We start from the raw sequence: 51,625 nt of genomic DNA, 5'->3' as shown, positions 1-51,625 counted from the left end.
AGCAGAGCAGCAAGGACGAAGTAAGACGGTTCCCGTAGCGCGGGACGCGAAGCTGATCCCATGAGCCGAATATACAAGCATGTCCGTCCACGCGCCGTCGTCGTACGAGCGGCCGCGTACGCGTCAGCCGGCCGTGGTGCCGCCGTCGAGGACGAGCGTGTGGCCGGTGACCATCCGCGCCTCGTCGCTGGCGAGGAACACCACCGCGTCGGCGGAGTCGCGCGGCGTCGCCATGCGGCCCAGCGGGATCGACGCGCGGAAGTTCTCCCGGGCGCTGTCCGGCACGTCGCCCATGCCCCCGAGGAACGCCGAGAGCATCGGCGTCTCGGTCGCCGCCGGGGCGATCGCGTTGACCCGGATGCCATGCGGCGCGAGTTCCAGCGCCAGTGCCTTCATCAGGCCGATGACGCCGTGCTTGGCTGCGGTGTACGGCGCGTACCGGGGACGGGCGATGACGGCCTGGAGGGACGCGGTGAACACGATCGCGCCGCCACCGGCGGCGATCAGCGCGGGCACGGCGGCCTGCGCGGTCCAGAACGCCCCCTTGAGGTTGACGTCGATGACGCGGTCCAGCGTCGCCTGGTCGACCTCGTCGACCGGGCCGGTGAACGGCGTACCGGCGTTGGCGTGCATGAGGTCGAGCCGGCCGAACCGCTCGACGGCGGTCTCCACGGCGGCGCGGCAGTCCTCGGCGCGGGTGACGTCGCAGGCCACGCCGGTCACGGCGGAGCCGAACTCGGCGGCCGCCTTCGCGGCGCGGTCGCCGTCGAGGTCGGCGATGACGACGCGCGCGCCCTCCTCGACGAGCCGGCCGACTGTGGCCAGTCCGATGCCGCTGGCGCCTCCGGTGACGACGGCGACGCGGTCAACCAACCTCATGTGCTGCTCCTGTTGAATCGGTCCAGGAGGTCGCCGCTCAGGGTGGGCACCGCGGACAGCAGCCTCTGGGTGTAGGGGTGCTGAGGGTCGGAGTAGATCGATTCGGTGTCACCCGTCTCGACGATCCGGCCCTGGTTCATCACCGCGATCCGGTCGCACAGGTACCGGACGACGGACAGGTCGTGGGAGACCAGGATCAGGGTCAGCTTGAACTGCTCGGCCAGGTCGGTGAGCAGGTTGAGGATCTGCGCGCGCACCGACACGTCGAGCGCGCTGACCGGCTCGTCACCCACGATGACCTTCGGCCCGGCCGCGAGGGCGCGGGCGATCGCGATGCGCTGGCGCTGGCCGCCGGAGAACTGGTGCGGGTAGCGGGTCACCGCCTCCTCGGGCAGGCCCACCGAGTGCATCAGCTCGGCCACGCGGGCCCGGTGGTCACCGGGCAGGCGCAACGCGCGCATCGGCTCCGCGACGATGTCCGCGACGCGCATGCGCGGGTTCAGCGACGACATCGGGTCCTGCAACACCATCTGCACGTCGCGGCGCAGGAACCCGAGCCGCCGCTCCGGCAGGCCGCTGATCCGCTGCCCCTGGTAGAACGCGGCGCCGGAGGTCGGCTGGTCGAGGGCCATGAGGATGCGCGACAGGGTGGACTTGCCGGAGCCGCTCTCCCCCACGATGCCGAACGCCTCGCCCTCGTGGACCTGCACGCTCACGCCGTCGAGCGCGCGGATTGGCTGTCCCGGCGTACGCAGCGACCGCCGCGGGGCGCGGTACTCGCGTACCACGTCGACGGCTTCCAGCAACGGGGTGGTGGTCATGCGCTGGCCTTCCCGCTTCCTAGGGGCTGGTCGCTCTCGATCGGGTGGTGGCAGGCCGCCCGCTGGGTGCTGCCGGGCGGCGCGGTCAGCAGCGGCACGGTCCGGCAGACGTCGTCGGCGCGCGGGCAGCGGTTGCGGTACACGCACCCGGTGGGGAACGACCCGAGCGACGGAACCCGGCCCGGGATGGTCGACAGCCGGCCGCTGCCGTCGGTGCTCTCCAGCACCGTCGACGCCCGCAGGCCCGCCGTGTACGGGTGCCGGGGCGAGTCGAACACGGTGGCCACGTCGCCGTGCTCGACGATCGAGCCGCCGTACATGACGAGCAGTTCCTGGCAGATGCTGGCGACGACGGGCAGGTCGTGCGTGATGAGCAGCAGCGACGCGCCCTCCTCTCGCACCAGCGTGTCCATCAGCCGCAGCATCTCCGCCTGCACGGTGACGTCCAGCGCGGTGGTGGGCTCGTCAGCGATCAGCACGGCGGGGTCGCAGGCCAGCGCGATCGCCAGGACGACGCGCTGGCGCTGACCGCCGGAGAGCTGGTGGGGGTACTTGCGCGCGGTGCGGTCCGGTTCGGGCAGCTGGACCCGGTCGAGCAGCTCGACGGCGCGGGCGGCGGCCGCCCCGCGGCTCATCCCCTTGTGCAGCCGCAGCGACTCGGCGACCTGGTTGCCGACCCGCATCAGCGGGTTCAGCGCCGTCATCGGCTCCTGGAACACCATGGCGATGTCGTTGCCACGGACCGCGCACATCTGCTTGTCGGACAGGTCGAGCAGGTTACGGCCGTTCAGCAGCACCCGCCCGGACGCCGTCACGCCGTGCGGCAGCAGGCCCATCAGCGCGAGCGCGGTCAGCGACTTGCCGCAGCCGGACTCGCCGATGAGCCCCATCCGGCGGCCCCGCCCGATCTCGAACGAGACACCCTTGACGGCCTGGATGTCGTGGACACTGACGACGAGGTCCTCCACCACGAGCCCGCTCATCCCGGTCACCGTCCTCTCAGCCGCGGGTCGAGGGCGTCGCGCAGCCCGTCGCCCATGAGGTTGAAACCGAGCACCGACAGGGCGATGGCCAGACCGGGCCAGACCGCGAGCATCGGCTGTACGACGAAGTAGTTCTGCGCCTCCTGGAGCATCCGGCCCCAGGTGGGGGTCGGCGGCGGGGTGCCGTACCCGAGGTAGGACAGCGCCGCCTCGGCGAGCACCGCGTGCGCGAACGACACCGACGCCTGCACGATGAGCAGGGCCGCGATGTTCGGCAGCACGTACCGCACCATGAGCACCACGCCCCGGCGGCCGTAGCTGCGCGCCGCCAGCACGAAGTCGCTCTGCAGCACCTGCATCGCGCCGGCCCGGGTGAGGCGGCCGAACACCGGGACGTTGGCGACGCCGATGGCGATCATGCCGGTGAGCGTGGAGGCGCCGAAGCCGGCCGCCAGGATGATCGCCAGCAGGATGGCCGGGAAGGCGAAGACGATGTCCAGCCCCCGCATCACCGGTTCGCTGAGCCAGCGCCCACCGCCGGCGGCGAGCAGACCCAGCGGTACGCCGATCGCCGCGGCGATCGCGACGGCGACGACACCGACGAACAGGGTGGTCCGCGCGCCGACGAGCAGCTGGCTGACGATGTCCCGCCCGAAGTGGTCGGTGCCGAGCCAGTAGTCGCCGCCCGGGGCCAGCAGGGTGTTGGCCGGGTCGACCCGGGTCGGGTCGTACGGCGTCCAGACGAACGACACCAGCGCGGTGAGGACGACCAGTCCCACCAGGGCGGCGCCGATCACCAGCGTGAGGTTCCAGCGACGGCGCGGCTTGCCGGGGCCGGACGCGACGACGTCGGCGGTGGCGTCCGGTGGGGCGTCGGCGACTGATGTCATGCCTTGCTCCTCAGCCTGGGGTCGACCGCGTGGTACACCACGTCGACCAGGAAGTTGATCAGAAGCACCGCCGCCGTGAGCACCATGACCGTGCCCTGCACCTTCAGCAGGTCGCGGTTGCCGACGTCCTGCAACAGCATCCGGCCGAGGCCGGGCAGGCCGAAGACGTTCTCGATCACGACGGTGCCGATGAGCAACGTCGCGAGTTGCAGGCCGAGGACGGTGATGACCGGGATGGCGGCGTTGCGCAGCGCGTGCCGGGTCAGCGCCTGCGAGCGGCTGAGTCCCTTGGCCCGCGCGGTCTGGATGAAGTCCTCCTGCATGACCTCGACCACCGCGGAGCGGACGTAGCGCATCAGGATCGCGCCCTGGGCCACGCCGAGGGCCAGGGCCGGCATCAGCAGGGCCTGGACGGCGTCGCCGACATCGTCCCAGCCGGTGAACCCGCCGGCCGGCAGCCACTGGAGTTTCACCGCGAACACGGTGATGAGCAGGATGCCCAGCCAGAACGAGGGGACCGCGATGCCGACCTGGCTGAACGCCGACAACGCCGTACCGATGGCGGTGCGGCTCTTCACCGCCGCCAGGATGCCCAGCGGCACTGCGATGAGCAGCGCCAGCGTCATCCCGGCGAGGATGAGCGGCACGGTGACGCCGAGCTTGTCGGCGATCTCCGAGCCCACCGACACGCCGCTGAGCGGCGAGACGCCGAAGTCACCGCGGATCAGGCCGCCGGCCCAGTCGAGGTACCGCTCGGTGAACGGCCGGTTCGTCCCGAACTGCTCCCGCAGCGCCTCCAGCGCCTCCGGCGTGGCGTTCACGCCGAGCATCGCCTGCGCCTGGTCGCCCGGCAGCAGCGCCAGCATCGTGAAGACGAGGACGGACGCGGCGAACAGCGAGACCGCGAGGATGGCCAGCCGCCGGACGAAGTAGATCACCATGCGTGTGTGCTCCCACTCCGAGTCATGGCCTGATCATCACCATCTTGGTCACGGTCAGCTCCTCCATGGCGAAGCGCGGTCCCTCCCGGCCGATGCCGGAGTCCTTGACGCCGCCGTACGGCATGTTGTCGGCGCGGAAGCCGGGCACCTCGTTCACCAGCACCCCGCCCACGTCGAGGCGGCGCACGACGTCGAGGGCGACCGCCAGGTCACGGGTGAAGACAGCGGCCTGGAGCCCGTAACGCGACCTGTTGACCAGCTCGACCGCCGCGTCCATGTCCGGCACCGACCGGACGCAGACCACCGGGCCGAAGATCTCCTCCGCCCAGCACTCGGCGTCCTCGGGGACGTCGACGAGCACTGTCGGTTGCAGCACCCGGCCCTGCGCCGTACCGCCGGACAGGCAGCGCGCCCCGGCGGCGACCGCGCGGTCCACCCACGAGTGGACCCGCTCGGTGGACGCCTCGTCCACCAGCGCGGACACCCGGGTGTCGGCGGACCGGGGGTCGCCGGTGGTGACAGTGGCCAGCAGCGGCCGGAGGCGTTCCAGCAGCGCCTCGCGGACCGGCTCCTCGACGATCACCCGCTGCACGCTGATGCACGCCTGGCCGGAGGCGTAGAACCCGCCGCGTACGACGGCCTCGGCGGCCCGGTCGAGGTCGGCGTCGCGGCCGACGACGAGCGCCGCGTTGGACCCGAGTTCCAGCAGCACCTTGCGCGGGGCCGCGGCGCGGGCGATCTGGTGGCCGACGTGCGCCGAGCCGGTGAACGACACGGCGGCGACGCCGGGGTGCGTGGTCAGGAGCTTGCCGACCTCGACGCCACCGGTGACGAGCTGGACCCCGGCGGCCGGGCAGCCGGCCCGGCGGAACAGGTCGACGAGCACCAGGGTGGCCAGCGGCGTGTTCGGCGCCGGCTTGACGATCACCGGACAGCCCGCCGCCACCGACGGGGCGACCTTGTGGGCGGCCAGCAGCAGCGGGTAGTTGAACCCGGTGATGCCGACGACGACACCGACCGGGCGGCGTACCCAGAAGCCGAGCATGCCCTCGCCGGACGGCTGCATGTCCAGCGCCACCGTCTCGCCGGTCAGGTGCCCGACCTCCTCGGCGGCCGTCTCCAGCGTGACGAGCGTGCGGGCCACCTCGACCCGGCAGTCGACAAGCGGCTTGCCGGTCTCCAGGACCAGCAGCTCGGCGAGGTCGTCGGCGCGGGCGCGCACCTCGGCGGCGACTGTCGTCAGGATCGCGCGCCGCCGGTGGCCGGGCAGGGCGGCCATCTCCGCGGCGACCCCGAGCGCCGCCTCGACCGCCTTCTCCGCGTCGGTGGGGTCACCCCAGGGCGCCTGGATCACAGTGCTGCCGTCGTACGGGAACCGCACCGGGGCGGTCTGCGCGGTGGTGGTCCAGTCCGCGCCGATCGGCAGCCCGGCGGGCAGCGCGGTCAGCAGCTCCCGCGCGGTCACGACGCCGCTCCCGCCCGGGCGCCGGTGGTGCCGGTGAGGAAGGCGAGCGCCGCGTCGGCGTACACCTTCGTCTTGCGGACGATGTCGTCGACCTCGACGTACTCGTCGGGCTGGTGGGCGATCCACTTCGGACCCGGGCCGTACACCACGTTCGGGATGCCGCTGTCACGCCACAGGATCGTGCCGTCGGTCGCGCCGGGCACGCCGCCGAAGACCGGCTCGGCGCCGGTGACGGCGCGGTGCGCGCCGGCCACGGCGAGCGAGATCGGGTGGTCCTCCGGGGTGACCGCGCACGGCCTGTCGTCGACGACCTCGACGGCGAAGGTGACGCCGTGCCGGGCGCCGATGGCGTCGGCGTCGGAGCGGACGCGCGCGGCCAGGGCGGCGTGGTCGACACCGGGTACGGTCCGGCAGTCCACGCCGAGCACGGCGCGGCCGGGGATGACGTTGAGCTGGTCGGCGGAACCGGCGTCCAGGACCGTGGGGGTCAGGTACGTCGGGCCGAGGTGCTCGTGCTCACCCGGGTCCGCCTGCAGCTCCTGCTGGAACCGGCCGAGCGCGGCGACCAGCTCGGCGACCGCGGGCACGGGGTTGCGGCCGTGCTGCGGCATCGCGCCGTGCGCCATCTTGCCGGTACAGGTGACGAGCAGCCGGACCGCGCCCTTGGCGACCGCGCAGATCTCCTCCGCCTCCGGCTCACAGATGATCGCGGCGTCCACCTCGCGGGCCAGCGCGGTCGTGGTGAAGTGCTTCGCGCCGAGCATCTGGCCCTCCTCGTCCACCAGGGCCGCCACCACGATCCGGCCCGGGAACGGCCCGGCCAGCTCGACGGCCCGGGTCGCGTGGATCATCGCGGCGACACCGGCCTTCATGTCGGCGGAGCCGCGACCGTACAGCCGCCCGTCGACGATGTCGCCGCCGAACGGGTCGACCGTCCATTCCTCGACAGAGCCCTCGGTGACGACGTCGGTGTGCCCCTCGAACATCAGCGTCGGGCCGGGCAGACCACCGTCCACCACCGCGACGACGTTGGGGCGCCCGGGAACGACCTCGGTGACCTCCGGCCGCCACCCGAAGCCCCGCATGACCTCCGCGACGAGTTCCGCCACGGGCTGCTCACTGCGCCCGCGCTCCGCGTCCCAGGTCGAGGGGATGCGGACCAGGTCCTGGGTGAGCGACACGACGGCTTGCTCGTCGACGAGATGGCCGGCGCGGAGTGAGGCATGGGTGTCCGACGTCATGGCGTCGGAGGTTACGAACTCCGACCCCGAAGGGGAACGTCCAGTTTCCGGGCCGGTGGGGGTACCAGCCCTGGCCGGACCTGGTCTTCTACGGCCGCGGCGACCCGCCGCACCCCCTCGTCGATGCGGTCCAGCGGCATCACCTGGTACCCCAGCCGCAGGTGGTGACGCGGCGCGGGCCGGGCGGCCCAGTACGGCGCCCCGGGGTCGAGCAGGACACCCTGCCGGCGCAGCTCGCGGGCGAGTTCCCCGGCGTCCAGCCCGGGCGGGCCGGTCAGCCACCGGGCCAGCCCGCCACGCGGCACCGGCTGCGGGCCCCAGCGCACGTGCCGCTCGACCGCCCGCACCATCTCCTCGTACAGGCCCTGATAGTGCGCGCGGACGCGGCGTACGTGACGGGCCAGGTCCCGGCTGGCGATCATCTGCGCGAGGGCCCGTTGCATCGGGCCGGGCGGGTGCCGCAGCACGTAGCGGGAGCGGGCCCGCATGGCGTCCACCAGCGCCGGGGACGCCACCACGTAGCCGAGCCGCAGCCCGGGCGCCAGCAGCTTGCTGAAGCTGCCGAGGTAGACGACGCGGTCCTCGTCGTCCAGCGCCCGCACCGCCACCGCGGGCATCCCCCGGAACGTCATCTCCGGGTCGTAGTCGTCCTCGATCACCACCGCGTCCGCCGCGCCGGCCCGGCGCAGCAGCTCCTCCCGCCGGGACGCCGACATGGTCGCGCCGGTCGGATACTGGTGGCTCGGCGTGACGTACACCAGCTGGGCGCCGTGCAGGTCGGCCGGCAGGTCCTCGACGACCAGGCCGTCCTCGTCGACCCGGCCGGGCACCACGTCGGCGCCGGCCATCTGCATGATCGTCCGCGCGTCGGGGTAGCCCGGGTCCTCGACCAGCACCACGCTGCCCGGCCGGACCAGGACGCTCGCCAGCAGGTGCAGCGCGTGCGTCGAACCCAGCGTGATCATCACCTGGTCGGGGTGCGCGGAGATGCCGCGCGCGGGCAGCACGTGCTCGCAGAGCTGACGCACCAGCTCCGGGTCGTCGGCCTGGCCGGCGTCCCCGATGACCCGGGACAGCCCGTCCTGCCGCAGCGCCTCACGCTGCGCCCGTTCCCACGCGCCGATCGGGAACATGCTGGGGTCGGGCTGGCCGACCACGAACGGGAACGGCGCCCGCGCCCAGGCCGGATCCCGGTGCACAGGCGTGGGGGGCGGTTCCGGCAGCCGCGACTCCCAGTCGATCGGCCGCATCGGCGAGCGGGCGGTCCGCCGCGCGGCCCGCATCCGCACCACCGCGTCGGAGGAGACGTAGAGACCGCGCCGCGGGACCGTCACGATGAGGCCCTGCTCCATGAGCCGGTCGTACGCGGTCAGCACCGTGTTCCGGGAGACGCCGAGCGACTCGGCCAGGCGGCGCGTGCTCGGCAGCGGGCCGTCGTCGTACTGCCCGGCGAGGATCGCGTCCTCGAGCCCGGTGATGATCTGCTCGTAGAGCGGAACCGTGCTCTGCGGGTTGACCGGCAGCAGGAAGTCCGCCACCTCGACCTCCCACTCCCGCGGGGGTCTCGCCCAGTCCCGTCGTCGCACGCCTCGCACACGCCATCCGCGTCCCGCTGGTACTAGCCTAGCCGGAGACCTGGACCTGTTGCGGAGGGCCCGTTCCCGCCACGCTTGGCCGGGCGATGGCAGGTGACGGTCTCCTGCACGCGGACAGGGGTGGACTAATGAGCGCCCAGCGAATCGCGCTGGTGCCCGGCGACGGCATCGGACCGGAGGTCACCGCGCAGGCGGTCAAGGCGTGCGACGCCGCCGCCCGACGGTTCGGGCTCGACCTGGTGTGGGAAGACTACGAACTCGGCGCGGACTACTGGCGGATAACCGGCCAGGTCGTGCCGCCGGACGTGGAACAGGAACTGGCCAAGGCGGACGCCATTCTCTTCGGCGCCGTCGGCGACCCATCGGTGCCACCCGGCGTGCTCGAACGCGGCCTGGTCATCCACCTGCGGACCGCATTCGACCAGTACGTCAACCTGCGGCCGGTGAAGCTGCTGCCAGGCGTGCCCTCGCCCATCGGCGGGCTGCGTCCCGAGCAGTGCGACCTGGTGATCCTGCGGGAGAACACCGAGGGCGCCTACGTCGGCGCCGGCGGCTTCATCCACCGGGGCGGGCCGGACGAGATCGCCACCCAGGAGTCGGTGAACACCCGCAAGGGTGTCGAACGCCTCATCCGGCACGGTTTCCGGCAGGCCCTGGGCCGCCGGAAGCACGTCACGCTGGTGCACAAGGCGAACATCCTGACGTACGCCGGCGACCTGTGGCAGCGGACCTTCGAGGAGGTCGCCGCGGAGTACCCGGACATCGAGGTGGACTACGTGCACGTCGACGCGATGTGCCTCTACCTGGTCACCCAGCCGGAGCGGTTCGACGTGGTGGTCACCGACAACCTGTTCGGCGACATCATCACCGACCTGGGCGCGGCCGTGCAGGGCGGTCTCGGCCTGGCGGCCAGCGGCAACCTCAACCCGACCGGGTCGGCGCCGAGCATGTTCGAGCCGGTGCACGGCTCCGCGCCGGACATCGCCGGCCGGGGCTGGGCCAATCCCGCCGGCTCGATCCTCAGCGCCGCGCTCATGCTGGAGCACCTGGGCCACCCGGACGCCGCGCGCAGCCTGGAGGACGGCGTGAAGGCGGTCCTGCCGCGCCTGGGCGCCATGCGCGGGCCGGAGATGGGCATGTCGACCGAGGACTTCGGCGACGCCGTCGCCGCCGCCATCGCCGAGGGCGCGTACCAGGCGGAGGCGCTGCCGGCGTAGCGCGTCATCGGCTGATCGAGGTGGCGGCGGGGTGGACCCCGCCGCCACCTTTTTCGCCTGGCACCCCGGCTGGACGGGGTCGGGCGTACGGGGACGTGGGCAGCGCCGAACGGCCACCTCCCGTACGACGTCGCGGGCAACGTTCGGGGACCTCACGGACGGACCTGGCGTGCCCGCCGAAAACCGCATCTCACCTGCTGAGAGCCGTTCGTGGCGGTGTCACCGCGTGTTCCCGCGCGCGTTGCCGCCCGGCCGCCCGAAACCGGGCCACCGCTGGCTCCCCGGGCGGCGATTGGTACCTGCCCACCCCGCTGAACTGGCCCTTTTGCATCGGGTACCACGCTCCTAGTGTCCCGGCTCACAGGCTACGAGCGCCCTTGGCGTTCTTCGCGATGGGACACACGAATGAATCGGCTGAAGATAACGCTGCCCGCCGTGCTGCTCGCCACGGCGCTGGCTCTGACCGCGTGCAGTAGCGATGGCGACGACTCGGAGACCACCACCGGGGGTGGCTCCGGCAACGGCACCGTCACCCTCGGCGCCTACCTGGAGCCGGTGAGCCTCGACCTGACCGCCGAGGCCGGCGCCGCGATCCCGCAGGTCCTGCTCTACAACGTGTACGAGGGCCTGGTGCGCCAGAACGCGGACACCGGTGAGGTGGAGCCGCTGCTGGCCAGCGAGTGGAAGGTGTCCGACGACGGCACCAAGTACTCGTTCAAGCTCCGCGACAACGTCACCTTCCACGACGGTCAGAAGCTCACCGCGCAGGACGTGGTGTGGAGCTTCAAGCGGGTGACCGCGGAAGGCTCGACGAACCCGTTCAAGTCGCAGATGACCGTCGTGAAGACCGTCGAGGCGCCGGACGCCACCACCGTGGACGTCACGCTGTCCCGCCCGAGCCAGAGCTGGCTGTTCGACGTCGCCGGCCGCGTCGGCGTGGTGCTCAAGGAGAACGCCACCGACCTCGGCACGAAGCCGAACGGCACCGGCCCGTTCAAGTTCGACAAGTGGAACCGCGGCGACAGCATCACGCTGGCCCGCCACGACGGCTACTGGGGCGAGAAGGCGAAGGTCGCCTCCGCCGTCTTCCGCTACATCACCGACGCCAACGCGCTGAACAACGCGATGCTCTCCGGTCAGCTCGACATCGTGGCGAACATCCAGGCGCCGCAGCTGCTCGAGGTGTTCAAGGGCAACAAGCAGTTCGAGGTGGTCGAGGGCAAGACGACAGGTGAGGTCGTCCTGGCCATGAACAACGGCAAGGGCCCGCTGGCCGACGCCCGCGTCCGCCAGGCCATCCGCCACGCGATCGACCACGACGCGCTCATCAAGACCGTCTGGTCCGGGTACGGCACGAAGATCGGCAGCATGGTGCCGCCGAGCGACCCGTGGTACGAGGACCGCACCGGCGACTTCCCGCACGACCCCGCCAAGGCCAAGCAGCTGCTGGCCGAGGCCGGCCACGCGAACGGGCTCACCCTGACCATGGACGTCCCGCCGCCGGGTTACGCCCGCGCGTCGGCGCAGTTCGTCGCCTCGCAGCTGAACGAGGTCGGCATCAAGGTGACCCAGAACAACGTCGAGATGCCGCAGTGGCTCGACAAGGTGTTCGGCAAGGCCAACTACGACCTGTCGATCATCGCCCACGTCGAGCCGCGTGACCTGGTCCGCTACGGCGAGCCGGGCTACTACCACCGCTACAAGAACCCGGCCGTCACCCAGCTCATGCAGGAGGCCGACACGGCCCTGGACGCGGCGACCCGGGACAAGAAGTTCGCCGAGGCCGCGAAGGTCATCTCGCAGGAGGCCGCCAGCGACTGGCTGTTCCTGCTGCCGAACCTCGCGGTGATCCGGGACGGCGTCGAGGGTTACCCGAAGGACGCGGTGACCCAGTCGTTCGACGTCACCAAGGTGTCGAAGAAGTAACCTGCTCCACCCACAGAAGGACCTGGTAGGGCTCCCCAGCCCACCAGGTCCTTCTCGCATTCCCACCCCACCCGCCCCGCCCTCCGCCCTCCGCCCTCCGCCCTCCGCCCTCCGCCCTCCGCCCTCCGCCCTCCGCCCTCGGCGATCTTGCAGTTTCGGCCCTCGGCGCGCGAGGTTCACCCCTTTTGCCGGGGCACAAAGTGCAAGATCGACGACTTCGTCCGGTGACCCACGCCCCGGCGCACCCGTGCTCTGACGCGCGTCCGTCGATCATGGAGTTGTGGCGCCTGGAGTGTCCCGTAAGCGAGATATACGAGGTGCCACAACTCCAAGGTCGACGAAGCTCGCCCGAGATCGCGCGCAGATGCGTCCTGCGGAATCAGTAAGGCCCGCGATTCGCGGTCGGGCAGGCACGCCTGGAATGAGGCGACGCGCACCAATGACTGTGCACAGAGCCCGTCGTACGGGCGAGCCCGCTGTCGGCGCGAGGCCCGCCCGAGATCGCGGACAGACACGGCCGCCTCGGCTCAGGACGGGGCCGGGGACTCGCCGCCAGGCGGGGAAGCCGCGGCTGAACGGTGGACGCGGTCCCGATGCCCGTCGGCCTCGAAGCGCTGCCACCTGCCGGCCGAGGTGTCCCGCACCCACTCCCGCCGCCGCTCCCTATGCGCCCGAGCGCGCCCCACCGTCGTCGATCATGGAGTTGTGACGCCCGGAGTGCCCCGTGAGCGAGGTATGTGAGGTGCCACAACTCCAAGGTCGACGAGGCGCACCCGCAATCGGGGACGACGTCTCCGTCGGGCGGGCGCGCCGGGAACGACGCGAGGCGGGCCCCGTCCGTGTGGACGAAGCCCGCCTCGATCGTCAGGCGCCTACAGTCGCGGCGCCGGGTGGGACAGCGTGTGTCAGCTCAGCCGGGCGGTGGTTGCCCGTCGGCGACCCCGCAGGTGCATGCCCAGCAGGCCGACGCCGAGGATGCCCGCGGCCAGCAGGCCCGTGGTCACACCCGTGGAGAGCGTGGGGCCACCGGTGTTGCCGGAGGCGAGAACCATGCCGTTCTGCGACTCCTGCTCCGTGGTGTTGCCCGCCGGAGCGGCCTTCGGCTTCGGCTTGGGCTTGTCCTTGCCGTTGTCGGCAGCGGCCGGCGCGGGGACCGGCGTCTGCTGCAGCGCCTGGGTGGCCTGAGCGAAGGTCTCCGGCGTCACGTCGGGGGCGTTGCCCTGCGTACGCCACTGCTTGAGCTGCTTCATGCCCTTGCAGGCCGAGGGGTAGCGGTCACAGTAGCTGGTGGTGTTGCCGATGCTCTCGGACGAGAGGACGGCCTTGGCAATGGCGCGGGCCAGCGTGCTGGCACCGGCGTTGAAGATGGCGTTCAGCTGACGGGTGTCGGCCGGGTCGTTGATCTGCAGCGCCTCGCCCTTGCCGGTGGAGACGGCGAAGACGGTGTCACCGTCGCCCAGGGTGTGGATCGGGCTGATCGCGCGGGCCATGCCGTCGTGCGCGTTGCCGGACATGCGCTGCGCGGCGGCCTTCTCCAGCGGAGCGTTCGTGGCGACCACGGCGATCGTGGTGTTGGCCGGCTGCTGGGCGGCGGTGCTCGGCGGGTTGCACTCCTGCTTCTTGGGCGCCTTGTACCCGGCGAACTCGTTGCCGATGCCGAACTTGACGCCGTACAGGGTGCAGTCCGCCGGGTCGACCGGGGAGCCGGCCGGGTTGACGATCACCATCGCGCCGACGTAGATGCCGTCGCCGAGGTGGACACTGGCGGTGCCGACGCCGCCACGCAGGCCGCCACCGCGGGCACCGGTGCCGCCACCGACGCCGCCCTGGCGGACCGGACCGTCCGAGGTGGCCTGCGCCGCGAGGTAACCCCACTCGGCGGAGGTGCGCGCCTTCGGGTCACCGCCGCGGCCGAGGTCGAAGATGTCCGCGGCCGGCACGATCGGGGCCACGCCGCCGGCGCCGACGCGTACGCCCTCGCCCCGGTCCTCCAGCCAGCGGATGATGCCGTTGGTGGCCGACAGCCCGTACATGCTGCTGCCGCCGAGCTGGATCGCGTTGACGCCCGGGTTCGAGTTGAGCGGGCTGAGCAGGTCGGTCTCCTTGGTGGCGGGGGCGCCACCGCGCTGGTCCACACTGGCCACCGACATCTGCGGCATGTAGACGACCGAGGTGCCGGTCAGGTACGGAGCGGTGTCGGACTGCACCTGGCCGACCTGGATGCCGGGAACGTCGGTGATGGCGTTGTGGGCGCCCGGGGCGCCGGCGGCGGGGTTGGCCGACGCGGGCGACGCGACGAGCGCGAGTCCCGGGACGACCAGGGCTGCCGCGGCGATCGCAGCGAATCTGGACGACTTCATGCAGCTTCTCCTATGCGAAGCGGTGCGACCGCCACCCCGATTCGGGGCGGTCGATGCATTGGTCAACTGGTGGTCCCCCGTGGTACACGACGAGCGATGTGGGGGAGGCTACTGGTCAGACCAGTTGAAGGGAAGACCTGGCCCAGCTAATGGCCCACTCGGGTAATCCCAGGTCAGGCCACATCAGGCGGTATCAGAGCAATACGTCCACCATCGAACGCCGCTCCTCCGGCACGTACTCGGCGTAGTAGTGGTGCAGCTCCTGGCGGGTCAGCCGGGCCACCTCGTCCGCCTCGCCCGCCCGCATCGCGTCGATGACCCGGCGATGGTGGGCCAGGGTGCGCTCCATCAGGGCCTGCGGGTCCGGCGCCTGCGCCAGCTTGGTCGAGATGAGGTCCAGCACCATGCTCCGGACCGCGTCGAGGCAGAGCACGAGCAACTCGTTCCCCGACAGCCGCGCGACGTGCTCGTGGAAGCGGACGTCCGCCGCGCTGAACGCCTCGTAGCCATCGGCCACCGCGTCCCGCATGCCCGCCAGCGCCTGCTCCAGCTCGTCCAACTCGGACGGTGACGCCATCCGGGCAGCGACCGATCCGGCCGCCGACTCGATGATCATCCGGAACTGGAGCAGCTCCGCCACGCCGAGCCGCCGGCTGTCCACGACCCGGGCGAACAGCTTGCGCATCGCCGAGGCGGTCGAGGCGATCACCTGCGGCCCCAGGGGGTCCCCGGGGCGCGAGCGGACCAGGCCGCTGCTCTCCAGCACACGCAGCGCCTCGCGCACAGTGGACCTGCTGACGTCGAACTGCGTCGTCAGCTCGCGCTCGCTCGGCAGCCGGTCCCCCGGCCGCAGATCCCCGGCGGCGATCCGCTCCTCGACCTGCCGGACGATCCCCTCGTACGCCCGCACGGTCCGCACTGGAGCGAACGAGACAGCCTTCGGCATGGCGAAACCTCCCGACGCACGGCGGCCTCGCGCCGCTGCGAACAACGGTACGGTGCATCGACCCGCCCGGTGGTCAGCCCCCGCCCGCCACGACGAGTGCGCAGGCCGGGCGGCAGGTCACCGGAGGAGGCGGCGGTCGCACGGGCCGTCGTGGTCGGCCCGCAGCAGGCAGCGCCGGCCGCCGACCATCCGCAGATCGCAGAAGACCCGATGGCGTACGCCCTGCTCGTCCTCGGCCGAGACGGTGGTCTCGCCCGGGTCTGCCTGGGCGAGCACGCCCGACCAGCGGGCCACGACCCGGGCCAGGCGTACGGCGCCGGCCAGGTCACCGGCGACCACCGGCAGGTGGATGACGAACCGTTCGCTCATCGGCCCTACACTCCCGTGTTCATCCGCTTCTGCGCCTGCTCGGACTGCCAGCGCCGCAGCGCGTCCCGGACCCGCGCGGTCTCCTCCCGGCTGACGCCGAACGCCCGGTAGACGTCGGCCAGGTCGAGCGCCACCCGGTCGAGGAACTCCTGCACCTCGGCCGGGTCGAGCCCGCGCCGGCCCAGCCGCGTCGTCCGGAACCGCCGTTCCCGTACCTGCCAGGGACGCAACGGCGTGTAGTTGGCTGCCCGGTAGCAGCCCGGCTGGGTGGTGCCGCGACCGGCTCGAGCGCACTCGAAGGAGTCATGTCCGCCGGTTACCGCGCGAACACGCTCCGACCAGAGCAAGAATCCAACATGGCTACAATCCATCATTGCCATAAAGCCTTGATGGATCAGATCTACCGGGGCACAAGGCTTACGTCATGACCATCGATCCGCGCTCGCACACGCCGGTCTACGTCCAGCTCGCCGACCTGATCCGAGAGCAGATCGAATCGGGCGCGCTGCCGCCCGGGGCGAGCGTCGGCAGCGAGTCGCGGCTCAGCCAGGAGCATCAGATCGGCCGCGACGCGGTCCGGATGGCGATTTCGCTGCTGCGGTCGGAAGGGCTCGTCACCACAAGCCGTCCGCTCGGCACGCGGGTCCGGGAGACGCCGCAACGCAGGCAGGTGGAGCTGGCCGCGGGCGCGAGAGTCGTCGCGCGGATGCCTACCGGCGCCGAGCGCCGGAACATGCTGCTGGACGAGGGCGTGCCGGTGCTCGAGATCCACGGCCCGGAGGGCGACGTGGAGTTGCTGCCGGGTGACGAGGTCGAGCTGACCCGCCCGGCACACGACTGAGCCGGGCGGCGCGCGTCAGGCGGTGGGCGTACCCATCGCCACGTCGTCGACCTTGATGTTGATCTCGTCGACCCGCAGGCCGTACGCCTCGACGGCGGACGCGACAGCGATCCGCACCTCGTCAGTCACCTGCGGAACCGGGTGGCCCGCCTCGATCACGAGGACCAGGTTGATCACGGCCGCGCCGTCGGTGACGTGGGCCGTGCAGCCCCGCCGGGCGTCGCCGACCTGGTCGAGCCCGACCCGGTCGAGCACCGCGTTGAAGAACCGGGCCACGTCACCGCCCAGCTCGGCCACGCCGGGCACCCCCCGGGCGGCGGCCACCGCGATCTTCTCCACCACCTCGTCGGAGACGTGCGTGGTCCCGGCCGCCACCGCGTCCGGCGTCACCTGAAGTTCCTGGGTCGCCTCGTCAGCCATGCTCTCCCACCCGTCGCACCGCCCCGCGCCGACGGCGTGGGGCGGTGCGAGCGTACTAGGCGGAGGCGGTCCGCAGTGGACGGCCGCCCGGTTCAGCGTGCCCCGGCCGGCGCCGGCTCGCCGATCCCGTCCAGCCCGCCGGAGGTGCCCGGCACCGGGTGCGGCCCGGCGCCGCCCGCTGCCTGCTCGCGACGCCGGAGCCAGCGGTCGACACCGAGGTTGAGCAGCAGGCCGACCGCCGCCCAGACCGCCACGACGGCCAGGTTCCGTCCGACGCCGACCCCGCCGAAGTAGACGAGCGACCGGGCCGTGTCCACCGCTGCGGGCAGCGGCAGGACGCCCTGGAGCGTCCGGAAGAACTCCGGCACCATGTAGACCGACAGGCCGCCCCCGGACGCGGGCACGCCGGCCATCATCAGGACCACCATCATCGGGATGATCGCGGCGAGGCCGAAGGTACGGGTGAACACGGCGGTCACCAGCGACACGGCGAAGATGGTGAGCGCGCCGAAGCCGATCATCTCCAGGGCGTGCCCGTTGACCGCGCCGATGATCACGTCGAACAGCAGCCACAGCCAGGCGGACATGCCGATCGCCCAGCCACCGAGGATCGGCAGGAACTGCCGCAGCCGCCGGATGTGCGGTGCCCCGCCCCGGAGCACCGCGAGCATCAGGAAGCCGGACATGATCCAGGACATGCCGACGTACAGGCTGTTGCTGCCCATCGTGTCGGTCTCGCTCAGCGGCGACACGTCGGTGACCGCCAGTGGCATCTGCTGCCCGGCCGCGACCTGCTGGAACATGGTCTGGACCATGGTGTGCTGGCTGGACCCGGCGGCCGAGGACGAGTACAGCGTGGCCTCGCCACCGGGCGTGGACGGCAGCACGTACGCGGCGACCAGGTCACGCGCGAGGATGCGCTCGCGGGCCTCGTCCACCGATGCGGCCACGGAGATGTCGACGACGCCGTTCAGGCCCGCCCGCAGCCCGGCGGCGGCCCGCTCGGCCTGCTCCGGGACGGCGGCGACCACCGCGACCGGGATGTCGTGGGGCTCCGGCTTGTGCATGGAGAAGCTCATCAGGCCCACCACGACGACAAGGATGCTCAGCGGGAACGCCGCGACCGTCGCGTACCGGAATCGCTTGGACCGCGGCGGCCCGCCGGCCAGCGCGGGCAGCGGCGTGTCCGGGCCGTCGACCTGCGGTGCCTGCGGGATGGGTGCCCCACCGCGCTCCTTGAGCAGGCAGAGCGCCACGGCGGCGACGATCCACGCGGCGAGCGTCAGCAGGTGGACGCCGATGCCCCGGCCGTCGAAGTAGAGCGCCGACCGCAGCGCCTCGCCGGCCGCCGGCAGGGGCAGTACGCCGTGCAGGAACTGGAAGAACCCGGGCATCGTGTGGACCGGCAGCGCCAGGTTCGACGCGGGCATGCCGAACACGACGAAGAGCAGCATCCCGAGCAGGACCGCCAGCGGCCCCATCAGCTTGGTGAACAGAAGCTGGGCGAGACCGACGGCGGCGGTGGCGAGCATGCCGACGCCGAGGAACGTGAGGTAGTGGCCGTCCACCGCGCCGACGACCGGGCCGAGGATCAGCCAGACGATCGTGCTGGTCAGCGCGGACCAGCCGGCGACCAGCGGGACGAACCGCCGCAGGCGCAGCAGGTGGGGGGTGGCCATCAGGAGCAGGCTCAGCGGCACGTACCCGGCGAGCATCATGCCCATCGCGGCGAACAGCACGGCGATGCCGGCCCGGTCCTCGTCGGGCAGCGCCGCGACCTCCTCGACCGTTGACGTCCACTGCTGCTGCACCGCGACCGGGGCGAGAAGCTGCTGGGCGGTGGCGGAGGCGGAGGCCCCGGCCGCCGAGGCCGTGAAGATCGTCGCCTGGTCCGACCCGGCGGCCGGGAGTTGCAGCGCGCCGCTGATCTGCCGGTCCCGCAGCAGCTCGACCGCGGCGTCCCGGGACGTCACCAGGCGGGCCTCGACCGGCTCGCCGGGGGTGGCGTTGAGCGCGTCGACGACGCCCTGCGCCTGGGCGCCGCTGCCGACCACCGCCACCGGCATCTGCCGGGGGTGTGGGGAGTGCATCGTCGCCACGTAGGTCGCGAACATCATCGTGACCATGAGGAACGGCATGACGAAGAGGGCGACCGAGCGGATGATCCGTTCCTTGCGGTCGGCGGCGTTCGGCTCGGCGGTCGCCGGGTCGGTGGTGGACGGCACAGGCATGCTCCGGACTGGGTTCGCGGCCGCGTCGGGCCAGAATGTAAGTCACCTGACTTACGTAGTGTAGGTGACGCCGGCACCGGACCAAGAAACGACTAGGTTTGGCCTGCGCCACAGTCGCGCGGTCCACGAGGAGGGGTGCGGTCATGGCACGGTCGGAGGCAGCCCGCGTCGCGCTGCTCGACGCGGCCGAACGCCTGTTCGCCGAGGAGGGGATCGCCCAGGTCTCCGACCGCCGGGTGGCCGAGGTGGCCGGCAACACCAACCACTCGGCGGTGCGCTACTACTTCGGCGGCCGGGAGGGCCTGCTCCGGGCACTGGTCGCCCGGCACATGGACGCCCTCGCCGGACCTCGCCGGGCGATGCCCGAGCAGCCCGACTCGGTCCTCGGCGACGTGCGCAGTCTCGTACAGCCGTCCATGGCGGTGCTCGCGAGCCTGCCCCGGCCGAGTTGGCGGGCCCGCTTCCTCGCCCAGGCCCTGCACGACCCGACGCTGCGGGTGCTGATGCGCGAGGCGTTCGAGTCGGCCTTCGTCGACCTGCCGGCCCGCGCGTCGCTGGCGTCGCGCCTGGCGCACCTCGACCGGGGAGTGGTGGCCGGCCGGTCGGCGCTGATCGCCCGCATCGTCATGACCGCCACCGCCGAGGTCGAGGCCCGGGCCGAGCAGGAGGGGCAGGACCCGCGCTGGCTGGACGTCGGCGACTTCCTCGCCGACGCCATCGCCGGCATGCTGGCGGCTCCGGTCAGCCGGCCCGGAGCCGCCAACCCGCTCACCGACGCGGAACTCTGAGCCCGGAGGCGGGCCGGCCGAACCCGGCGGCCGCGCCTTCAGGAACCGAGCTGGGCCAGCAGCTCGTCGGCCGCCGCGTACGGGTCGAGGGCGCCCTCGGCCACCTTGGCCGCGAGCGTCGGGAGCTGCGTACCGTCGCGCAGTGAGCCGATCCGGGCGCGCAGCACGCCCAGCGCGATGGCCTCGATCTCGGCGGCGGCCCGCGCCTCCCGGCGGCGGCGCAGCTCGCCGTGGCGCTCCAGCCACTCGCGGTGCTTGTCGATGGCGGCGGCGATGTCGTCGATGCCCTCGGCGCGCGCGGCGATCGCGCGCACCACCTGCGGACGCCACTCCCCCGGCCCGCGCTCGCCGAGCGCGATCATGCCCTGGATGTCGCGGACCGTCGCGTCCGCGCCGTCCCGGTCGGCCTTGTTGACCACGAAGACGTCGGCGATCTCCAGGATGCCGGCCTTGACCGCCTGGATCGCGTCGCCCATTCCCGGCGCGAGCAGCACGAGCGTGGTGTCGGCAAGCGACGCCACCTCCACCTCGGCCTGCCCGACGCCGACGGTCTCGACGAGCACCACGTCGCAGCCCGCGCCCTCCAGCACCCGCACCGCCTGCGGCGTCGCGGCGGAGAGCCCGCCCAGGTGACCCCGGCTGGACATCGAGCGGATGTAGACGCCCGGGTCGGTCGCGTGGTCCTGCATCCGGACCCGGTCACCGAGGATGGCGCCGCCGGTGAACGGGCTGGACGGGTCGATGGCCAGCACGCCGACCCGGTGGCCGCGCGCTCGCAGCGCCCGTACCAGCTCGTTCGTGGTGGTCGACTTGCCCACCCCCGGCGAACCGGTCAGGCCGACCACCTGGGCGTGCCCGGAGTACGGCGCGAGCGCCGCCGCGACCTGCGGCAGCACCTCGTCGCCGGACTCGACCAGGGTGATCAGCCGGGCCACCGCGCGGGGGTCGCCCGCGCGGGCCCGTTCCACCAGCATGGGTACGTCCCGGCTGCGGCGCACCGGGCCGGTGGCCGCCGCCGGGGCGTTACTTGCGTCGTTCACAGTGCCGCCTTCGTTCGCGACTGCGGGGCTCGCAAACCCGGCTCACTCCTCGCACTCACAGATAATCAGCTCTCGGCGCCGTTCGGGACGTGGATGATCAACGCGTCGCCCTGCCCGCCACCGCCGCAGAGCGCCGCCGCGCCGGTGCCGCCGCCGCGCCGCTTCAGCTCCATCGCGAGCGTGAGCACGAGACGGGCGCCGGACATGCCGATCGGGTGGCCGAGCGCGATCGCGCCACCGTTGACGTTGACCTTGTCGGGGCTGATCCCGAGGTCACGGGTGGACTGGATGCCCACCGCCGCGAACGCCTCGTTGATCTCGATGAGGTCGAGGTCCTCGATGCTCAGACCACCCTTCTTCAGGGCGTGGTTGATCGCGTTCGACGGCTGCGAGTGCAGGGAGTTGTCCGGGCCGGCCACGTTGCCGTGCGCGCCGATCTCGGCCAGCCAGGTCAGGCCCAGCTCCTTGGCCTTGGCCTTGCTCATCACGACCACTGCGGCGGCGCCGTCGGAGATCGGCGAGGAGCTGCCGGCGGTGATGGTGCCGTCCTTGGTGAAGGCGGGACGCAGCCGGCCCAGCGACTCGGCGGTGGTGTCCGGGCGGATGCCCTCGTCCTCGCTGATCACCAGCGGGTCGCCCTTGCGCTGCGGGATGATCACCGGGGTGATCTCCTCGCCGAAGTGGCCGTTCTTCTGCGCGGCGGCGGCGCGCTGGTGGCTGGCCGCGGAGAACGCGTCCTGCTCCTCGCGGGTGATGCCGTGCTTCGCGCCGTGCCGCTCGGTGGACTCGCCCATCGAGCAGCAGTCCCAGGCGTCGGTGAGGCCGTCGAGGGCCATGTGGTCCTTGACCGTCACGTCGCCGTACTTGTAGCCGGAGCGCTGCCCGAGCAGCAGGTGCGGGGCGTTCGTCATGGACTCCATGCCGCCGGCCACCACGACGTCGAACTCACCGGCCCGGATGAGCTGGTCGGCGAGCGCGATCGCGTCCAGCCCGGAGAGGCAGACCTTGTTGATGGTCAGCGCCGGGGTGGACATCGGGATGCCGGCCTCGACGGCCGCCTGCCGGGCCGGGATCTGCCCGGCGCCGGCCTGGAGCACCTGGCCCATGATCACGTATTGGACCTGCTCGGGCGCGACGCCGGCGCGCTCCAGGGCCGCCTTGATCGCGATGCCACCGAGCCGGGTCGCGGGGAGGTCCTTGAGGTTGCCCAGCAGGCGCCCCATCGGGGTCCGCGCGCCGCTGACGATCACCGAAGCCATTGCCTGCCTCCGAGGGGGTGCCGACCTGTACGCCTTAACGATTGTTCGGTCAGACTAGCGTCATGGCTGAGAACTCCCCCGTCGAGCCCGCTGCCGAGTTTGTCACAGACATCGGCCTGCGCCGCATCGACCACGTCGGGATCGCCGTGGCCGACCTGGACGCCGCGATCGACTTCTACCAGCGCACCTTCGGGATGCGCTGCGTGCACACCGAGACCAACGACGAGCAGGGCGTACGCGAGGCGATGCTCGCGGTCGGGCCGGACGCCTCCGGCGGCATGGTGCAGCTGCTCGCCCCGCTCTCCCCGGACACCACGATCGGCAAGTTCCTGGACAAGCGCGGGCCGGGCATCCAGCAGGTCGCGTACACGGTGGCGGACATCGACGTGGCGTGCGCGGCGCTGCGCGAGCGCGGCGTACGGCTGCTCTACGACACGCCCCGGCGCGGCACCTCGGACTCCCGGGTCAACTTCGTGCACCCGAAGGACGCCGGCGGCGTGCTGATCGAGCTGGTCCAGCCCGCCTGAGCCGCAAGGAAGGGCCCCTTCTTAACAGACGTCTGTTAAGAAGGGGCCCTTCCTAACAAGTGGGAACGCGCGCGGCCGTGCGCGCTTGCGCGTTCCCACGGACAGCTCCACTCATCGGTGGATGCAGTTTTTCACAGAGGGCTTCCCGCTTTAGCTACCGTTCAGTAACGTCCGCCGGACAGGAGCGCGACCGGTGCCGGAATGTGTCGATTGCCGACATGGCGGTCCCGTCGCACCGGCGCCGACGATGGCAGCACCCCTGCCCGCGTTGTGCGGGTGCGGACTAACGGGAGGTCACCGTGCAGGACATCCTCGAAGCGATCATGGCGGCGGAGGGTTCGTCGCAGCCGGAGCGGGAGCTCGCCGGCCTCGCCGGCCTGCCCGTGCCGGAGAGCTACCGGGGCGTGGTGGTGCGTGCCGAGGACACCCGCATGTTCGAGGGCATGGCCACCCGTGACAAGGACCCGCGCAAGGCCCTGCACGTGCAGGAGGTGCCGGTCCCGGAGCTGGGCCCGGGTGAGGCGCTGGTCGCGGTGATGGCCAGCGCGATCAACTACAACACGGTGTGGACGAGCATCTTCGAGCCGCTGCCCACGTTCAAGTTCCTCCAGCGCTACGGCCGGCTCTCCGAGCTGACCCGCCGCCACGACCTGCCGTACCACGTGGTCGGGTCGGACGCCGCGGGCGTGGTGCTGCGTACCGGGCCGGGCGTGACCAAGTGGAAGGCCGGCGACGAGGTGGTCGCGCACTGCCTGTCGGTCGAGCTGGAGGACTCCGCCGGTCACGACGACACGATGCTCGACCCGCAGCAGCGGATCTGGGGCTTCGAGACCAACTTCGGCGGCCTGGCCGAGCTGGCGATCGTCAAGGCCAACCAGCTCATGCCGAAGCCGCGCCACCTGACCTGGGAGGAGGCGGCCAGCCCCGGGCTGGTCAACTCCACCGCGTACCGGCAGCTCGTCTCGCACCACGGCGCGAACATGAAGCAGGGCGACGTGGTGCTGATCTGGGGCGCCTCCGGCGGCCTCGGCGGGTACGCCACCCAGATGGCCCTCAACGGCGGCGCGATCCCGGTCTGCGTGGTCTCCTCGCCGGAGAAGGCCGAGCTGTGCCGCAAGATGGGCGCCGAGCTGGTCATCGACCGGACCGCCGAGGGCTTCAAGTTCTGGAAGGACGAGGAGACCCAGGACCAGGACGAGTGGCGGCGCTTCGGTGAGCGCATCCGCGAGCTGACCGGCGGCGAGGACCCGGACATCGTCTTCGAGCACCCGGGCCGGGAGACGTTCGGCGCCAGCGTCTACGTCGCCAAGAAGGGCGGCACGATCGTCACCTGCGCCTCCACCAGCGGCTACAACCACCAGTACGACAACCGCTACCTGTGGATGCACCTCAAGCGCATCGTCGGCAGCCACTTCGCCAACTACCACGAGGCGTGGCAGGCCAACCGGCTGGTCGCGCTCGGCAAGGTGCACCCGACCGTGTCGAAGACCTACGCGCTGGAGCAGACCGGCCAGGCCGCGTACGAGGTGCACCGCAACGCGCACCAGGGCAAGGTCGGCGTCCGGTGCCTCGCCCCCACCGACGGGCTCGGCGTCCGCGACACCGAGATGCGTTCGCGCCACGAAAGCGCCATCAACCGGTTCCGCGGTCACTGACCGTACGGTCGTCAGGGATTGCCTTTCCGGCCGACCGGGGCACCATTCGACCGGCGTACGCACAAAGGGCCGCGGGTACCGACCCGCGGCCCTTTTCGCGCCGCCTTCCGCGCAGAAGCCCGACCCGCCCCACCCGCCCGGGAGCTGCCAAGATCGCCAGTTGGTCCGTTGTCACCGGCCGACCGAGTTGACCATGTAAACAGGACGCGAAAGGTGCCGACCGCTCTTGCGAACCACCCTGGGGCGTCTGCCAGTATGTCCCAATGCCCCAGCAGCAGTCCTCCCCTCTCGCGTTCTTCGATAACGCGAACTCACAGCCCGATTTCACCGTTGGCCTGCGTGGTTACAACACCAACCAGGTCGACGACTTCATCGGCCGCCTCACCGCCGCCCTGAGCCAGTCCGAGCAGGCCCGGGCCGAGGCCGAGCAGCGGATGAACGACGCGCAGCGCCGCCTGCGGCAGGCCGAGCAGCGCCAGAACGCCCTGGAGCAGAAGCTCACCGAGACCAACAAGCAGCTCGAGGAGAACAGCCGGCCGACCCTGTCCGGCCTGGGCACCCGCGTCGAGCAGATCCTGCGGCTGGCCGAGGAGCAGGCCAACGACCACCGCAACGAGGCCAAGCGCGAGTCGGAGGGCATCCTCTCCGCCGCCCGCCTCGAGGCGCGTGAGATCACCGACAAGGCGCGCGCCGAGGCCGCCGCCATGAAGGCGACCGCCGAGCGCGAGGCCGGCAGCGTCCGTACCGCGGCCGAGCGGGAGGCCGCCGAGGTTCGCGTGCAGGCCCGCCGCGAGGCCGACACGCTGCGCGCCGACGCCGACCGGGAGACCAAGCAGCTCCGTACGGTCACCGCGCACGAGGTCGCCGAGCTGAAGTCGACTGTCGAGCGCGAGGTCGCCACGCTGCGCGCCACCGCCGAGCGGGAGATCACCCAGCAGCGGGCCAAGGCCGCCCGGGAGGCCGAGGAGAAGCGGGCCGAGGCGACCAAGCTGCTCACCGACGCGCGCGACAAGCGCGACAAGGACCTCCAGGCCCTGGAGCTCCAGCTCGCCGAGCGGCGGGAGAAGGCCGAGCGCGAGGAGTCGGAGCGGCACGCCGCCCAGGTCGCGCAGACCCAGAAGCTGGTGAACGAGGCCGAGCAGCGGGCACGCGCCGCGCAGGAGCGGGCCAAGGAGATCGAGCAGCGGGCCGAGTCCCGGCGGGTCGAGTCCGAGCGCACCGCCAACGAGACAGTCGACAAGGCCAAGGCGCTCGCCGACAAGACGCTCAACGAGGCGCGCGCCGAGGCGCAGCGGGTGCTCAACGAGGCCCGCACCGAGGCCGAGCTGACCACCCAGGCGGCCCGCCGCGAGGTCGAGGACCTCACCCGGCAGAAGGACGCCGTCACCTCGCAGCTCGGGCAGATGCTCTCCGGCCTGGCCGGCATCGTGCCGGGCGTGCCGGCCGGCGGCAAGACCGAGACGCCGAAGGCCGACGCCTCCGCGCAGAAGGTGACGGCCGAGTCGGCCGGCTGACCGAACACCCGCTGTCGGGGGCATGAGCCACGGCGCGGGGTGACACCGGGTGACCGGTGTCGCCCCGCGCCGTCATGCTTGTGCGGACCGTTTCGCCAGGAGGGTGAAGTAGCTCCCAGAAGGGGCGTCCGTATCGCCCCAGCAGAGCCGGTTGCGTGTGAGGATGGGGGCATGTCGCACGGCGAGGAACTGTTCGCGCTCGGCGGGGACGTGACGACGGAGCCCAGCTTCGAGTCCGCCCTTCGGGGGTACGAGAAACGGCAGGTCGACCGCTACGTCGCTCGCGCGGAGCACGAGATCGCGGCGTTGACCACCGAGCGGGAACAGGCGTACACCCAGATCCACAAGCTGGCCGGTCAGGTCGAGGTGCTGCAGCGCGACCTGGCCCAGGTGCGCAAGCAGGTGGGGGTGGTGGACCGGGCCTCGTTCCGGCACCTGGGTCCGCGCGTCGAGCAGATCCTCACCATGGCGGAGGAACAGGCCGACGAGATCCTGAGCGCCGCCAACGAGGAGATCGAGGCCCGCCGCGCCGCCGCCGAGCACATCGTCGAGGAGGCGCGGGAGCAGGCCGCCCAGGCGCTGAAGGACTTCGAGATCGCGCTGGCCGCCCGCCGGGCCGAGGAGGAGCGGCACACCGCCGCCCGCAAGGCCGAGGCCGAGGCCACGCTCAAGACCGCCAAGGAAGAGTCGGCGCAGCTGCGCAAGGCCGCGCAGGACGAGTCGGCGAAGCTGCGTACGGCCGCGCAGGACGAGGCCGAGAAGCTGCGCCGCACCGCCCAGGACGCGCTGGCGAAGGCCCAGCAGGAGGCCACCCAGCTCCGCGACACCGCCAAGGAGATCCACTCCCGGGCCCAGCAGGAGGCCGCCCGGCTGCGCGAGGCGGCCAAGGAGGTGCTGGCCAAGGCCCAGCAGGAGGCGAACCAGCTCCGCGAGGCGGCCAAGGAGGTGCACGCCAAGGGGCAGCAGGAGGCCAAGCGGCTCACCGACGCCGCCGCCGAGGCCGGCCGGGCCACGCACGCCAAGGCGCTGGCCGAGGCCAAGAAGATCGTGGACGACGCGGAGGAGGCGGCCAAGGCCACCCGCGGCCGGGCCCGCGCCGAGGCCAGCCGGCTCACCACCGAGGCCACCGAGGCCGGCAAGCGCAACCGCGCCGAGGTCGAGGCGTACGTGCAGCGCATGCGCACCGAGACCGAGGCGTACGTGCAGCAGTCCCGCGCCCAGACCCAGCAGGAGCTGGGCGCGTGGCGGGCCGGGGTGGAGAAGGAGGTCACCGAGCGGCGGGACAGCGCGGAGAAGGAGCTGGCCCAGCGCCGGGCCGCCGCCGAGCAGGAGTTCGCCAAGCGCCGGGACGAGCTGGACAAGCAGCACGCCAAGCGGCAGGAGGAGCTGGAGCAGGCGTACACCACGCGGCGCGACGAGATCGAGCGCACCGCCGCCGACGTCCGGCAGGCCGCCGAGGCGGACGCGCTCAGCATGCGGCAGCAGGCCGAGCTGGAGGCCGCCGAGCTGCTGCGCCGTGCCGAGGCGGACGCCGGCGCGCAGCGCCGCAAGGCCGACGAGCACGTCGCGGCCTCGCGGCGCCAGTTCGAGGAGTACGCGGCCACGACCCAGCAGCACCTGGCCACCACCCAGCAGCACCTGGCCGCCACCCAGCAGGAGGTGGCCGCCGGCCGGCAGCAGCTCGCCGGGGTGATGCTGGAGATCGCCAAGGCGCAGCAGGAGCTGGCCGACCTGCGTACCGAGACCTGGAAGTCGCGGCAGGAGTCCGACGACCTGCAACGCCGCCTCGGCGACCTGCGGCGCGACGCCGACTCGGCCGGGATCGCGGCCACTCCGGTCGACCCGGACGAGCTCGCCACTGCCGCGTCCGCCGGCCGCTCGACCGGCGACGGCGAGCCGGCGGGCGGCGACGCCCCGGCTGATGTCCCGGTCGGTGGCGGTGCGCCGGTGGCCGCGAAGGCCGACACGAAGGCCGACACGAAGGGCACCACGCCGGCCAAGGGCGACGGCGAGCCGGCCGAGGCGGGCAAGGCCAAGCCGGTCGGTGAGCCGGTGACCACCATGGACTCCCCCGCCGGGGCGGGCGTCGACGGCGAACCGACTGTCGCCGCCGTGCCGGGCGAGGGTGGCCGGGGCGCCACCCCGACGAAGATCACCAGCACCGGCGAGAACGGCAAGCGCCCCACCAAGCCGACCACCGACGAGCGCAGCGCCAAGCCCAGCGCCGTCACCGTCGACAAGGACTGATCCGACCGCCTCGGATGCCGCTACTTCGGCCGAAGTGGCGGCATCCGGCCCGCCCGGATCACGCGACTTCCCTGAACCGCCGGCCGGCGAGCGCGGCGGCAGCGGTGGTGGTGGGATGGCCGGCGCGGGGTGGCGGCGACTACCCTGCGGGCAGAGGGTCGCGCGTCGGCCGGGGACGTCACCGGCGGGCCGCCGGGGAGCGGGGAGAGCCGGGAGGCACGGGTGTCGCAGGAGGGCTCCGCCGCCCACGAGGACGAGGCCGCGGACGTGCACATCGCCGGCCCGGTGAAGCCCGCGAGCGAGACCACACGCGCCGCCGCGAGCGACACCACGGGTGCCGCGAGGAGCCCGCGAACCGGCATCGAGGCGAGCAGCGAGCGGCCCGCCGACGTCGAGCCGGGTGAGTTCGAGCCGAGCGGGCGCTTCGGTGTGCCGGGGCGGCCACTGCGGCGCAGCGCCTTCCTGATCGGCTTCACCGGCGCGCTCGGCGTGCTGCTGGCGTACGCGCTGTTCCTGGGCCTGCGCAACGCCGCCGGCATCCTGGTGCTCGTGGTGATCGCGCTATTCCTCGCGGTCGGCCTGCACCCGGCGGTGGTCCGGCTGCGCAGGTGGGGCGTGCCGCGCGGGCTGGCGGTGGCGGTGGTGACGCTCACCCTGCTCGCGCTGATCGTCGCCGGCCTGCTGGCGCTGGTGCCGCCGGTGGTGACCCAGTCCGGCCAGTTCGTGCAGCAGCTACCCGGCTACGTCGAGGAACTGCGCCGCAATCCCACAGTGAACGACCTGGTGATCCGGTACGACGTGATGGAGCGGGTCCAGGCGGCGGCGAACGCGGACACGATCGGGCGGGCGCTCGGCGGCGTGCTCGGCGGGGCGCAACTGATCTTCGGGACGATCTTCCGCCTGCTCACCGTGCTGGTGCTGACGATCTACTTCCTGGCGTACTTCGACAAGCTGCGCGAACTCGGGTACGCGCTGGCACCGCGCTCGCGCCGGGAGCGGGTCCGGCTGATCGGCGACGAGATCCTGACCCGGGTCGGCGCGTACATGGTCGGCGCGCTCGCCATCGCGGTGCTGGCCGGCGTGACCACGTTCGTGTTCGCGCTGGTGGTCGGGCTGCCGTACCCGTTCGCGCTGGCGGTGGTGGTCGCGGTGACCGACCTGATCCCGCAGATCGGCGCGACGCTGGGCGCGGTGGTGGTGACGCTCGTCGGGCTCGCCACCGACCTGCCGGTGGGCATCGCGTGCCTGGTGTTCTTCATCCTCTACCAGCAGGTGGAGAACTACCTGCTCTATCCGAAGATCATGCGCCGGGCGGTGTCGGTGAACGAGGTGGCGGCGTTGCTCGCCGCGCTGCTCGGGGTGGCACTGCTGGGCGTGGTGGGCGCGCTCATCGCGATACCCACGGTCGCCGCGTTGCAGTTGATCCTGCGCGAGGTGGTGCTGCCCCGCCAGGACGCGCGCTGACCCGTTACTCGGCGCGTCGCTGGGCCGGGCCGGGCACCGGGGTGTCGGCGAACGCGGCTACCGTACGGTCGGCGTACGCGCTGACGTCGCCGGTCTCCATCGGGCCGTCCCAGGTGGTCGGCAGCGGCAGCGGCACGCCGGGGGCGACCCGCCGGACGATCTCGTCCAGCACCTTCTCCGCGTCGCCGACCCAGAGGTGCTTGGCGCCGTCCACGCCCACCACCTCGGCCTGCGGCACGGCGGCGAACCGCTGCCGGGCCTCCTCCGGGCGCAGGTAGTCGTCGAACTCGGGGACCAGCGCGGTGAGCGGCTTGCCGGAATCGGCCCAGACCGCCAGGTCCTCCGGGGCGGAGAAGCGCAGCGGCGGGGAGAGCAGGATCGCGCCGGCCACCGCCGGGTCGCAGCCGTACTTCAGCGCCAGGTCGGTGCCGAACGACCACCCGACCAGCCAGATGTTCGGCAGCTCGTGGAACTCGGCGTACTCGATCGCGGCGGCCACGTCGAACTTCTCGCCGACGGCGCCGTCGAAGGCGCCCTCGCTGGTGCCGCGGACGCTGCTGGTGCCCCGGGTGTTGAACCGGAGCACGGCCAGGCCGGCCAGTGCGGGCAGCCGCCAGGCGGCCTTGCGGAACACGTGGCTGTCCATCATCCCGCCGTGGGTGGGCAGCGGGTGCAGGCAGACCAGCGTGGCGGCCGGTTCGCGGTCCAGCGGCCGGGCCAGTTCGCCGACGAGCGTCAGCCCGTCGGCGGTGTGCAGCTCGATGTCCTCCCGGCGGCCGGGCAGGATCGACGACGCGCGAATCGGAGTGCTCACGCCTGCCAGTCTCCCGTGTCGGCGGCTCCGCCGCCCACCGGGACGGGAACCTGGTGATCCAGATCGCTCAGCCGTAGCGCGGGGCGCCCCGGCCGCGCTGGAGGTTCGGCCCACGCCGGTCCCGGGCCCGCCAGCAGCCGGAGTGCCAGTGCCGGCGGTCGGTCAGGTCGCCCCGGTCGTCGGCCGGCCAGGCCACCAGGTGCGCCACGCCGGGGCGGATCTCCTGGTCGCAGCCGGGACAGCGGTACGTCTTCACCGACGCCCCGCCGCTGATCGCGCGTATCTGCCAGTCGCCGTCGCGCCACTGCTGCACTGTCGGCACGCCGTGGCGGGCACGCTCGGCGTCCAGGCCGGGGCCTTCTTCCCGGCGAGGGCGGTTGCGACGGGGGCTCACGGTCACCAAGCGTACGGTCCGCCGGCCGGACCGGCCCGAGTCGGGCGGCCGGCCGACGGACGAGCGCTCAGTCCCAGGTCTCCGGGCGGGTCGGGTCCGGCGCAACCCGGACGCCGCCCAGCACGAGCGCCGCGTCGAGTTTGTCGAACCCCTGCTCCGGCCAGCCGTAATCGGCGAGCAGGCGCGACTTCGGCACGCCCAGCAGCTCGATCCGGTCCTGTGCGGAGTAGAGGTGGGCGGGACGCCCGCCGATCGTCATGTTGCGGTCCACGGTTTGTGGCGAGATCTCGGCCGCGTACTGGTAGGAGACGCTCATCTGATGGTTGTCGGCACGGGCGATGCCGAACCGGGCGGTCACCAACCGCGGGAAGCCGGTCACGTTGACCCGGCAGCTGGCGACCCGGGCGCCGTCCGGCACGGTCGTGACGCGGGCCGGAGCACCACAGCGGCGCGCCTCGGTCAGCCGCAACGCCTCGGCCGCGACGGTCAGCGCCGTGTCCTGTTGCGCCGATACGCTGGCCCGCGCGTACAACCCGGGCACCGGTCGCCACTGCCGGACCTGGATCGGCATCCCGTCGACGGTCAGCGTGCTGGTCCGGCCGTCGAACGCCGCCTCCTCGGCGAGCGCAGCGACCTCGAACGGCACCCCCTCGGCGCTGGCATCCCGCAACGTCTGCGACGAGCGCGCCAGCTCGACGGTGACCTTACGCCCGTCGCCGACGTCCAGCCCGACGGTCTCCCGGCCCTGCGACGCCTCCCAGCTCAGGTAGCGGACCCGGGTGGTGTCGACGCCGAAGTGCAGCACCCCGGCGTCTGTGCCGACGACCTCCGGCGCGGCCGCCGCTCCCGGCGCGGCCCGCATCAGCGGTGGCGCTGCACCGGCCGACGCGGCCGGGCCCGCCGGGCCGGTGAACGGCCGGTCCACGCCCGGCAGGCCCGGGACGACGGCCAGGCCACCGAGCAGCGCGACCAGGGCGAGACCTCCACCGAGCACGGCCCGCCGACGGCGTAGCCGACGACGGCCACCCGTCACGGCCCCGGCGGTCAGCCGGTCGATGTCCACGGCACCCTCGGCGTGCTCCCGCAGCGCCGAGGCGATCCGTTCGTCGAGGTCGGTCACGGCCGGCTCCCCTTCGTCATCGGGACGCCGCAGCGCTCCCGGAGGTGGGCGAGCGCCCGCATCGCGTGGGTGCGGACGGTGACCGGGGAGCAGTCGAGGATCTGGGCGATCGTGGCGTCGTCCAGGTCCTCGTAGTAGCGCAGCACCAGCACGGCGCGCTGGCGGTCCGGGAGGGCGCGGATCAGCCCCCACATCTCGTCCCGGTCGGCCGCCTCGGCGCCCAGGTCGCCGCGTCCGGGCCGGTCGGCGAACGTGTCCACCGCCAGCTCACGGCTGGACCGCCGCCGCCACCAGGACGTGTTCGCGTTGACGAGCATCCGGCGCACGTACACGTCGGGCCGGTCGGCCCGGGCGATCTTCCGCCAGTGCACGTACGCGCGCGCCAGCACGTCCTGCGTCAGGTCCTCGGCGCGGTGCGCGTCGCCGGTCAGCAGCCGGGCCAGACGCAACAGAGCCGGGCCGCGGCTGCCGACGTACTCCTCGAAGGTCACACCTCGAAGACGCCGTCACCGGGCCCGGCTGTTGACAGCGGTCAGCGCCGGGTGTGGTCGCGGAACCCGCGGCCGGACTTGCGGCCCAGGTAGCCGGCCGTGACCAGGTGCTCCAGCAGCGGCGCCGGGGCGAAGCCGGGCTCACGCAGCTCCAGGTACAGCTCCTGCTGGATGGCCAGCGAGACGTCCAGGCCCACCACGTCGAGCAGCTCGAACGGGCCCATCGGGTAGCCGCAGCCGAGCTTCATCGCGTAGTCGATGTCGTCAGCGGTCGAGTAGCTGGCCTCCAGCATCTTCACCGCGTCGTTCAGGTACGGGAACAGCAGCGCGTTGACGATGAAGCCGGACCGGTCGCCGCAGACCACGCCGGTCTTGCCGAGCCTCGCGGTGACCGCGCGGGCGGTGGCCGACGTCTCGGCGGAGGTGCGGATGGTCTGCACGATCTCCACCAGCGGCATGATCGGCGCCGGGTTGAAGAAGTGCAGGCCGATCACGTCGGCCGGGCGCTGGGTCGCCATCGCCACGTCGATCACCGGCAGCGACGAGGTGGTGGTGGCCAGCACGACGCCCGGCTTGCAGATCTCGTCCAGGCTGGCGAACAGCGCCTTCTTGACGCTCAGCTCCTCGATCACGGCCTCGACCACCAGGTCGACGTCGGCCAGGTGCTCAAGCGTGGCGGACCAGGTGATCCGGCCGAGCGCGTCGTCCCGGTCGCTCTCGCTGATCTTGCCCCGCACCACGCCCTTGTTCAGCGAGGTCTTTACCGCCTCGCAGACCTTCGCGGACTTCTCCGCGCCCCGCGTCACCGAGATGATCTCGTACCCGGCCTTGGCGAACACCTCGATGATGCCGGTGGCCATGGTGCCGGAGCCGACCACGCCGACCTTCGCGATGGCGCGGGCGCCGTCGGCGAGCGCGGCGTCCGCCGCAAGCGGCGTGAACTCGTCGGGTACGACCTTCGGCGAGCCCGGCCGCTCGTAGGTGTAGAAGCCGCGACCGGACTTGCGGCCCAGCAGCCCGGCGGTGACCATCTGCTTGAGCAGCGGGGCCGGGGCGTGCCGGCGGTCCCGGCCGCCGCGCCGGTACATGGTGTCGAGGATCTCGTACGCGGTGTCCAGGCCGATCAGGTCCATCAGCGCCAGCGGGCCCATCGGCAGGCCGCAGCCGAGCTTCATGGCGGCGTCGATGTCCTCGCGGGTGGCGTACCGGGCCTCGAACATGCCGACCGCGTGGTTCAGGTAGCCGAACAGCAGCGCGTTGGCGATGAAACCGGCCCGGTCGCTGATCGTCACGTCGACCTTGCCGAGCCGCTCGCAGAGCGCCTCCACGTCGGCGACCACGTCGGCGGAGGTGACCACCGTGCGGACCACCTCGACCAGCTTCATCACCGGCGCCGGGTTGAAGAAGTGGATGCCGATGACCTGGTTGGGCCGGGTGGTGGCGACGGAGATCTCGGTGACGCTCAGCGAGGACGTGTTTGTGGCCAGGATCGCCTCGGGCTTGCAGACCCGGTCCAGCTCGGCGAAGATCCGCTGCTTGAGGTCGAGGTGCTCGGGCACCGCCTCGATCACCAGGTCCACGTCGTGCAGCGCGTCCAGCCCGACCTGGAAGTCGACCCGCGCGAGCAGCGCGTCCCGCTCGGCCTCGGCGAGCTTGCCCTTCGCCACGGCCCGGTCGGTGGAGCCGGTGAGCGTGGCCCGGCCGCGCTCCAGCGCCCCGTCGGAGATCTCGACGGCTGTCACGTCGACGCCGTTGCGGGCGAACACCTCCACGATGCCGGCACCCATGGTGCCCAGACCCACCACGCCCACCCTGGTGAACTCCCGCGCCACGACCGGCCTCCCCTGGCTCGACTCCGCCGTCCGCGACATGAACGGCCGCTAAGGTTATGCGCCGGAGTCTGCCACGTGACGCTGCGTTGTCGAGACGCCGTGGGATATTTCACGCACCGTGCCTCACGCGGTGGCGTTCTCCCCGGCCAGTGCCAGCAGTTCGGCGACGAACTCCGCCGGCCGCTCCAGGTGCGGACTGTGCCCGCAGCCGGGCAGCACCACCTCCCGGTACGTCCCGCCGGCCGCCGCGTACCGGTCCAGCACCGCGCGGGTCTGCCCCACCATCGGCTGCGGCGGGCACGCCACCTCACCGGGCCAGCCGGGCACCACGCCGAGCTGACCGAGGTACGCCAGGTCGAACAGCGAGGTGTCCGAGACGATCACGTCGGCGTCGCCGCGTACCCAGGTCACCGAGGGCTTGACCGGCACGGCGACCAGCTCGTCGGCGAGCCGGAAGTGGGCCGGGGCCAGCGCGTTGAGCACGCCGCGCGGCCCGGCGGCGGTCCCCGGCCAGTGCGGCGAGGCGACGGCCGTGCCCGGGTAGTTGTCGTCCCCGGTGGCGGTGGTCAGCATGCTCTCCAGCAGCAGGTCCTCGTCGTCGCCGAGCGAGGCCGGGTCGGCCACGTACGCGGCGCGCAGCACCGCGCGGGGGCTGGTCGGGCCGTCCGCGCTCCGGTCACCGGCGGCGAGCCGGGCCACGAAGTCCGGGTTCGCGCCGCCGGCGCCGGTGCCGGCGAAGTCGGGCGTGGTGGGGGTGCCGTCGAGGTCCCGGGTGCCGCCGAAGCCGTACGGGGACACCGGCGCCTCCAGCAGCAGGCCGGCGATCCGTTCCGGGCGGTCGACGAGCAGCCGCATCGCCACACCGCCGCCCAGCGAGTGCCCGGCCACCATCGGCCGGGCGCCGGGCCGGAACAGCTCCGGGGCGTCGAGCAGCGCGGCCACGTCGTCGGCGAAGTCGGCGAGCCCTCGGGTGGCGTCGACCGGCGCGGTGTCTGTCCCGCCGTAGCCGCGCAGGTCGGGGGCGACCACCCGCAGCGTCTCCGGCAGCCGGGCCAGCAGCGGTTCCCAGAAGGCGGAGGAGGAGACGTTGCCGTGCACCAGCAGCACCGGTACGCCGTCCGGTGGACCGGCCACGCGGACCGCCTGGGTGATGCCGTTGGCCTGGACGGTGAGCCGTGCGCTGCGCATCCGCGCATGCTGGCACGGACGGCCGACCCCGGTCCATGTGCCCCACCGACACACCACCCCGCCAAGGCGTGGGCGCCAGCCCACCCCACACCCCCACCCCGGGAGCGCCAACCCGCCCAGCCCACCCTCCTCCGCCGCCCCTCCGCCGACCGCCCGCCGACCCCTCCCTGGCGGTGATCAAGGAGTTTGCGTCAGCGCGGGAGTCATTTCCGTACCCAAACTCCTTGATCAATCGCGCGAGGGCGGACCGGGGAGGGCGGCGGTGGGCTCGCCGCGCGGGCTCGGCGCGCGGGCCGGGCGACGCCGGGCAGCGCGGGCCTGGGGTCAGCGGGCGCCGGAAGCAGCGACCTTGGGGCCGAGCACGGCCTCGATGCCCGGCGGGTGCCGACGGTCAGCAGCCTTGGGGTGCAGCGAGTGCGGGCCCTCAGCGGTCCGGAGGGCCCAGTGGACGCCCGGCGGTCTAGCTGACGTCGGCCGGCTGTGCCTCGCGCGCCTCGATCGGCTGGCGCGGCCCGGGGACGGGCAGCGGCAGAGTGGGGCGCTGGTCGCGGCGCATCGCGCCGAAGCTCATCCCGACCGGGTCGGTCCGGGCCACGCCCGGGTCGTAGAGACGCAGGTCGGTGCGGCCCAGCCGGACCACGTCGCCGTCGGAGATCGCCACACTGCCGGTCACCCGGGTGTCGTTGAGCCAGGTGCCGTTCGTCGAGCCCAGATCGGTGAGCATCACCCCCTCCGGGGTGGCCCGGACGGTGGCGTGCCGCCGGCTCAGGTGCGGATCGGCGAGCACGATGTCGGCGGTCGGCGCCCGGCCGATCACCTGCGCGTCCTGGCCGACCCGGAACGTGAGCCCGCGCATCGCCCCGCCGGACACCGTCAGCAACGGCATCAGCTCAGGATGCTCCTCCATGGACAGTCCTCCACCCCACATCGCCCCGCGGCGTCAGCCTGCCACCTCACCGTAGTGGCTTGCACCACCGCGCGGTCACCCCCGCGACCCCGGGCGGTCATCTCCCGTTCGCCGTTTCGGACGGCACTTCCGTCGATACGACGGGCTGATCATCGGCGCAGCGTACGGCCGGTTCGACACCTACCGGCGAGTAATCCTCGGGTCTAGACTTCGGCCATGACCGCTGTGCATGTGCCGGGCGCCCCGCTCATCTCCGACGGTCGGCTGGTGTCGACCAGCCCGGCCACTGGCGCCGAGGCAGGCAGTTTCCCGCTGGCCACCGAGGCGGACGTGCGCGCCGCCGTCGAGCGCGCCCGGGCGGCCGGCGACTGGTGGGCCGGGCTCGGCTTCGCCGGCCGGCGGGACCGCCTCCAGCGCTGGCGCGGCGTGCTCGCCCGGCGGATCGAGGAACTGGCCGACCTGATGCACACCGAGGGTGGCAAGCCGGTCGGTGACGCCGTGGTGGAGATCCTCACCGCGCTGGAGCACATCGACTGGGCGGCCCGCAACGCCCAGCGGGTGCTCGGTCCGCGCCGCGTCCGCTCCCGCCTGGTCCTCGCCGAGTTCAGCGGTCACCTGGAATACCAGCCGTTCGGCGTGATCGGTGTCATCGGCCCGTGGAACTACCCGGTCTTCACCCCGATCGGCTCCGCCGCGTACGCGCTCGCGGCCGGCAACGCCGTGGTGTTCAAGCCGAGCGAGTACACGCCGGCGGTCGGCCAGTGGCTGGTCGACAGGTTCGCCGAGGTGGTGCCGGAGCAGCCGGTGTTCCAGGTGGTGCACGGCTTCGGCGCGGTCGGCGCGGCGCTGTGCCGCTCCGGGGTCGGCAAGGTCGCCTTCACCGGCTCGACCGCCACCGCGAAGCGGGTGATGGCCGCCTGCGCGGAGACGCTCACGCCGGTGCTGCTGGAGGCCGGCGGCAAGGACGCGATGATCGTGGACAGCGACGCCGACCTGGACGCCGCCGCCGACGCCTGCGTGTGGGGCGGGATGACGAACGCCGGCCAGACGTGCATCGGCATCGAGCGGGTCTACGCGGTCGACCAGGTCTTCGACACCTTCGTGGAGAAGGTAGTGGCCAAGGCCGGGCGGCTCACGGTGGGCGCCGACGGGACCGACCTCGGCCCGATCACCATGCCGTCGCAGATCGACATCATCCGCCGCCACATCGACGACGCGCTCAGCCGGGGCGGCCGAGCGGTGCTCGGCGGCCCGGAGGCGGTCCAGCCGCCGTACGTACACCCGACGGTGCTCGTCGACGTGCCGGAGGACTCGGCCGCCGTACGCGAGGAGACGTTCGGCCCGACGCTGGTGGTCAACCGCGTCCGGGACGTGGACGAGGCGGTCGAGCGGGCCAACGCGCTGCCGTACGGGCTCGGGGGTTCGGTCTTCGGCCGGGCGCGGGCGGTGGCGGTGGCGCGGCGCCTGCGCTCCGGGATGGCCTCGGTCAACTCGGCGCTGACCTTCGCCGGCATGTCGACGCTGCCGTTCGGCGGCATCGGCGAGTCCGGCATCGGCCGCATCCACGGCGAGGAGGGGCTGCGCGAGTTCGGCCGGCCCAAGTCGGTCACCCGCCGCCGGGCCCGGTCGCTGCTGCCGGCGATGACGTTCGAGCGCACCCCGGCCGACATCGCCCGCATCGTCAAGATCGCCAAGCTGATGTACGGCCGGGGCCGCTGAGGCTGCGCCTCAGAACAGCGTCAGCTCGTCGCGCTCGATGCCGCGCAGCTTGTCGTAGTCGACCACCACGCAGCGGATGCCGCGATCCGTGGCGAGCACCCGCGCCTGCGGCTTGATCTCCTGCGCGGCGAACACGCCGGCCACCGGCGCGAGCAGCGGATCGCGGTTCATCAGCTCCAGGTAGCGGGTGAGCTGCTCCACGCCGTCGATCTCGCCGCGCCGCTTCACCTCGACCGCCACCGCACCGCCGACCGCGTCCCGGCAGAGCAGGTCGACCGGCCCGATCGCGGTCATGTACTCGCGCCGGACCAGCGTGAAGCCCTCCCCCAGCGTCTCCGGGTTCGCGGCGAGCAGCTCCTGCAGGTGCGCCTCGACGCCGTCCTTGCGCAGGCCCGGGTCCACGCCCAGCTCGTACGAGGTGTCCTGGAAGATCTCCTCCAGGGTGATGCGCAGTTCCTCGCCGGCCTTGTTCACCACCCGCCAGACGCCCGGCGCCTCCTCCAGCCGGCACGGCGGGCTCATCCAGTTCAACGGCTTGTAGGCCCGGTCGTCGGCGTGGATCGACACCGACCCGTCCGCCTTCACCATGAGCAACCGGGTCGCCGGGGGGAGGTGGGCCGAGAGCCGTCCGACGTAGTCCACCGAGCACTTCGCAATGACCAACCGCACCCGCCGAGGGTAGCGGAGGCCCCGGTGGACGCCGACGAGCGCCACTGGCACGGCGGTGCCATATTGAGATCGTGCTCGAAGTCCTCACCGGTTCCGGCCTGGCCGCCTCGGCGGGTCTGAACGCATACATTCCGCTGTTGCTGATGGGGCTACTGTCCCGCTACACCGACCTGGTCGAGCTGCCGAGCGGCTGGCAGTGGCTCGGCAACGGCTGGGTGGTGCTGATCCTCGCCGTCCTGCTCGCGGTCGAGGTGGTGGCCGACAAGGTGCCAGTGGTCGACCACGTCAACGACGTGGTGCAGACGGTGGTCCGGCCGACCGCCGGTGGCCTGGCGTTCGGCGCGGGCGCCGGCTCGGAGACGGTCACCGTGAGCGACCCGGACACGTTCTTCTCCACCCACCAGTGGGTGCCGGTGGTGGTCGGCGTGGCCATCGCGCTCGGCGTGCACCTGCTCAAGGCCGCCGCCCGGCCGGTCATCAACGCGACCACCGCCGGCGTGGGCGCGCCGGTGGCCAGCACCGCCGAGGACGCGACGAGCGTGATCATGTCGGTGGTGGCGCTGCTGCTGCCGGTGCTTGTGCTGGTGTTCCTGGTCGCTCTGGTGATCTTCGTACCCTGGCTGTTCCGCCGTCGCCGGGAGCGGCGCCGGGAACGCGCCGCGGCCCGCGCGGCCGGCTTCCGCGTCTGAGCCGTAACGACTCCCGAAACCTCTAAAATCGGGGCAAGACACCCAAGGAGGTACGGGAAGATGACCGCGTCATTGGAGATGCCCCGGGTCCAGGAGTGCGCCGTCCGGTCCTGCGCCTACAACCACACGAACGACTGCCACGCGTTCGCCATCACGATCGGCAGCAGCGACCACGCCCACTGCCACACGTTCGTGGAGATGCCGGTGCGCGGCGGCATCGACCAGTTGGTCGCCCAGGTCGGCGCGTGCTCACGCGACGACTGCCGGCACAACGCCGACCTGGAGTGTCACGCCCCGGCCATCACGGTCGGCCCCGACATGGACATGGCCGACTGCATGACCTACGAGAGCCGCTGACCCACCCCCGCTGACGCGGCGCCCGCACGCGGGCGCCGCGTCAGCGGGGGTGTCAAGAAGGGGCCCCTTCTCTACCGGAGGCGTTAACAAGGGGCCCTTCCTTTCACCCCAGTGCGTTGGCCTCGCGGATCACTGTCACCAGCTCGTCGATGATGCCGGTGAGCGCGAAGTCCTTCGGCGTGAACACCCGGGCCACCCCGGCGGACCGCAGCGTCTCGGCGTCGGCGGCCGGGATGATCCCGCCCACCACCACCGGCAGGTCGCCCCGCCCGGCCGCACGCAGCCCGTCCAGCACCGCCGGCACGGCGGCCAGGTGCGAGCCGGAGAGCACGGAGAGGCCGACCAGGTCGACGTCCTCCTCCACGGCGGCCGCCACGATCTGCCCGGCGGTCAGCCGGATGCCCTGGTAGACCACCTCGAAGCCGGCGTCGCGGGCGCGTACCGCGATCTGCTCCGCGCCGTTGGAGTGCCCGTCCAGCCCCGGCTTGCCGACGAGCAGCCGCAGCCGGACGCTGCCCAGTTCCCGGGCGGTAGCGGCGACCCGCTCCCGCACCCCGGCGAGGGTCGCGTCACCGGCCGTGCCGACCGCCCCGGCCAGCCCGGTCGGCGCGCGGTACTCGCCGTACACCTGGCGCAGCGCGCCCGCCCACTCGCCGGTGGTGACGCCGGCCCGCACGCAGTCGAGCGTCGCCGGCATCAGGTTCGCCGTGGTGGCGGCGTCCGCGCGCAGCTTCGCCAGCGCCTCCTCCACCGCCGCCGCGTCCCGGCCGGCCCGCCATTCGCGTACGCCCGCGGTGGCCGCCTCCTCGACGGCCGGGTCCACCTGCTCGATCGCCTCGGCCCCCGCAGCGGTGAGCGGGGACGGCTCGGTCTCGGTGAACCGGTTGACGCCGACCACCACGTCCGAGCCGGACTCCATCCGCCGCCGCCGGTCGGCGAGCGAGGCCACCAGCGCGCTCTTGAGGTAGCCGGTCTCGACGGCGGTGACCACGCCGCCCATCTCCAGCACCTTCTCCAGCTCGACCCGGGCGCCGGAGACGATGTCGTCGACCAGCGCGGTCATCACGTGCGAGCCGGCGAACAGGTCCGGGTACTCCAGCAGGTCCGACTCGTACGCCAGCACCTGCTGCATGCGCAGCGACCACTGCTGGTCCCATGGGCGGGGCAGGCCCAGCGCCTCGTTCCAGGCGGGCAGCTGCACGGCCCGGGCGCGGGCGTCGCGGGAGAGCGTGACGCCGAGCATCTCCAGCACGATGCGCTGGATGTTGTTCTCCGGCTGCGCCTCGGTCAGGCCCAGCGAGTTGACCTGGACGCCGTAGCGGAACCGGCGCTGCTTCGGGTTCTCCACGCCGTACCGGTCGCGGGTGATCTCGTCCCAGAGCGCGCCGAACGCGCGCATCTTGGCGATCTCCTCGACGAAGCGCACCCCGGCGTTGACGAAGAACGAGATCCGCTGGACCACGTCGCCCATCCGCTCGGGCGGCACCTGGCCGGAGTCGCGCACGGTGTCCAGCACGGCGACGGCGGTGGCCAGCGCGAAGCCGACCTCCTGCACCGGCGTGGCGCCGGCCTCCTGGAGGTGGTACGAGCAGATGTTCACCGGGTTCCACCGGGGCATCTCGCGCAGCGTGTACGCGATCACGTCGGCGGTCAGCCGCAGCGAGGCGGCCGGCGGGAAGATGTACGTCCCCCGGGACAGGTACTCCTTGATGATGTCGTTCTGCGTGGTGCCGGCGCAGCGGCTCAGCTCCGCGCCCTGCTCGGCGGCGACGGTGCCGTAGAGGCCGAGCAGCCACATCGCCGGGGCGTTGATGGTCATCGAGGTGTTCATCTCGGCGAGCGGGATGCCCTCGAACAGGGCCCGCATGTCGCCCAGGTGCGCCACCGGCACGCCGACCCGGCCCACCTCACCGGAGGCCAGCTCGTGGTCCGGGTCGTACCCGGTCTGGGTGGGCAGGTCGAAGGCGACCGACAGGCCGGTCTGCCCCTTCGCCAGGTTGCGGCGGAAGAGCGCGTTGGTGGCCGCGGCGGAGGAGTGCCCGGCGTACGTGCGCATCACCCACGGGCGGTCCCGCTCGGGCAGCCGTCCCGGCATCGCGTCGTCCATGGCCGGAGTTTAAGTTACCGTTCAGTAAAAGAGAGTGTGGAAAACCACACAACCCGACGCCCGTGCCGGTGGGCCGGTGTGCGACCGGCCCACCGTGCGGCTCATTCGCTGCGGGCGGTCTCCGGGCCGGTGATCCGCTCCAGCAGCGGCAGGGTGGCGGCGACGACCGCGAGGCAGCCCAGTACGCCGAGAGCCACCACCGCCGCGAACCCGGCTCCCGGCACGCGCAGGTCGTAGTCCATCTGCGCGCGCAGGAAGAGGTGCGCGGCGACCAGCCCCATCCCGACCGCCACCACGGCGACTGTCAGCAGCGGCACCATGCTCTCCAGGGCCACCACCCGGCGCAGCAGCCGTACCGGTGCGCCGCTGAGCCGGAGCAAACTGAACGGCCGTTTCCGTTCGTTGAGGCCGGCCGCCACGGCCACGGTCAGGCTGCACCCGGCGAGCACGAGACCGGCCACCACGACGATGTCGGCCAGCCGCTGCCAGCCCCGCATCGTGTCGGCGAAGTCGGCCTCGAAGTCGCCGGGCACGTTCGGCGCCACGAAGAAGGCGGGGAAGGTGGCTTCGAGGACCGTCCGGGCCCGCTCGACAGCGGCCGGGTCCCCCGCCTCGACCGCCACCGAAGCGGCGGGCAGCCCGGGCAGCGCGACCGGGTCCACCGGGGACGCCGGCCAGATCCGGTCGGCCGAGGCGGACTCCCGCCAGGGGATCAGGTCCGGCGGCACCTCGGCGACGCTCGCCCCGGCGGCGCACCGCCCGTACGCGGGCGGGATGTCCGCACAGGCGATCACGCCGGGGTCGCGGCCGTTCTCCCGGACCGGGTTCTCCCGGACGAGCACCGGATTGCGGACCCCGGGGATCGCCGCGAGGTCGGCCAGCAACGTGCCGGGCGCCGGGGCGTCGTCCGTCAGCACCATCGACAGCCGGCCGGCCTCCAGGGAACCCCGGGGCGCGGGACCGCGCTCGTACGTGATCGTCCCCATCACGCCGACCGCCACCGTCGTGACGAACAGCGCGAGCATCACCCCGCCCACCGCGCGGAACCCGGCGGCCGGGTTGTCGGCGAGCCGGCGCGCGGCGATGAGCGCGGCGGGCCGGCTGGCGCGAGCGGCCATCGCCCGGGCGCCGACCATGGTCAGCCACGGGCCGCCCGCGACCAGGCCGACCATGATCAGCAGCAGCGCGGGCAGGAACAGCGCGGTCTGACCGTCCGAGGTGGGGGGCCGGTACACCAGGGCGAAGCCGAGCCCGGCCAGGCCGAGCGCGAGCGGGATCAGCCGGTACGCCCGGGGCGGCCGGGGCGTGACCCGGCGGGTGACGCCGAGCGGGGAGATCCGGACCCGGCGCAGCGCGAGCCAGGCCGCAGCCGCCGCGCCTGCCGGCACGCCGAGGGCCACCACCAGGGCCTCCGGCGCGCCGAGGACCATGTCGTCCGGGAAGAACGGCATGCCGGTGAACGGGATGCCGGCGAGCTGCCCACGGAACGCGAAGAACAACGCGAAACCCACCGCCGCGCCGGCCGCCGCCGCGAGCGCGGCCTCGACTGCCGCGACCGCCGAGATCTGCCGGGGCGTGGCCCCGACCAGCCGCATGGCCGCGAACCGTTGCTCCCGGCGAGCCGCGCCGAGCCGCGTCGCCGTACCGATGAAGACGAGGACGGGGAACAGCAGGCCGCCCGCGACCACGCCGAGGATGAGGTCGACCGCCGCCCCCGGCAGCGGAGCGCTGTTGCCGTCGAGCCGGGTGACCTTCCGGACCTGGTCCAGCTTCCCCACCTGCTCCGGGGTGCCGCCGACCAGGACGAGCAGCGTGTCCGGCGAGGTGAGCGCCGCCGGCCCGACCTCGCCGAGGTCGCGGCCCGGGTAGCGGTCGGCGAGCTGGTCGGCGGGGGCGGTCGCCAGCAGCTTCCGCAGCGCCGGGGAGGCGTAGAACTCCCCCGGCCCCGGTACGCGGGGAACGCCGACCGGCGTCGGCGCGTCGGGGCCGGTCGCGGCGACGTCGACGCGGATGATCTGATCGCCCCGGAAGTAGTCGGTCCGGGTGGACCACAGCAGCGGGTCGGCGGAGGAGTCGGCCGTCTCCTGCGGGTACATCGACGCGTACCGGGTGAGCTGGGCGTCGGCGGCGTGCACACCGGCGAGCGTGGTGAGCAGCAGCCCGGAGCCGACAGCGACGGCGGCGGCGATGGCGACCAGCCGGAGCAGCGCCTCCCGGCCACCGGCGACGGCGAGCCGGAGCGCCAGCCCGATCACGAGACGACCCCGGCGGGCGCGTTGACCCGGCCGTCGCGGACCATGACCTCCCGGTCGGCGTACGCGGCGATGCGCGCCTCGTGCGTGACCAGGACGACTGTGGTGCCGCGCTCGCGGGCGGCGTCGATCAGCAGCGTCATCACCTCCTCGCCGGTGAGCGAGTCGAGCGCGCCGGTGGGCTCGTCGGCGAACAGCACACGCGGCTCGGCGACCAGGCCGCGAGCCAGCGCGACCCGCTGGGCCTGCCCGCCGGACAGCTCGCCCGAGCGGCGGTGCTCCAGGCCGGCCAGGCCGAGCCGCTCGAACCAGCCCCGCGCGGCGCGCAGCGCCGGGGTGCGGCGGACGCCGCGCAGCAGCAGCGGCAACGCCACGTTCTCGGCCGCGGTGAGTTCCGGCACGAGCTGGCCGAACTGGAAGACGAAGCCGAAGCTGTCGCGGCGCAGCGTGCTCCGGTCGGTCTCGCCGAGCGTGTCGATCCGGGCGCCGTCGAACCGGACCTCGCCGGAGTCGGGGCGCAGGATGCCGGCCAGGCAGTGCAGCAACGTCGACTTGCCGGAGCCGCTCGGTCCCATCACGGCGACGACCTCACCGGCCGCCACGGCGAGGCTCGCGCCGCGCAGGGCGGGTGTCTCGCCGAACGCGTACGTGACGTCCCGCGCCTCGATCATCGGGCTCATCGTCGGACCTTCTTTCTCAGGGCGTCCAGTCGGGCGCCTGTCGTCTCGATCCACCGCAGGTCCGCCTCCAGGTGGTAGAGGCCGTGGTCGGCGAGCATCACGTCGACGAGTTCGCCGTTGCGTTTGATCTCGGTGAGTTCGCGCATCCGGCGCAGGTGGGCGGCGCGCTGGGTGTCCAGGTACTCCTCGGCCGGGCGGTCGAGCATCAGCGCGAGCACGACCTTGGTGAACAGCAGGGTCTGCAGGTGCGGTTCCGGTTCGACCGGCTCGGTCAGCCAGTGCTCCACCTCGGTGACGCCCAGGTCGGTGATGACGTAGCGCTTGCGGTCCGGCCCCGCGCCGGGTGCGACGTCGCCGACCACCACCTTGCCGTCGCGGGCCAGCCGGCTCAGCGTCGAGTAGACCTGCCCGTACGGCAGCGGCTTGCCGCGCCCGAAGAAGGCGTCGTAGTCGCGCTTGAGGTCGTAGCCGTGGCTCGGCTCGCGTTCGAGCAGCCCGAGCAGGGTCAGGGGAACCGTCATGACCTGAGACTACACCGAGTGTATACCTCGCGTATATAGCTGACCCGGGAGTCGAACGGGCGACCGCACGACGCACACTTGACGGCATGGAGAACGAGCTCGCGATTTCCGTGCGAGGGCTGCGCAAGGCGTACGGCGACAACGTCGCCGTGGCCGGGGTGGACCTGGACGTCCACCGGGGCGAGGTGTTCGCCCTGCTCGGCCCGAACGGCGCCGGCAAGACCACAACCGTCGAGATCCTTGAGGGCTACCGGCAGCGCGACGCCGGCGAGGTACGCGTGCTCGGCGCCGACCCCGCCCACCCCGACGCCGGGTGGCGCTCCCGGGTCGGCATCGTGCTCCAGGGCACCGGCGAGTTCGACGAGCTCAGCGTCATCGAGGTGGTCCGGCACTTCTCCGGCTTCTACGCGAGCGCCGACGACCCGGACAAGGTGGTCGAGCGGGTCGGGCTGGGCGCCAAGGCCAAGGCGCGTACGCACACCCTCTCCGGCGGGCAGAAGCGCCGCCTCGACGTCGCGCTGGGCATCATCGGCCGCCCCGAGCTGCTCTTCCTCGACGAGCCGACCACCGGCTTCGACCCGGAGGCCCGGCGCGAGTTCTGGGACCTGATCCGCGACCTGTCCGCCGCCGGCACCACGATCGTGCTCACCACCCACTACCTGGACGAGGCCGAGGCGCTCGCCGACCGCGTCGGCGTCATCGCCGCCGGGCGGGTGATCGAGGTCGCGCCGCCGAACGCGCTGGGCAACCGGCAGGAGTCACTGGCGACCGTCTCCTGGCGTACCCCCGACGGGACGTCGGCCTCGGCGGAGACCGCGACGCCGACGGCGCTGGTGGCCGACCTGGCCGCGCGCTTCGGCGGCGAGGTACCCGGCCTCACCGTGACCCGGCCGACCCTGGAAGACGTCTACCTGCGGATGATCGGACACTCATGAGCACCACGACGAAGCAGGCGGCCCCGGTCGCCGCCCCCTCCGCCCGGCGGTCCGGGGCGGGCGCGCTGGCGCTGCGTCAGGGGCGGCTGGAGATCACCCAGTTCCTGCGCAGCCGGGAGTCCGTCGTGTTCACGATGGGCTTCCCGATCATCATGATCCTGATCTTCGCGGCGATCTTCAGTGACGAGATCGCGCCGGGGGTCAGCTACACGCAGTACTTCATCACCGGCATGATCGCGACCGGCCTGATGACGGTGAGCTTCCAGAACCTCGGCATCTGGATCCCGATCGAGCGGGACCGGGGCGTGCTCAAGCGCTACCGGGGCACGCCGATGCCGAAGTGGGTCTGGTTCGCCGGCAAGGTGATCATGGTGGTGGTCATCGGCATCGCCGAGACCGTGCTGCTGCTCGCCGTCTCGGTGGCGATGTTCGACCTGGACCTGCCGCAGACCACCACCAAGTGGCTGACGTTCGCCTGGGTCTCCGTCCTCGGCATCACCGCCTGCACGCTCTGCGGCATCGCCATCTCGTCGCTGGCCCGCACCGCCCGCAGCGGCTCGGCGGTGGTCACCCCGGTCGCGCTGGTCCTCCAGTTCATCTCCGGCGTGTTCTTCGTCTTCACCAGCCTGCCCACCTGGATGCAGCAGGTGGCGGCGATCTTCCCGCTCAAGTGGATGTGCCAGGGGCTGCGCTCGGTCTTCCTGCCGGACAGCTTCGGCGCCCGGGAGCCGGGCGGGTCGTTCGAGCTGGGCACCGTCGCGCTGGTCCTCGGTGCGTGGTGCGTCATCGGCCTGGTGCTCTGCCTGACCACGTTCCGCTGGACCACCAAGCGCGACGGCTGAGGTGTAAGGAAGGGCCCCCTCTTAACGCCTCCGGTAGAGAAAGGGCCCCTTCTTAACGCACGCCTGGCGGTGGCACACTCGCCGGCATGGCACCCACGCTGTCCCGGCGTACCCTGCTCGGCACCGCCGCCGGCGTGGCCGGCGCCGCGGTGGTCGGCGGCCTGGCCGCCCGGCAACTCTCCGGCCCCCGCCCGGGACCGGCACCGGCTCTGCCGGACGCCCCGGCCGGCGACGAACGGCTGATCCGCATCGCGTCCGGCGCACGCGGCCGCGAGGTGGACTTCTGGACGGCCGTGCCGGACGGGTACGGCGACGGCCGCGGCCTGCCCGTCTGCCTGGTGCTGCACGGCGCGTCGGCCACCCCGCGCGACTACGGCCGGTTCGGGCTGGCCCGCTTCCTCACCGACGCGGTACGCCGGGGCGCCCCGCCGTTCGCGCTCGCGGGCGCCGCCGGAGGGCGGCTGTCCTGGCGCGCCTCGGGCGACGACGACCCGCAGCGGATGGTGCGCGAGGAGGTGCCCACCTGGTGCGCCCGGCGCGGGTTCGACAGCAGCCGGCTGGCCGTGTGGGGCTGGTCGATGGGGGGCTTCGGCGCGCTGCTGCTGGCCGAGACGTACCCGGAGTGGCTGCGGATGGCGGCGGCCTTCTCCCCCGCGGTGAGCCCCGGCGACGCGGTCTTCACCGGAGCGGAAAAGCTGCGCGGCACCCCCGTCGGGCTCTGGTGCGGGCGGCAGGACAACTTCCTCAAGGACGTACGCGCGCTGGCCGGGGTGCTGCCCGAGGAGCCGGTCCGCGCCGCCTGGGCCGACGGGCGGCACAACTTCGGCTACTGGGGCACGGTCATCCCGGACGCGTTCGCGCTGATCGGCGCCGCGCTCAGCCCGCCCCGGCCGTGAACCGGCCCCGGACGTGAACCGCCCCCGGCCGCGCGGGCCGGGGGCGGGACCTGCCGGTCAGTACGAGTAGAAGCCCTGGCCGGTCTTGCGGCCCAGGTCGCCGGCGGTGGCCATGCGCTGCAGCAGCTCCGGCGGGAAGAACTTCTCGTCTGCGGTGTCGGTGTAGATGTTGCGGGTGGCGTTGAGCAGCACGTCCACGCCGGTCAGGTCGACAGTGGCGAGCGGGCCCATGGCGTGGCCGAAGCCCAGCTTGCAGGCGGTGTCCAGGTCCTCGGCGGAGATCACGCCGGACTCGACGAGCTTGACCGCCTCCATCGCCAGCGCGCAGATCAGCCGGGTGGTGACGAAACCGGCGATGTCCCGGTTGACCACCACCACGGTCTTGCCGATCCCCTCGGCGAACGACTTCACCGTGTCCATCGTCGCGTCGCTGGTCTTGTAGCCGCGTACCAGCTCGCAGAGCTTCATCATCGGCACCGGCGAGAAGAAGTGCGTGCCGACGACCGACTCCGGGCGCTCGGTAGCGGTGGCGATCTGGGTCACCGGGATGGCGGAGGTGTTCGTGGCGAGCACCGCGTCCGCCTTGCAGATCTTGTCCAGCGCGCGGAACACCTCGTGCTTGATCTCGATCTTCTCGAAGACCGCCTCGACCACGATGTCCGCGTCGGCGGCGGCCTCCAGATCGGTGGTCGGCGTGATCCGGCCCAGCGTCGCCTCGACGTCGGACGCCTCGATCTTGCCCTTCTCGGCGAACTTCGTCAGCGACTTCCGGATACCGTCCACGCCGCGCTTCGTGGCCGCGTCGTCGATGTCGCGCAGCGTCACCTGCCAGCCCGCCTGCGCCGCCACCTGCGCGATGCCCGAGCCCATCAGCCCGGCACCGACGACCGCGAGTCGACCCGCCATCTGCTTCTCCCTCGCCGTGTTCTGCAACGTCTGCCAGAACCCTACTTAACGAGGGATAAGCCCCGGCCGTCAGATGGCCAGGTCCGGCTCCTCCGGCGCGGTGCCGCGTTCCACCTCCACGCCGAGCGCCCGCAGGTCCGCCACGAAGTCCGGGTAGCCCCGGTCGACGTGGTGCACGTGCGAGACCTCGGTGAGGCCGTCGGCGCAGAGCCCGGCGATGATCAGGCCGGCGCCGGCCCGGATGTCTGTCGCGCGTACCGGAGCGCCGGACAGCCGTTCCCGGCCGCACACCAGGGCGTGGTGACCGTCGGTACGGATCTCCGCGCCCAGCCGCATCATCTCGTTGGCGAACATGAACCGGCCGTCGAAGATGTTCTCGGTGATGAGCGAGCCGCCGTCGCTGACCGCCGCCAGCCCGATCGCCATCGGCAGCAGATCGGTGGCAAAGCCCGGGTAGGGCAGCGTGACCACGTCGACCGCCCGAGGGCGGTCGTCCATTCGTACCCGGAAGGCGTCGCCCCGCGTCTCGACCAGGCCGCCGGCCGCGACCAGCTTGTCCAGCGCGACCTCCAGGTACGCCGGGTCCAGCCCGGTCACCGTCACGTCGCCGCGGGTCATCGCGGCGGCGAACGCCCAGGTCCCGGCCACGATCCGGTCCCCCACCGTGGCGTGCCGGACCGGGCGTAGCTCGGGTACGCCGACGATGTGCAGCGTGGACGTGCCGGCCCCTTCGATCCGGGCGCCCATGGTGGTCAGCATCGTGCAGATGTCGACGATCTCCGGCTCCCGGGCCGCGTTGTCGATCGTCGTTGCGCCCCGGGCCAGCACCGCCGCCATGACCAGGTTCTCGGTCGCGCCCACGCTCGGGAAGTCCAGCACGATGTCGGCGCCGTGCAGCCCGTCCGGCGCCTCGGCGATGACGAAGCCGTGCTCACCGGAGATCTCCGCGCCCATCCGGGCCAGCCCGGCGATGTGCATGTCCAGGCCACGCGAGCCGATGGCGTCGCCGCCGGGGTGGGCCACCCGGACGTACCCCCGGCGGGCCAGCAGCGGGCCGAGTACGCAGATCGACGCGCGCAGCCGCCGCACCAGGTCGTAGTCGGCCTCCGTGCCCGGCCGCTCCGGCACGTCGATGATCACCGAGCGGGACCGCGCCACACCGCCGCGGGCCACCATCGGGTCGACCGGGTCGTCCGGGCCGAAGCGTACGCCGCAGCCGAGCCGCCGCAGCACCTCGCCCATGATCGCGATGTCGGTGATCCGGGGCACGTTGGTGATCACGCTGCGGCCGGGTGCGAGCAGCGCGGCGGCCATCAGCTTCAACGCGGAGTTCTTCGCACCCACCACGTGCACGGTGCCGGCGAGCCGGGCGTCACCGCGTACCCGGATGACGTCGACGTCGTTGAGCGCCGGATCTCCCGCGTCCCCCGGCCCCACCGGGCTCGGGCTCGGGCGGGCCGGGATCGTCAGGTCCGGTATCCGTAGGCTGTGCGTCATGGCCGTCCACCTCACGCGCATCTACACCAAGGCCGGCGACGCCGGCATGACCAGGCTGAGCAACAACGAGCAGGTGCCGAAGACCGATCCGCGCATCGCCGCGTACGCGGACGTGGACGAGTGCAACGCCTCGATCGGCGTCGCGCTCGCCCTGGGGCAGCTCTCGGACGAGCTGCGGGCCGTGCTGGAATCCGTGCAGAACGACATGTTCGACGTCGGCGCCGACCTGGCGACGCCGGTGGAGCCGGACCCGAAGTACCCGCCGCTGCGGGTGACCGAGGAGTACGTCGAGCGCCTTGAGGGCTGGTGCGACGAGTACAACGCGCGCCTGAGCAAGCTCGACTCCTTCATCCTCCCCGGCGGCACCGCTGGCGCGGCACTGCTGCACGTGGCACGGACGACCGCCCGGCGCGCCGAGCGTGCGGCATGGGCGCTGGTCGCACAGGACCCCGACCGGACCAGCCCTCTCCCGGCAAAGTATCTCAACCGGCTCTCCGATTTGCTCTTTATCCTGTCAAGAACGGCGAATCCGGACGGCGACGTGCTATGGGTGCCGGGCGGGAAGCGCTGACCATCGGCGGCCTCCATCACGTGGAGGTGTGGATACCCGACCTGGCGGCGGCCAGTCGTTCCTGGGGCTGGCTTCTCGGCGAGCTGGGCTGGACGCCGTACCAGGACTGGCCCGCCGGCCGCTCCTGGCGGCTCGGCGCGACGTACATCGTGCTGGAGGAGTCACCCGCGCTCACCGGCCGCGCCCACGACAGGCGCGCGCCCGGCCTGAACCACCTGGCCTTCCACGCCGGCCCGCCGGCCGCCGTCGAGCGCCTGGTCACCGCCGCCTCCGAGTACGGCTGGACGCTGCTGTTCCCGGACCGGCACCCGTACGCGGGCGGCCCGGACAGCTACGCCGCCTATCTGGCCGACGGGCAGGGGTACGAGGTCGAGCTGGTCGCGGACGCGTGAAGGCCGGCACCCCTCGTTTCGGGGTGCCGGCCTTTCGCTGTTTGTTCGTCTTACTTGTTCCAGTGCTCGGCGACGAGGTCGGCGGCCTGCTGCTCCCACTGGGCGTAGTGGTCGGGGTAGGCCGACACCTGGACGGTCTGGGCGGCCTTGGTCAGCGGCATGTCGCGCCAGCCGTCGACCTGCTTGAGACCCTTCAGGAACGCGGTCGTGGAGTACTCGGGGTCGGT

The 51,625-nt window shown here is 72.5% G+C and carries 47 protein-coding genes; 17 read left to right on the top strand and 30 right to left on the bottom strand.

Translation table 11 applies throughout. The annotated features are described in order from the left end of the window. Positions 1–123: 123 nt before the first annotated feature. Genes AB0D28_RS24605 through AB0D28_RS24570 form a run of 8 tightly spaced genes read right to left on the bottom strand, consistent with a single transcriptional unit; the run spans position 124 to position 8,758 of the window. The gene (locus AB0D28_RS24605) at positions 124–879 is read right to left on the bottom strand and encodes an SDR family oxidoreductase (RefSeq protein ID WP_357389359.1); all 756 of its coding nucleotides are present in this window, start codon (positions 877–879) and stop codon (positions 124–126) included. Beyond that, a complete protein-coding gene (locus tag AB0D28_RS24600; RefSeq protein WP_357389357.1) occupies positions 876–1,700 on the bottom strand; it encodes an ATP-binding cassette domain-containing protein in 825 nt (274 codons plus the stop codon). The genes AB0D28_RS24605 and AB0D28_RS24600 overlap by 4 nt, the downstream gene beginning before the upstream one ends. Beyond that, entirely contained in the window at positions 1,697–2,683 is a 987-nt protein-coding gene (locus AB0D28_RS24595) for an ABC transporter ATP-binding protein (protein ID WP_357389355.1), read from the bottom strand. Before AB0D28_RS24595 ends, AB0D28_RS24600 begins: the two co-directional genes overlap by 4 nt. 5 nt (positions 2,684–2,688) lie before the next feature. Beyond that, positions 2,689–3,573: an ABC transporter permease gene (locus tag AB0D28_RS24590; protein WP_357389353.1), complete on the bottom strand. Its 885-nt coding sequence runs from the start codon at positions 3,571–3,573 to the stop codon at positions 2,689–2,691. Further along, on the bottom strand, positions 3,570–4,514 hold the full coding sequence (locus AB0D28_RS24585) for an ABC transporter permease (protein ID WP_357389351.1): 945 nt from the start codon (positions 4,512–4,514) through the stop codon (positions 3,570–3,572). Before AB0D28_RS24585 ends, AB0D28_RS24590 begins: the two co-directional genes overlap by 4 nt. Positions 4,515–4,536: 22 nt before the next feature. Further along, complete coding sequence (locus AB0D28_RS24580) at positions 4,537–5,979, bottom strand: aldehyde dehydrogenase family protein (RefSeq protein WP_357389349.1); 1,443 nt, start codon at positions 5,977–5,979, stop codon at positions 4,537–4,539. Continuing rightward, a complete protein-coding gene (locus AB0D28_RS24575; protein ID WP_357389347.1) occupies positions 5,976–7,220 on the bottom strand; it encodes a M20 family metallopeptidase in 1,245 nt (414 codons plus the stop codon). Before AB0D28_RS24575 ends, AB0D28_RS24580 begins: the two co-directional genes overlap by 4 nt. An 11-nt stretch (positions 7,221–7,231) precedes the next feature. Further along, entirely contained in the window at positions 7,232–8,758 is a 1,527-nt protein-coding gene (locus AB0D28_RS24570; protein ID WP_357389345.1) for a PLP-dependent aminotransferase family protein, read from the bottom strand. A 185-nt stretch (positions 8,759–8,943) separates the two neighbouring features. On the opposite strand from AB0D28_RS24570, the gene AB0D28_RS24565 reads away from it, so the two are divergent. Both AB0D28_RS24565 and AB0D28_RS24560 read left to right on the top strand, forming a co-directional pair. Continuing rightward, positions 8,944–10,032 (top strand): 3-isopropylmalate dehydrogenase, encoded by a 1,089-nt coding sequence (locus AB0D28_RS24565; protein WP_357389343.1) that lies wholly within the window; start codon positions 8,944–8,946, stop codon positions 10,030–10,032. Positions 10,033–10,437: 405 nt separating this feature from the next. Further along, entirely contained in the window at positions 10,438–11,958 is a 1,521-nt protein-coding gene (locus tag AB0D28_RS24560) for an ABC transporter substrate-binding protein (RefSeq protein ID WP_357389341.1), read from the top strand. A gap of 905 nt (positions 11,959–12,863) precedes the next feature. On the opposite strand, the gene AB0D28_RS24555 is transcribed toward AB0D28_RS24560, so the two are convergent. The 4 genes from AB0D28_RS24555 to AB0D28_RS24540 form a co-directional block, all read right to left on the bottom strand. Next, positions 12,864–14,318: a P1 family peptidase gene (locus AB0D28_RS24555; RefSeq protein ID WP_357389340.1), complete on the bottom strand. Its 1,455-nt coding sequence runs from the start codon at positions 14,316–14,318 to the stop codon at positions 12,864–12,866. Between the two features lie 193 nt (positions 14,319–14,511). Next, positions 14,512–15,264: a FadR/GntR family transcriptional regulator gene (locus tag AB0D28_RS24550; protein ID WP_357389338.1), complete on the bottom strand. Its 753-nt coding sequence runs from the start codon at positions 15,262–15,264 to the stop codon at positions 14,512–14,514. Positions 15,265–15,381: 117 nt separating this feature from the next. Continuing rightward, positions 15,382–15,633, bottom strand: coding sequence for a hypothetical protein (locus tag AB0D28_RS24545; protein WP_357389336.1), 252 nt, complete (start codon positions 15,631–15,633; stop codon positions 15,382–15,384). Positions 15,634–15,638: 5 nt separating this feature from the next. Next, positions 15,639–15,980, bottom strand: coding sequence for a DivIVA domain-containing protein (locus tag AB0D28_RS24540; protein ID WP_357389334.1), 342 nt, complete (start codon positions 15,978–15,980; stop codon positions 15,639–15,641). Positions 15,981–16,057: 77 nt separating this feature from the next. Between AB0D28_RS24540 and AB0D28_RS24535 the strand changes: the two genes are divergently transcribed. Beyond that, positions 16,058–16,474 carry a winged helix-turn-helix domain-containing protein gene (locus tag AB0D28_RS24535; protein WP_030503874.1) on the top strand — a complete coding sequence of 139 codons (417 nt, stop codon included), beginning with the start codon at positions 16,058–16,060 and terminating at the stop codon, positions 16,472–16,474. Positions 16,475–16,489: 15 nt separating this feature from the next. Here the strand turns inward: AB0D28_RS24535 and AB0D28_RS24530 are convergent, their stop codons facing one another. Both AB0D28_RS24530 and AB0D28_RS24525 read right to left on the bottom strand, forming a co-directional pair. Beyond that, positions 16,490–16,894: an Asp23/Gls24 family envelope stress response protein gene (locus AB0D28_RS24530; protein ID WP_262014031.1), complete on the bottom strand. Its 405-nt coding sequence runs from the start codon at positions 16,892–16,894 to the stop codon at positions 16,490–16,492. Positions 16,895–16,986: 92 nt separating this feature from the next. Continuing rightward, a complete protein-coding gene (locus tag AB0D28_RS24525; RefSeq protein ID WP_357389332.1) occupies positions 16,987–19,125 on the bottom strand; it encodes an ABC transporter permease in 2,139 nt (712 codons plus the stop codon). 143 nt (positions 19,126–19,268) lie between these two features. On the opposite strand from AB0D28_RS24525, the gene AB0D28_RS24520 reads away from it, so the two are divergent. Continuing rightward, positions 19,269–19,913: a helix-turn-helix domain-containing protein gene (locus tag AB0D28_RS24520; RefSeq protein WP_357389330.1), complete on the top strand. Its 645-nt coding sequence runs from the start codon at positions 19,269–19,271 to the stop codon at positions 19,911–19,913. Between the two features lie 38 nt (positions 19,914–19,951). Here AB0D28_RS24520 and meaB read toward each other — a convergent pair whose 3' ends face one another. Next, positions 19,952–20,953 carry a methylmalonyl Co-A mutase-associated GTPase MeaB gene (meaB, locus tag AB0D28_RS24515; protein WP_357389328.1) on the bottom strand — a complete coding sequence of 334 codons (1,002 nt, stop codon included), beginning with the start codon at positions 20,951–20,953 and terminating at the stop codon, positions 19,952–19,954. Positions 20,954–21,018: 65 nt separating this feature from the next. Next, a complete protein-coding gene (locus AB0D28_RS24510; RefSeq protein ID WP_357389326.1) occupies positions 21,019–22,212 on the bottom strand; it encodes an acetyl-CoA C-acetyltransferase in 1,194 nt (397 codons plus the stop codon). Between the two features lie 62 nt (positions 22,213–22,274). Between AB0D28_RS24510 and mce the strand changes: the two genes are divergently transcribed. The 5 genes from mce to AB0D28_RS24485 all read left to right on the top strand — a co-directional run bounded on the left by mce (position 22,275) and on the right by AB0D28_RS24485 (position 29,619). Next, entirely contained in the window at positions 22,275–22,739 is a 465-nt protein-coding gene (gene mce / locus AB0D28_RS24505; protein ID WP_357389324.1) for a methylmalonyl-CoA epimerase, read from the top strand. 299 nt (positions 22,740–23,038) lie between these two features. Further along, complete coding sequence (gene ccrA / locus AB0D28_RS24500; RefSeq protein WP_357389322.1) at positions 23,039–24,394, top strand: crotonyl-CoA carboxylase/reductase; 1,356 nt, start codon at positions 23,039–23,041, stop codon at positions 24,392–24,394. Positions 24,395–24,657: 263 nt separating this feature from the next. Next, positions 24,658–25,908, top strand: a complete 1,251-nt coding sequence (locus AB0D28_RS24495; RefSeq protein ID WP_357389320.1) for a DivIVA domain-containing protein — start codon at positions 24,658–24,660, stop codon at positions 25,906–25,908. A gap of 171 nt (positions 25,909–26,079) precedes the next feature. Continuing rightward, positions 26,080–28,155 (top strand): hypothetical protein, encoded by a 2,076-nt coding sequence (locus AB0D28_RS24490; RefSeq protein WP_357389319.1) that lies wholly within the window; start codon positions 26,080–26,082, stop codon positions 28,153–28,155. Positions 28,156–28,515: 360 nt separating this feature from the next. Further along, positions 28,516–29,619 (top strand): AI-2E family transporter, encoded by a 1,104-nt coding sequence (locus AB0D28_RS24485; RefSeq protein ID WP_357389361.1) that lies wholly within the window; start codon positions 28,516–28,518, stop codon positions 29,617–29,619. A 4-nt stretch (positions 29,620–29,623) separates the two neighbouring features. Here the strand turns inward: AB0D28_RS24485 and AB0D28_RS24480 are convergent, their stop codons facing one another. From AB0D28_RS24480 to AB0D28_RS24450, 7 genes are all read right to left on the bottom strand, one after another. Beyond that, on the bottom strand, positions 29,624–30,433 hold the full coding sequence (locus tag AB0D28_RS24480) for an alpha/beta hydrolase (RefSeq protein ID WP_357389317.1): 810 nt from the start codon (positions 30,431–30,433) through the stop codon (positions 29,624–29,626). A gap of 67 nt (positions 30,434–30,500) precedes the next feature. Then, on the bottom strand, positions 30,501–30,833 hold the full coding sequence (locus AB0D28_RS24475) for a hypothetical protein (RefSeq protein WP_120573406.1): 333 nt from the start codon (positions 30,831–30,833) through the stop codon (positions 30,501–30,503). A gap of 61 nt (positions 30,834–30,894) precedes the next feature. Further along, complete coding sequence (locus AB0D28_RS24470) at positions 30,895–31,947, bottom strand: hypothetical protein (protein WP_357389315.1); 1,053 nt, start codon at positions 31,945–31,947, stop codon at positions 30,895–30,897. Then, entirely contained in the window at positions 31,944–32,438 is a 495-nt protein-coding gene (locus AB0D28_RS24465; protein WP_357389313.1) for a SigE family RNA polymerase sigma factor, read from the bottom strand. Before AB0D28_RS24465 ends, AB0D28_RS24470 begins: the two co-directional genes overlap by 4 nt. 41 nt (positions 32,439–32,479) lie before the next feature. Next, on the bottom strand, positions 32,480–34,270 hold the full coding sequence (locus AB0D28_RS24460) for a 3-hydroxybutyryl-CoA dehydrogenase (RefSeq protein WP_357389311.1): 1,791 nt from the start codon (positions 34,268–34,270) through the stop codon (positions 32,480–32,482). A gap of 123 nt (positions 34,271–34,393) precedes the next feature. After that, positions 34,394–35,458: an alpha/beta hydrolase gene (locus tag AB0D28_RS24455; RefSeq protein WP_357389309.1), complete on the bottom strand. Its 1,065-nt coding sequence runs from the start codon at positions 35,456–35,458 to the stop codon at positions 34,394–34,396. Between the two features lie 460 nt (positions 35,459–35,918). Further along, on the bottom strand, positions 35,919–36,365 hold the full coding sequence (locus AB0D28_RS24450) for an FHA domain-containing protein (protein WP_357389307.1): 447 nt from the start codon (positions 36,363–36,365) through the stop codon (positions 35,919–35,921). Positions 36,366–36,581: 216 nt separating this feature from the next. Here AB0D28_RS24450 and AB0D28_RS24445 point away from each other — a divergent pair, with 216 nt between their 5' ends. Further along, positions 36,582–38,084, top strand: coding sequence for an aldehyde dehydrogenase family protein (locus AB0D28_RS24445; protein ID WP_357389305.1), 1,503 nt, complete (start codon positions 36,582–36,584; stop codon positions 38,082–38,084). A gap of 9 nt (positions 38,085–38,093) precedes the next feature. Here the strand turns inward: AB0D28_RS24445 and nucS are convergent, their stop codons facing one another. Next, a complete protein-coding gene (gene nucS / locus AB0D28_RS24440) occupies positions 38,094–38,753 on the bottom strand; it encodes an endonuclease NucS (RefSeq protein WP_030503891.1) in 660 nt (219 codons plus the stop codon). Positions 38,754–38,824: 71 nt separating this feature from the next. Between nucS and AB0D28_RS24435 the strand changes: the two genes are divergently transcribed. Both AB0D28_RS24435 and AB0D28_RS24430 read left to right on the top strand, forming a co-directional pair. Further along, positions 38,825–39,442, top strand: coding sequence for a DUF4126 domain-containing protein (locus AB0D28_RS24435; protein WP_357389303.1), 618 nt, complete (start codon positions 38,825–38,827; stop codon positions 39,440–39,442). Between the two features lie 60 nt (positions 39,443–39,502). Next, positions 39,503–39,799 carry a DUF1540 domain-containing protein gene (locus AB0D28_RS24430; protein ID WP_357389301.1) on the top strand — a complete coding sequence of 99 codons (297 nt, stop codon included), beginning with the start codon at positions 39,503–39,505 and terminating at the stop codon, positions 39,797–39,799. 103 nt (positions 39,800–39,902) lie between these two features. Here the strand turns inward: AB0D28_RS24430 and AB0D28_RS24425 are convergent, their stop codons facing one another. The 4 genes from AB0D28_RS24425 to AB0D28_RS24410 all read right to left on the bottom strand — a co-directional run bounded on the left by AB0D28_RS24425 (position 39,903) and on the right by AB0D28_RS24410 (position 45,359). Continuing rightward, entirely contained in the window at positions 39,903–41,906 is a 2,004-nt protein-coding gene (locus AB0D28_RS24425) for a protein meaA (RefSeq protein WP_357389299.1), read from the bottom strand. Positions 41,907–42,007: 101 nt separating this feature from the next. After that, the gene (locus AB0D28_RS24420; protein ID WP_357389297.1) at positions 42,008–44,161 is read right to left on the bottom strand and encodes an FtsX-like permease family protein; all 2,154 of its coding nucleotides are present in this window, start codon (positions 44,159–44,161) and stop codon (positions 42,008–42,010) included. Beyond that, positions 44,158–44,838 (bottom strand): ABC transporter ATP-binding protein, encoded by a 681-nt coding sequence (locus tag AB0D28_RS24415; RefSeq protein ID WP_357389296.1) that lies wholly within the window; start codon positions 44,836–44,838, stop codon positions 44,158–44,160. Before AB0D28_RS24415 ends, AB0D28_RS24420 begins: the two co-directional genes overlap by 4 nt. After that, positions 44,835–45,359 (bottom strand): PadR family transcriptional regulator, encoded by a 525-nt coding sequence (locus AB0D28_RS24410; RefSeq protein WP_357389294.1) that lies wholly within the window; start codon positions 45,357–45,359, stop codon positions 44,835–44,837. Before AB0D28_RS24410 ends, AB0D28_RS24415 begins: the two co-directional genes overlap by 4 nt. Positions 45,360–45,445: 86 nt before the next feature. On the opposite strand from AB0D28_RS24410, the gene AB0D28_RS24405 reads away from it, so the two are divergent. The 3 genes from AB0D28_RS24405 to AB0D28_RS24395 all read left to right on the top strand — a co-directional run bounded on the left by AB0D28_RS24405 (position 45,446) and on the right by AB0D28_RS24395 (position 48,032). Then, positions 45,446–46,294 (top strand): ABC transporter ATP-binding protein, encoded by an 849-nt coding sequence (locus AB0D28_RS24405; protein WP_357389292.1) that lies wholly within the window; start codon positions 45,446–45,448, stop codon positions 46,292–46,294. After that, on the top strand, positions 46,291–47,136 hold the full coding sequence (locus AB0D28_RS24400; protein ID WP_357389290.1) for an ABC transporter permease: 846 nt from the start codon (positions 46,291–46,293) through the stop codon (positions 47,134–47,136). Before AB0D28_RS24405 ends, AB0D28_RS24400 begins: the two co-directional genes overlap by 4 nt. A gap of 86 nt (positions 47,137–47,222) precedes the next feature. Continuing rightward, entirely contained in the window at positions 47,223–48,032 is an 810-nt protein-coding gene (locus AB0D28_RS24395) for an alpha/beta hydrolase-fold protein (protein ID WP_357389288.1), read from the top strand. 57 nt (positions 48,033–48,089) lie between these two features. Here AB0D28_RS24395 and AB0D28_RS24390 read toward each other — a convergent pair whose 3' ends face one another. After that, positions 48,090–48,938: a 3-hydroxyacyl-CoA dehydrogenase family protein gene (locus tag AB0D28_RS24390; protein ID WP_135241796.1), complete on the bottom strand. Its 849-nt coding sequence runs from the start codon at positions 48,936–48,938 to the stop codon at positions 48,090–48,092. A gap of 69 nt (positions 48,939–49,007) precedes the next feature. Beyond that, positions 49,008–50,435, bottom strand: a complete 1,428-nt coding sequence (murA, locus tag AB0D28_RS24385) for a UDP-N-acetylglucosamine 1-carboxyvinyltransferase (RefSeq protein WP_357389286.1) — start codon at positions 50,433–50,435, stop codon at positions 49,008–49,010. Between murA and AB0D28_RS24380 the strand changes: the two genes are divergently transcribed. Both AB0D28_RS24380 and AB0D28_RS24375 read left to right on the top strand, forming a co-directional pair. Continuing rightward, positions 50,434–51,006, top strand: a complete 573-nt coding sequence (locus tag AB0D28_RS24380) for a cob(I)yrinic acid a,c-diamide adenosyltransferase (RefSeq protein ID WP_357389284.1) — start codon at positions 50,434–50,436, stop codon at positions 51,004–51,006. The genes murA and AB0D28_RS24380 overlap by 2 nt on opposite strands. Then, entirely contained in the window at positions 50,982–51,398 is a 417-nt protein-coding gene (locus tag AB0D28_RS24375; RefSeq protein WP_357389282.1) for a VOC family protein, read from the top strand. The genes AB0D28_RS24380 and AB0D28_RS24375 overlap by 25 nt, the downstream gene beginning before the upstream one ends. The last annotated feature ends 227 nt before the right edge of the window (positions 51,399–51,625 follow it).

The organism is Micromonospora sp. NPDC048169, from assembly GCF_040652815.1.
Classification (GTDB): Bacteria; Actinomycetota; Actinomycetes; order Mycobacteriales; family Micromonosporaceae; genus Micromonospora.
Note: the sequence above shows the minus strand (reverse complement) of the source record. Positions and strands in the feature narration are given on the sequence as shown.

Bases quoted from the DNA above. Each gene is read 5' to 3' on its own strand.
- AB0D28_RS24415 (WP_357389296.1), bottom strand. From the start codon at position 44,838: ATGAGCCCGATGATCGAGGCGCGGGACGTCACGTACGCGTTCGGCGAG.
- AB0D28_RS24590 (WP_357389353.1), bottom strand. From the start codon at position 3,573: ATGACATCAGTCGCCGACGCCCCACCGGACGCCACCGCCGACGTCGTC.
- AB0D28_RS24600 (WP_357389357.1), bottom strand. From the start codon at position 1,700: ATGACCACCACCCCGTTGCTGGAAGCCGTCGACGTGGTACGCGAGTAC.
- AB0D28_RS24495 (WP_357389320.1), top strand. From the start codon at position 24,658: ATGCCCCAGCAGCAGTCCTCCCCTCTCGCGTTCTTCGATAACGCGAAC.
- AB0D28_RS24425 (WP_357389299.1), bottom strand. From the start codon at position 41,906: ATGGACGACGCGATGCCGGGACGGCTGCCCGAGCGGGACCGCCCGTGG.
- AB0D28_RS24380 (WP_357389284.1), top strand. From the start codon at position 50,434: ATGGCCGTCCACCTCACGCGCATCTACACCAAGGCCGGCGACGCCGGC.
- AB0D28_RS24545 (WP_357389336.1), bottom strand. From the start codon at position 15,633: ATGAGCGAACGGTTCGTCATCCACCTGCCGGTGGTCGCCGGTGACCTG.
- AB0D28_RS24520 (WP_357389330.1), top strand. From the start codon at position 19,269: ATGGCACGGTCGGAGGCAGCCCGCGTCGCGCTGCTCGACGCGGCCGAA.
- AB0D28_RS24390 (WP_135241796.1), bottom strand. From the start codon at position 48,938: ATGGCGGGTCGACTCGCGGTCGTCGGTGCCGGGCTGATGGGCTCGGGC.
- AB0D28_RS24405 (WP_357389292.1), top strand. From the start codon at position 45,446: ATGGAGAACGAGCTCGCGATTTCCGTGCGAGGGCTGCGCAAGGCGTAC.
- AB0D28_RS24555 (WP_357389340.1), bottom strand. From the start codon at position 14,318: ATGAAGTCGTCCAGATTCGCTGCGATCGCCGCGGCAGCCCTGGTCGTC.
- mce (WP_357389324.1), top strand. From the start codon at position 22,275: ATGGCTGAGAACTCCCCCGTCGAGCCCGCTGCCGAGTTTGTCACAGAC.
- AB0D28_RS24550 (WP_357389338.1), bottom strand. From the start codon at position 15,264: ATGCCGAAGGCTGTCTCGTTCGCTCCAGTGCGGACCGTGCGGGCGTAC.
- AB0D28_RS24395 (WP_357389288.1), top strand. From the start codon at position 47,223: ATGGCACCCACGCTGTCCCGGCGTACCCTGCTCGGCACCGCCGCCGGC.
- AB0D28_RS24410 (WP_357389294.1), bottom strand. From the start codon at position 45,359: ATGACGGTTCCCCTGACCCTGCTCGGGCTGCTCGAACGCGAGCCGAGC.
- AB0D28_RS24490 (WP_357389319.1), top strand. From the start codon at position 26,080: ATGTCGCACGGCGAGGAACTGTTCGCGCTCGGCGGGGACGTGACGACG.
- AB0D28_RS24455 (WP_357389309.1), bottom strand. From the start codon at position 35,458: ATGCGCAGCGCACGGCTCACCGTCCAGGCCAACGGCATCACCCAGGCG.
- AB0D28_RS24535 (WP_030503874.1), top strand. From the start codon at position 16,058: ATGACCATCGATCCGCGCTCGCACACGCCGGTCTACGTCCAGCTCGCC.
- AB0D28_RS24575 (WP_357389347.1), bottom strand. From the start codon at position 7,220: ATGACGTCGGACACCCATGCCTCACTCCGCGCCGGCCATCTCGTCGAC.
- AB0D28_RS24375 (WP_357389282.1), top strand. From the start codon at position 50,982: ATGGGTGCCGGGCGGGAAGCGCTGACCATCGGCGGCCTCCATCACGTG.
- murA (WP_357389286.1), bottom strand. From the start codon at position 50,435: ATGACGCACAGCCTACGGATACCGGACCTGACGATCCCGGCCCGCCCG.
- AB0D28_RS24525 (WP_357389332.1), bottom strand. From the start codon at position 19,125: ATGCCTGTGCCGTCCACCACCGACCCGGCGACCGCCGAGCCGAACGCC.
- AB0D28_RS24400 (WP_357389290.1), top strand. From the start codon at position 46,291: ATGAGCACCACGACGAAGCAGGCGGCCCCGGTCGCCGCCCCCTCCGCC.
- AB0D28_RS24430 (WP_357389301.1), top strand. From the start codon at position 39,503: ATGACCGCGTCATTGGAGATGCCCCGGGTCCAGGAGTGCGCCGTCCGG.
- AB0D28_RS24560 (WP_357389341.1), top strand. From the start codon at position 10,438: ATGAATCGGCTGAAGATAACGCTGCCCGCCGTGCTGCTCGCCACGGCG.
- AB0D28_RS24595 (WP_357389355.1), bottom strand. From the start codon at position 2,683: ATGAGCGGGCTCGTGGTGGAGGACCTCGTCGTCAGTGTCCACGACATC.
- AB0D28_RS24585 (WP_357389351.1), bottom strand. From the start codon at position 4,514: ATGGTGATCTACTTCGTCCGGCGGCTGGCCATCCTCGCGGTCTCGCTG.
- AB0D28_RS24450 (WP_357389307.1), bottom strand. From the start codon at position 36,365: ATGGAGGAGCATCCTGAGCTGATGCCGTTGCTGACGGTGTCCGGCGGG.
- AB0D28_RS24605 (WP_357389359.1), bottom strand. From the start codon at position 879: ATGAGGTTGGTTGACCGCGTCGCCGTCGTCACCGGAGGCGCCAGCGGC.
- AB0D28_RS24510 (WP_357389326.1), bottom strand. From the start codon at position 22,212: ATGGCTTCGGTGATCGTCAGCGGCGCGCGGACCCCGATGGGGCGCCTG.
- AB0D28_RS24445 (WP_357389305.1), top strand. From the start codon at position 36,582: ATGACCGCTGTGCATGTGCCGGGCGCCCCGCTCATCTCCGACGGTCGG.
- AB0D28_RS24565 (WP_357389343.1), top strand. From the start codon at position 8,944: ATGAGCGCCCAGCGAATCGCGCTGGTGCCCGGCGACGGCATCGGACCG.
- AB0D28_RS24530 (WP_262014031.1), bottom strand. From the start codon at position 16,894: ATGGCTGACGAGGCGACCCAGGAACTTCAGGTGACGCCGGACGCGGTG.